Annotated in this window: 54 protein-coding genes (1 of these 54 running past the window's edge); 39 read left to right on the plus strand and 15 right to left on the minus strand. The window is 67.9% G+C overall.

Features of this window, described 5'->3' with window-relative positions:
• Positions 1-218: 218 nt before the first annotated feature.
• A complete protein-coding gene (locus tag AC6LKD_RS05325) occupies positions 219-1,097 on the minus strand; it encodes a dienelactone hydrolase family protein (RefSeq protein WP_013395782.1) in 879 nt (292 codons plus the stop codon).
• Positions 1,098-1,160: 63 nt separating this feature from the next.
• Complete coding sequence (locus tag AC6LKD_RS05330) at positions 1,161-4,880, minus strand: DUF748 domain-containing protein (RefSeq protein WP_498115458.1); 3,720 nt, start codon at positions 4,878-4,880, stop codon at positions 1,161-1,163.
• Positions 4,881-5,051: 171 nt separating this feature from the next.
• Between AC6LKD_RS05330 and moaC the strand changes: the two genes are divergently transcribed.
• Genes moaC through AC6LKD_RS05355 form a run of 5 tightly spaced genes read left to right on the plus strand, consistent with a single transcriptional unit; the run spans position 5,052 to position 7,996 of the window.
• Positions 5,052-5,540, plus strand: coding sequence for a cyclic pyranopterin monophosphate synthase MoaC (gene moaC / locus AC6LKD_RS05335; RefSeq protein WP_041654266.1), 489 nt, complete (start codon positions 5,052-5,054; stop codon positions 5,538-5,540).
• Positions 5,521-5,772 (plus strand): MoaD/ThiS family protein, encoded by a 252-nt coding sequence (locus tag AC6LKD_RS05340; RefSeq protein ID WP_013395785.1) that lies wholly within the window; start codon positions 5,521-5,523, stop codon positions 5,770-5,772. Before moaC ends, AC6LKD_RS05340 begins: the two co-directional genes overlap by 20 nt.
• A gap of 5 nt (positions 5,773-5,777) precedes the next feature.
• The gene (locus AC6LKD_RS05345; protein WP_498115459.1) at positions 5,778-6,245 is read left to right on the plus strand and encodes a molybdenum cofactor biosynthesis protein MoaE; all 468 of its coding nucleotides are present in this window, start codon (positions 5,778-5,780) and stop codon (positions 6,243-6,245) included.
• Positions 6,246-6,265: 20 nt separating this feature from the next.
• On the plus strand, positions 6,266-6,787 hold the full coding sequence (gene moaB / locus AC6LKD_RS05350) for a molybdenum cofactor biosynthesis protein B (protein WP_498115460.1): 522 nt from the start codon (positions 6,266-6,268) through the stop codon (positions 6,785-6,787).
• 3 nt (positions 6,788-6,790) lie between these two features.
• Positions 6,791-7,996, plus strand: coding sequence for a molybdopterin molybdotransferase MoeA (locus tag AC6LKD_RS05355; RefSeq protein WP_498115461.1), 1,206 nt, complete (start codon positions 6,791-6,793; stop codon positions 7,994-7,996).
• Here AC6LKD_RS05355 and mobA read toward each other — a convergent pair.
• From mobA to AC6LKD_RS05370, 3 genes are all read right to left on the minus strand, one after another.
• Positions 7,981-8,529 (minus strand): molybdenum cofactor guanylyltransferase MobA, encoded by a 549-nt coding sequence (gene mobA / locus AC6LKD_RS05360; RefSeq protein WP_498115516.1) that lies wholly within the window; start codon positions 8,527-8,529, stop codon positions 7,981-7,983. The genes AC6LKD_RS05355 and mobA overlap by 16 nt on opposite strands.
• A gap of 67 nt (positions 8,530-8,596) precedes the next feature.
• The gene (gene moaA, locus AC6LKD_RS05365; RefSeq protein WP_207465651.1) at positions 8,597-9,700 is read right to left on the minus strand and encodes a GTP 3',8-cyclase MoaA; all 1,104 of its coding nucleotides are present in this window, start codon (positions 9,698-9,700) and stop codon (positions 8,597-8,599) included.
• A 35-nt stretch (positions 9,701-9,735) separates the two neighbouring features.
• Positions 9,736-10,815: a substrate-binding domain-containing protein gene (locus AC6LKD_RS05370; RefSeq protein ID WP_013395791.1), complete on the minus strand. Its 1,080-nt coding sequence runs from the start codon at positions 10,813-10,815 to the stop codon at positions 9,736-9,738.
• Positions 10,816-10,953: 138 nt separating this feature from the next.
• Between AC6LKD_RS05370 and AC6LKD_RS05375 the strand changes: the two genes are divergently transcribed.
• The 7 genes from AC6LKD_RS05375 to AC6LKD_RS05405 all read left to right on the plus strand — a co-directional run bounded on the left by AC6LKD_RS05375 (position 10,954) and on the right by AC6LKD_RS05405 (position 20,126).
• Positions 10,954-11,511: a formate dehydrogenase subunit gamma gene (locus AC6LKD_RS05375; protein ID WP_498115462.1), complete on the plus strand. Its 558-nt coding sequence runs from the start codon at positions 10,954-10,956 to the stop codon at positions 11,509-11,511.
• Positions 11,508-13,079: a formate dehydrogenase beta subunit gene (locus AC6LKD_RS05380; protein WP_013395793.1), complete on the plus strand. Its 1,572-nt coding sequence runs from the start codon at positions 11,508-11,510 to the stop codon at positions 13,077-13,079. Before AC6LKD_RS05375 ends, AC6LKD_RS05380 begins: the two co-directional genes overlap by 4 nt.
• Positions 13,080-13,092: 13 nt before the next feature.
• Positions 13,093-15,969, plus strand: coding sequence for a formate dehydrogenase subunit alpha (gene fdhF / locus AC6LKD_RS05385; RefSeq protein ID WP_498115463.1), 2,877 nt, complete (start codon positions 13,093-13,095; stop codon positions 15,967-15,969).
• Positions 15,970-15,997: 28 nt separating this feature from the next.
• On the plus strand, positions 15,998-16,819 hold the full coding sequence (gene fdhD, locus AC6LKD_RS05390; RefSeq protein WP_498115464.1) for a formate dehydrogenase accessory sulfurtransferase FdhD: 822 nt from the start codon (positions 15,998-16,000) through the stop codon (positions 16,817-16,819).
• Between the two features lie 17 nt (positions 16,820-16,836).
• Complete coding sequence (locus AC6LKD_RS05395; protein ID WP_013395796.1) at positions 16,837-17,094, plus strand: formate dehydrogenase subunit delta; 258 nt, start codon at positions 16,837-16,839, stop codon at positions 17,092-17,094.
• Positions 17,095-17,201: 107 nt separating this feature from the next.
• Entirely contained in the window at positions 17,202-18,869 is a 1,668-nt protein-coding gene (locus AC6LKD_RS05400) for an OFA family MFS transporter (RefSeq protein ID WP_013395797.1), read from the plus strand.
• A 138-nt stretch (positions 18,870-19,007) separates the two neighbouring features.
• A complete protein-coding gene (locus tag AC6LKD_RS05405) occupies positions 19,008-20,126 on the plus strand; it encodes a methyltransferase (protein ID WP_207465663.1) in 1,119 nt (372 codons plus the stop codon).
• 83 nt (positions 20,127-20,209) lie between these two features.
• Here AC6LKD_RS05405 and AC6LKD_RS05410 read toward each other — a convergent pair whose 3' ends face one another.
• Genes AC6LKD_RS05410 through AC6LKD_RS05420 form a run of 3 tightly spaced genes read right to left on the minus strand, consistent with a single transcriptional unit; the run spans position 20,210 to position 22,030 of the window.
• Positions 20,210-20,896, minus strand: a complete 687-nt coding sequence (locus tag AC6LKD_RS05410) for a DUF1345 domain-containing protein (protein WP_013395799.1) — start codon at positions 20,894-20,896, stop codon at positions 20,210-20,212.
• Positions 20,897-20,930: 34 nt separating this feature from the next.
• A complete protein-coding gene (locus AC6LKD_RS05415; RefSeq protein WP_492274532.1) occupies positions 20,931-21,455 on the minus strand; it encodes a chromate transporter in 525 nt (174 codons plus the stop codon).
• Complete coding sequence (locus tag AC6LKD_RS05420; protein WP_498115465.1) at positions 21,452-22,030, minus strand: chromate transporter; 579 nt, start codon at positions 22,028-22,030, stop codon at positions 21,452-21,454. The genes AC6LKD_RS05415 and AC6LKD_RS05420 overlap by 4 nt, the downstream gene beginning before the upstream one ends.
• Positions 22,031-22,155: 125 nt before the next feature.
• On the opposite strand from AC6LKD_RS05420, the gene AC6LKD_RS05425 reads away from it, so the two are divergent.
• The 4 genes from AC6LKD_RS05425 to AC6LKD_RS05440 all read left to right on the plus strand — a co-directional run bounded on the left by AC6LKD_RS05425 (position 22,156) and on the right by AC6LKD_RS05440 (position 24,945).
• Complete coding sequence (locus AC6LKD_RS05425; protein WP_013395802.1) at positions 22,156-23,076, plus strand: LysR family transcriptional regulator; 921 nt, start codon at positions 22,156-22,158, stop codon at positions 23,074-23,076.
• A 46-nt stretch (positions 23,077-23,122) separates the two neighbouring features.
• Positions 23,123-23,926, plus strand: a complete 804-nt coding sequence (murI, locus tag AC6LKD_RS05430) for a glutamate racemase (protein ID WP_498115466.1) — start codon at positions 23,123-23,125, stop codon at positions 23,924-23,926.
• Between the two features lie 148 nt (positions 23,927-24,074).
• Complete coding sequence (locus AC6LKD_RS05435) at positions 24,075-24,500, plus strand: universal stress protein (RefSeq protein WP_041656145.1); 426 nt, start codon at positions 24,075-24,077, stop codon at positions 24,498-24,500.
• Positions 24,501-24,516: 16 nt separating this feature from the next.
• Entirely contained in the window at positions 24,517-24,945 is a 429-nt protein-coding gene (locus AC6LKD_RS05440) for a universal stress protein (RefSeq protein WP_013395805.1), read from the plus strand.
• 15 nt (positions 24,946-24,960) lie between these two features.
• Here the strand turns inward: AC6LKD_RS05440 and AC6LKD_RS05445 are convergent, their stop codons facing one another.
• Genes AC6LKD_RS05445 through AC6LKD_RS05455 form a run of 3 tightly spaced genes read right to left on the minus strand, consistent with a single transcriptional unit; the run spans position 24,961 to position 27,295 of the window.
• Positions 24,961-26,337 carry an ATP-binding protein gene (locus tag AC6LKD_RS05445; protein ID WP_498115467.1) on the minus strand — a complete coding sequence of 459 codons (1,377 nt, stop codon included), beginning with the start codon at positions 26,335-26,337 and terminating at the stop codon, positions 24,961-24,963.
• Positions 26,334-26,996: a response regulator transcription factor gene (locus AC6LKD_RS05450; protein WP_498115468.1), complete on the minus strand. Its 663-nt coding sequence runs from the start codon at positions 26,994-26,996 to the stop codon at positions 26,334-26,336. The genes AC6LKD_RS05445 and AC6LKD_RS05450 overlap by 4 nt, the downstream gene beginning before the upstream one ends.
• On the minus strand, positions 26,996-27,295 hold the full coding sequence (locus AC6LKD_RS05455) for a PepSY domain-containing protein (RefSeq protein ID WP_498115517.1): 300 nt from the start codon (positions 27,293-27,295) through the stop codon (positions 26,996-26,998). Before AC6LKD_RS05455 ends, AC6LKD_RS05450 begins: the two co-directional genes overlap by 1 nt.
• A 220-nt stretch (positions 27,296-27,515) precedes the next feature.
• Here AC6LKD_RS05455 and AC6LKD_RS05460 point away from each other — a divergent pair, with 220 nt between their 5' ends.
• The 6 genes from AC6LKD_RS05460 to AC6LKD_RS05485 all read left to right on the plus strand — a co-directional run bounded on the left by AC6LKD_RS05460 (position 27,516) and on the right by AC6LKD_RS05485 (position 34,420).
• Positions 27,516-27,827 (plus strand): PepSY domain-containing protein, encoded by a 312-nt coding sequence (locus tag AC6LKD_RS05460; protein WP_498115469.1) that lies wholly within the window; start codon positions 27,516-27,518, stop codon positions 27,825-27,827.
• 74 nt (positions 27,828-27,901) lie between these two features.
• Positions 27,902-29,245, plus strand: coding sequence for a ferredoxin reductase family protein (locus AC6LKD_RS05465; RefSeq protein ID WP_498115470.1), 1,344 nt, complete (start codon positions 27,902-27,904; stop codon positions 29,243-29,245).
• Positions 29,246-29,308: 63 nt separating this feature from the next.
• Complete coding sequence (locus AC6LKD_RS05470; RefSeq protein ID WP_013395811.1) at positions 29,309-30,643, plus strand: PQQ-dependent sugar dehydrogenase; 1,335 nt, start codon at positions 29,309-29,311, stop codon at positions 30,641-30,643.
• Positions 30,644-30,662: 19 nt separating this feature from the next.
• A complete protein-coding gene (locus tag AC6LKD_RS05475; RefSeq protein ID WP_498115471.1) occupies positions 30,663-31,367 on the plus strand; it encodes an SDR family oxidoreductase in 705 nt (234 codons plus the stop codon).
• A 99-nt stretch (positions 31,368-31,466) separates the two neighbouring features.
• Positions 31,467-33,032: a DUF1800 domain-containing protein gene (locus AC6LKD_RS05480; RefSeq protein WP_498115472.1), complete on the plus strand. Its 1,566-nt coding sequence runs from the start codon at positions 31,467-31,469 to the stop codon at positions 33,030-33,032.
• Positions 33,029-34,420, plus strand: coding sequence for a DUF1501 domain-containing protein (locus AC6LKD_RS05485; RefSeq protein ID WP_498115473.1), 1,392 nt, complete (start codon positions 33,029-33,031; stop codon positions 34,418-34,420). Before AC6LKD_RS05480 ends, AC6LKD_RS05485 begins: the two co-directional genes overlap by 4 nt.
• A 22-nt stretch (positions 34,421-34,442) precedes the next feature.
• Here AC6LKD_RS05485 and AC6LKD_RS05490 read toward each other — a convergent pair whose 3' ends face one another.
• Positions 34,443-36,080, minus strand: coding sequence for an acyl-CoA synthetase (locus AC6LKD_RS05490; protein WP_498115474.1), 1,638 nt, complete (start codon positions 36,078-36,080; stop codon positions 34,443-34,445).
• Between the two features lie 36 nt (positions 36,081-36,116).
• Positions 36,117-37,406, minus strand: coding sequence for a hypothetical protein (locus AC6LKD_RS05495; RefSeq protein ID WP_498115475.1), 1,290 nt, complete (start codon positions 37,404-37,406; stop codon positions 36,117-36,119).
• 101 nt (positions 37,407-37,507) lie between these two features.
• On the opposite strand from AC6LKD_RS05495, the gene AC6LKD_RS05500 reads away from it, so the two are divergent.
• The 17 genes from AC6LKD_RS05500 to AC6LKD_RS05580 all read left to right on the plus strand — a co-directional run bounded on the left by AC6LKD_RS05500 (position 37,508) and on the right by AC6LKD_RS05580 (position 51,742).
• Entirely contained in the window at positions 37,508-38,347 is an 840-nt protein-coding gene (locus AC6LKD_RS05500; RefSeq protein ID WP_013395817.1) for a GntR family transcriptional regulator, read from the plus strand.
• A 73-nt stretch (positions 38,348-38,420) separates the two neighbouring features.
• Positions 38,421-39,602 carry an ABC transporter substrate-binding protein gene (locus AC6LKD_RS05505; protein WP_013395818.1) on the plus strand — a complete coding sequence of 394 codons (1,182 nt, stop codon included), beginning with the start codon at positions 38,421-38,423 and terminating at the stop codon, positions 39,600-39,602.
• A 64-nt stretch (positions 39,603-39,666) separates the two neighbouring features.
• On the plus strand, positions 39,667-40,596 hold the full coding sequence (locus AC6LKD_RS05510; protein ID WP_013395819.1) for a ferritin-like domain-containing protein: 930 nt from the start codon (positions 39,667-39,669) through the stop codon (positions 40,594-40,596).
• Positions 40,597-40,611: 15 nt separating this feature from the next.
• The gene (locus AC6LKD_RS05515) at positions 40,612-41,517 is read left to right on the plus strand and encodes a hypothetical protein (RefSeq protein WP_492274520.1); all 906 of its coding nucleotides are present in this window, start codon (positions 40,612-40,614) and stop codon (positions 41,515-41,517) included.
• 19 nt (positions 41,518-41,536) lie between these two features.
• Positions 41,537-42,421: a branched-chain amino acid ABC transporter permease gene (locus AC6LKD_RS05520; protein WP_013395821.1), complete on the plus strand. Its 885-nt coding sequence runs from the start codon at positions 41,537-41,539 to the stop codon at positions 42,419-42,421.
• Positions 42,422-42,432: 11 nt separating this feature from the next.
• A complete protein-coding gene (locus tag AC6LKD_RS05525; RefSeq protein WP_492274519.1) occupies positions 42,433-43,449 on the plus strand; it encodes a branched-chain amino acid ABC transporter permease in 1,017 nt (338 codons plus the stop codon).
• Positions 43,442-44,221, plus strand: a complete 780-nt coding sequence (locus tag AC6LKD_RS05530; protein WP_013395823.1) for an ABC transporter ATP-binding protein — start codon at positions 43,442-43,444, stop codon at positions 44,219-44,221. Before AC6LKD_RS05525 ends, AC6LKD_RS05530 begins: the two co-directional genes overlap by 8 nt.
• Positions 44,214-44,927: an ABC transporter ATP-binding protein gene (locus AC6LKD_RS05535; RefSeq protein WP_498115476.1), complete on the plus strand. Its 714-nt coding sequence runs from the start codon at positions 44,214-44,216 to the stop codon at positions 44,925-44,927. Before AC6LKD_RS05530 ends, AC6LKD_RS05535 begins: the two co-directional genes overlap by 8 nt.
• 18 nt (positions 44,928-44,945) lie before the next feature.
• Complete coding sequence (locus AC6LKD_RS05540) at positions 44,946-45,818, plus strand: alpha/beta hydrolase (protein WP_498115477.1); 873 nt, start codon at positions 44,946-44,948, stop codon at positions 45,816-45,818.
• 19 nt (positions 45,819-45,837) lie between these two features.
• Positions 45,838-46,230, plus strand: coding sequence for a RidA family protein (locus AC6LKD_RS05545; RefSeq protein WP_492274517.1), 393 nt, complete (start codon positions 45,838-45,840; stop codon positions 46,228-46,230).
• A 34-nt stretch (positions 46,231-46,264) separates the two neighbouring features.
• Positions 46,265-47,026 (plus strand): SDR family NAD(P)-dependent oxidoreductase, encoded by a 762-nt coding sequence (locus AC6LKD_RS05550; RefSeq protein WP_498115478.1) that lies wholly within the window; start codon positions 46,265-46,267, stop codon positions 47,024-47,026.
• Positions 47,027-47,040: 14 nt separating this feature from the next.
• Positions 47,041-48,264, plus strand: a complete 1,224-nt coding sequence (locus tag AC6LKD_RS05555; RefSeq protein WP_498115479.1) for an acyl-CoA dehydrogenase family protein — start codon at positions 47,041-47,043, stop codon at positions 48,262-48,264.
• Positions 48,261-49,304, plus strand: coding sequence for a phosphotransferase (locus AC6LKD_RS05560; protein ID WP_498115480.1), 1,044 nt, complete (start codon positions 48,261-48,263; stop codon positions 49,302-49,304). The genes AC6LKD_RS05555 and AC6LKD_RS05560 overlap by 4 nt, the downstream gene beginning before the upstream one ends.
• Before the next feature lie 144 nt (positions 49,305-49,448).
• Entirely contained in the window at positions 49,449-49,913 is a 465-nt protein-coding gene (locus AC6LKD_RS05565; RefSeq protein ID WP_207465708.1) for a GNAT family N-acetyltransferase, read from the plus strand.
• Positions 49,914-50,013: 100 nt separating this feature from the next.
• Positions 50,014-50,382, plus strand: a complete 369-nt coding sequence (locus AC6LKD_RS05570; RefSeq protein ID WP_207465710.1) for a COG4315 family predicted lipoprotein — start codon at positions 50,014-50,016, stop codon at positions 50,380-50,382.
• 30 nt (positions 50,383-50,412) lie between these two features.
• Positions 50,413-50,925 (plus strand): RNA polymerase sigma factor, encoded by a 513-nt coding sequence (locus AC6LKD_RS05575; protein WP_042794858.1) that lies wholly within the window; start codon positions 50,413-50,415, stop codon positions 50,923-50,925.
• A 1-nt stretch (position 50,926) separates the two neighbouring features.
• Positions 50,927-51,742, plus strand: a complete 816-nt coding sequence (locus AC6LKD_RS05580) for an anti-sigma factor family protein (RefSeq protein ID WP_498115481.1) — start codon at positions 50,927-50,929, stop codon at positions 51,740-51,742.
• On the opposite strand, the gene AC6LKD_RS05585 is transcribed toward AC6LKD_RS05580, so the two are convergent.
• Both AC6LKD_RS05585 and uca read right to left on the minus strand, forming a co-directional pair.
• Positions 51,739-52,500 carry a GntR family transcriptional regulator gene (locus AC6LKD_RS05585; RefSeq protein ID WP_498115482.1) on the minus strand — a complete coding sequence of 254 codons (762 nt, stop codon included), beginning with the start codon at positions 52,498-52,500 and terminating at the stop codon, positions 51,739-51,741. The two genes, AC6LKD_RS05580 and AC6LKD_RS05585, sit on opposite strands and share 4 nt — an antisense overlap.
• Before the next feature lie 2 nt (positions 52,501-52,502).
• A protein-coding gene (uca, locus tag AC6LKD_RS05590; RefSeq protein ID WP_498115483.1) for an urea carboxylase crosses the window boundary here: on the minus strand, positions 52,503-55,868 show its 3' portion. The gene runs 294 nt beyond the window's last position; 3,366 of the gene's 3,660 nt are visible here — the last part of the coding sequence; the start codon falls outside the window, past its right edge; the stop codon is at positions 52,503-52,505.

A 55,868-nucleotide genomic window follows, 5' to 3' on the forward strand; every position in this document is an offset into this window, starting at 1 on the left:
GCCATAGGCGGTGACGAGGATGACGAAGGGGCAGTCCGGAGCGAACGCTCCGGACCGCAATCGTGGGCGCGAGCCGCCACGCCGCCCGCGACGACGGGCGACCTACGAAAACCTGCGACGAACCCGTATAAATCCACGCAAAGAAAAGAACACTTACATAGATATAAAAACTACCTATGTAGGCCTACATTCCCAACCCGCGTCCAAAGAAACACGTCTCAAAGCCCGTTCTGCTTGAACCAATCCAACATCCGCGTCCAAGCCTGCTCCGCCTCCGCCTTCCGATAAGACGGCCGATAATCCGCATGAAACGCGTGCGGCGCGTCCGGATACACATCGATCCGCGACGCCTTCGCCGCCGCCGGCCCCTGCGCCAGTTCCAGCCGCATCTTGTCCACGTCCGCCATCGAAATCCCGGCGTCCTTGCCGCCATAAGCCCCCAGCACCTTCGCCTTCAGCTCATTCACCTGGCTCAGCACCGACTTGGGCTTCAGGTCCGAAGGCTGCCCGGCCAACTGGCCATACCAGGCCGCGCCGGCCTTGAGCTTCGGGTTGTGGGCGGCGTACAGCCAGACCTGGCGCCCGCCCCAGCAAAAGCCCACGATGCCCAGCCGGTCCGCATTGCCGCCATTGGACGCGGCCCAGGCCGCAGCCGAATCCAGGTCGGACATCACCTGCGCGTCCGGCACCTTGCCGATGATTTCGGCCTGCAGCTTGGGGATCTCGGTGTATTTGGACGGATCGCCCTGGCGCGCGAACAGTTCGGGCGCGACGGCCAAGTAGCCCTGGTGGGCCAGCCGGCGGCACACGTCCTGGATGTACTCGTGCACCCCGAAAATTTCCGACACCACCAGCACCGTCGGCAGGTCCTTCTTGCCCTTGGGCGCCGCCCGGTACGCGGGCATCTTGCCGTCCTTGACCGGAATGTCCACCTTTCCGGCCACGAGACCGTTGGCGTCAGTGGTGATCGCGGTCTGCGCCACGGCCTGCCCGGCCGCCAGCGAAAAACCCGTCGCCACCGTGGTGGCCATGAAACCCCGCCGGTTCAGCCGCAAGGGCGGAAGCAGGCTGTCGAAGTGCGCATCCTGGTCATTCATCAAGAATCTCCTGGCAAAAAGCCGGCAGGGGCGGCTGGGCGCCGCCTCCCAAACCAGCCTGGTTCACTTCAGGGAGAAGTCCACGCGCGAGGGTTGCCCCTCGTCCTTGATGCCATCCGCGTCCAGTTGCGGCGCAACGATGAACACGCGATCCGCGAGTCCTTCCTGGGCTTGCAGCTTCTCATAAACCGCCTGCGCGCGCGCATCGGCCAGTTGGCGCAACTGCTCGTCGCCCACGGGCGCCACGCTGCGCAGCATCTCCTCCATCTGCGCCGCCGGCACGGACTTGGACATGCCGATGAAGTTGCGCGGCTTGTCCTTGATGTCCGTGTCGTCGTAGACCTCTTCCAGGTACTTGGCGCGCTCCGCGCCCGATACCTCGACGCCCGCCGGGTTCGGCTTCTTGCCGCGCGGCGTGACGTCGGCAGCCTTGGCGGCGCGGATCTTGCCGTCCACCCAGGCCTGGCGCAGGCCTTCCATGTCGGTCTTCGGGTCGGCGCGGCCGCTGATGTCCATCTTCAGGGCCGGGCGGTCCGTCAGCGCCTTGATCAGCGTATCGATGCGCTGCTGGCTGTCCTCGGTCAGCGCCGCGCTGCCGGGCGCGAATTCCACATAGGAAAGCTCCTCGCCGCCGCCAAAGGCCGAGGCCAGCAGACTGAAGGGCGAGGTGACGGCCTTGACCACCAGGTTCAGCAGCACGCGCACCACGATGCCGCCCACCGAGAACTCCGGGTCGTCCAACGAACCGGAGATCGGCAGGTTGATGTCGATGTTGCCGCGCGAATCCTTCAGCAGCGCCACGGCCAGCAGCACCGGCAGCTTGGTCGCGTCGGGGCTGTTGGTCTTGTCGCCGAAGGTCAGCTGGTTGAGCACCACATGGTTGGTGGCTTGCAGCGCGCGGTCCTTGATCTTGTATTCCAGGTCCACCGACAGCTTGCCGCGCTTGATCGGGTAGCCCACGTACTTCGCGGAATAGGTGTTGAAGCGCGGCAGGTCCACGCCCTTGGCCGAGGCCTTCAGGTCCAGCGACAGGTACTTGGCGAAAGGCTGCACCACGCCGCTGATCGACAGCGGCGCGGTGGTGTAGACGCGGCCGGTGACCTTGACCTTGGCGGGCTGGGGATTGGTGGACGACACCGCCGTGATCGAGCCTTCGATGCTGGACAGCTCGGCCACGTAGTTGGGCTTGACGAAGCGGTCCGTGAAGGTCATGCGGCCGCGGTTCAGGGTGACGCTATTCACCGAGATATCGGGCATGCCCCCGCCCCCCTTGGCGGCAGGCGCCGCGGGCGGCGGCGCGGCGCTGCGGCCGGGCGTCTGCGTGTCCTGGGTGATGGAGCCGCCGGCCTGGCCTGGGGCCGCCACCAAGTCCATGACGTTCAGGCGGCCTTGCGCATTGAGCAGCACGCGCCCGTAGAAATCCTCCAGCGCGATATCGCCCAGCTTGGCGCCGATCTTGTCGCCCGCCACCGAGATGTCCATGCCGGTAAAGCCCAGGCGCTTCCAGTTCAGGAAGTCGTCCTTGTTGACGCGGTCCTGCAGGTCCACGCCGGTGACTTCGACGCCGCCTTTCCAGTTGACCTTCATTGGCGCCGAACCGGCCGCGGCGGCGAACTCCGCGTTGCCTTTGGCGCCCAGCGTGATGGCGCGCACCGTGGCGTTCAGGCTGGAGGCGGCGTACGGCGCGAACGACGCGACGTTCAGTTCGGACAGGTCCACCGAGGTTTTCACGGTCAGCGGCTGCGGCGTGAATGCGCCCTTGAGATCCAGCTTGCCGTTGCCCTGGATGCCGGCGGCGGCCAGGGTAAAGTTGCTCTGTCCCGGCCCCATGGCCAGGCGGTCGGCGGTCACGCGCAAGCTTTGCAGCGCAATGTCCACGGCGGGCTTGAGAGATTCGTCGCGGGCCTTGAACTGCGTCAGGTCGGCCTGCACGGCGCTGGCGGACGCATCCACCGCGCCGTTCTTTTCCTGCACATGGACCTGCGCGCTGGCAGCCAGGCGGCCGTCCAGCAATGCGATCGGCGCCGCGTTGCGCACGGCCGGCGCCAGGGGCGCCAACGCGATGTTGCCCAGGCGCACGCCCAGTTCCAGCGACAGCGGCTTGAGGACCAGCGGCCCTTTGGCGCGCAGCCAGCCGCCGTCGGTGCTGTTATCCATGGTCAGCCACAGATTGATGGGCTGGCCCGGCACCTGCGGCAGGGCCACGCCCTCGACCGTCGCGGCCAGGCCGGTCATCACGTAGTCCAGCTTGCTGACGGCGTCGGTGACGTAGACCTCTCCTTCGTGCAGGTTGAAGGCGTCCAGTTCGACCTTCCATTCCGCAGGCGCAGGCGCCGGCTGGGGAGCTGCGGAGTCAGCGGTGGCAGGCTCTGCGGGAGTCGTGGCGGACGGAGTGGCGGGAGCGCTGGCCGCCGTGGTAGCGCTAGCGGCGGCAGGCGCGTCGGATGGCGTCGCGGCAGGCGCGGAGGCTGCCGCGGGCGCGCCCGCGGATGCAGCCGGCACGGCCGGGGACGTAGGGGCGGAAGGCGCACCCTTCGTCGCGGCAGTTGCCGGAGCGGCGCCCTTGACGGCGGATCCCGGCGTTGCCGTCGCGGCCGGCGTGGCCTTGGCCGTGGCGGCGCCCGGACCTGCCTTGTCTCCCGCCTTGGCGGGATCCAGGCCGCTGGCTTTGCGCAGCTTGTCGGCCACCGGCGTGGCGGTCGGCTCGACGCCGCCCAGCCGCTTCAGCCCGGCAACCACGTCCAGCCAGTTCAGATTTTCATTGGCGTAGCGGCGCACATGGATCTGCGGCGCCCACAGCCCCACCTCGCCCACATAGGCATGGCGCGCGATGGGCTCCAGTTCCAGGCGCGTGACGGTCAGCGCGCTCCAGGCGGCCAGGTTCGCGCCCGTGGTGTCGCGCAGGTCCAGGCGGCGCAAGCCCAGGTCGCCAACCACGCGGATCTTGGGCGGCGCGTCCTTGGGCTGCTCGAACACCACTTGCAGGTTCGAATCCAGCAGCGCGCTCTCTACCTTGAACGGCAGCGGCATGGGCCAGACGTCCGCCCACTTTTCCAACTGCAGGCCATTGAAGGCCACGCGCAGCGTGGACGAGGGCACCTTGTCGAAGGGGCGCGCCACACCGTTCAAATCGAAGGGGCTGCCGTTGATGCGCAAGTGCACGCGCGGCTGCACGTCGATGTCGGTGGCGTAGCCGAAAGTGGAAATGAACGGCACGCCCACACCCACTTCATCGACCACCTGCTTGCGGCCGGTGACCTTGTCGTCCAGCGTGATCGAGCCGTTCTCGATCACCATGTTGTTCAGCGAAAAACGCGGCAGCCCTTCGTCCGGCTTGGCCGGTTCCTCGGGCTGGGCGGCCGTCAATTCGGCCACTCGTTGCTGAATATCAGAGAAATTGAAGCGCGTGACGTCCTCGCGGACGATGGCGATGTTAGGCTCGCGCAGCGTCATTCGATCGACTACCGGCGCAAACCAGAACAGGGAAGTCCAGGCCGCGCTGACGTCCAGCTCGGCCAGCGTCAAGAGCGGCGTCTGCGAATCGGGCTGGGCCACGGCCAGATCGCGCGCCCGGACGGTCAGCGTGAAGGGATTGAAGCTGATGTCGCCGACGGAGACGTCCCGCCCGATCATCTTGGAGACGTCCTGCACCAGGACGTTGTGCAGCACTTTGGGGACTTGCCAGGCGGCAACCCCGAAAAGGATAAGTACGAATGCCGCGATACCCAGAAGAATCTTGCCGACCCGGCGGGTGAACCGAAGCTTGGGCATCCGCAAGGGCATTGCGCGTCTCCTGATACGAATTGAAGGGCGAGCGTTTCCGTCCTTCTAATGACTACAGGCGCGATTATCGCGCCCCCTGCACTGCTCGTCTATCATAGGCGTATCGATGGGCCGATCCGGCCAGCCGGGACCGCCCTTTTCAATCATTAACAATTATCGCTCCCGATTCCCATGTCCACGCCCACCCCAACTTTGAGCCACCTGGATGAAGCCGGACAGGTCCGCATGGTCGACGTGATCGCCAAGACGGACACCGAGCGCGTGGCGATCGCCACCGCCAGCGTGCGCATGAACGCCATCGCCTACGGCCTCCTGACCCAGCCGGGCCAAGGCAAGGGCGAGGTCCTCAACACCGCCCGCGTCGCCGCCATCCTGGCCGCCAAGCGCTGCGCCGACACCATCCCGCTGTGCCACAGCCTGCCGCTGGCCTTCGTCGGCGTCGAGTTTTCGCTGGACGACGCGGAGCATCGCATCGACGTGCTGGCCACCTGCCGCACCAGCTACAAGACCGGCGTGGAAATGGAAGCCATGATGGCCTGCAGCGTTGCCGCGCTGACCATCTACGACATGTGCAAGGCTGCCGACAAAGGCATCGTCATCGAGCAAGTTCGCCTTAAGTACAAGGCAGGAGGAAAAAGCGGTGAATGGCGCAACGATTAATCTTCTTTACTTCGCGCGCGTCGCCGAACTGGTTGGCAAGCGCTCCGAAGCCTGGCCCCTGGAGGCCGAGTCCACCGGCGCGCAGCTGCTTGCCGCGCTGGGCGAACGCTACCCCCAGCTGGCGCCCTCCGCGCGCCTGAAGCTGGCCATCAACCAGACCCACGCCAAGCCGTCCGCGCCCATCCGCGCGGGCGACGAGGTCGCGGTATTCGAACCCGTCACCGGAGGTTGAACGCCATGATCAGCGTCCAGGAAGCCGATTTCGACGGCGCCGCGCTCACGGCCGCGCTGCGGGAGAGCGCCGGCCCGGGCGTGGGCGGCATCGTCACCTTCGTGGGCTATGTGCGCGACTACGCGCCCGACACGCCCACCGACACGCTCTTTCTCGAACACTACCCGGGCATGTGCGAACGCGAACTCGAAGAAATCGCCGCGACTGCCCGCGCGCGCTGGAACCTGGACGGCACGGTCATCGTGCACCGGGTCGGCGCGCTGCACCGCAACGCCCAGATCGTCTTCGTGGCGGCCGCCAGCGCCCACCGCGGCGACGCCTTCCGCGGTTGCGAATACATCATCGACGCGCTCAAGACCCGCGCGCCCTTCTGGAAGCGCGAAACCCTCGCGGGCGGCAACAGCTTCTGGGTGGAGCAACGCCAATCCGACCAGGACCGCACGCAGTCCTGGGATGAAGACACCACCGTCTAGAAGATAGAAGAGGAGAATCCATGAGCGACGAAAGCCTTGTTTCGCTGGCCTGCGCCGTGCTGACGGTCAGCGACACCCGCAGCGCGGGCGACGACACCTCCGGCAACCTGCTGGCCCACAGCCTGGCTCATGCTGGCCATCAGTGCGTGCGCCGCGACCTGGTCAAGGACGACATCTATCAGATCCGCCGCGTCATCAGCGACTGGATCGCCGATCCCGAGGTGCAGGTGATCCTGACCACGGGCGGCACGGGCTTCTCGCATCGCGACCATACGCCCGAGGCCATCATGCCCCTGCTGGACCGCGAGATCCCCGGCTTCGGCGAACTGTTCCGCCAGATCTCCTACACCGAGATCGGCAGCTCCACCATCCAGTCGCGCGCCTTTGCCGGCTCGGCCAACCAGACGCTGATCTTCTGCCTGCCCGGGTCCAACAATGCCTGCGAAACCGCCTGGTCGCAGATCATCCGCGAACAGCTGGACAGCAGCCACCGCCCCTGCAATTTCGCCACCCATTTCAAGCAACGCGAAGAAGACAACTGACCCATGCTGGATTTTGATCAAGCCCAGACCCTGCTGGCCAATGCCGCGGGTCCGCTGCAACGCAGCGAAGAGGTGAGCCTGGCCGATACCGCCGGCCGCGTGCTGGCCGCCGACCTCAACGCCACCGTGGACATCCCGCCCGCCGACAACAGCGCCATGGACGGCTACGCCCTGCGCGTGGCGGATTGGGGCGCCGGCGTGCGCCTGCCCATCCAGCAGCGCTGCTATGCCGGCGAAATGCCCGAGCCGCTCAAACCCGGCCACGCCATCCGCCTGTTCACTGGCAGCCTGATCCCGGAAGGCGCGGATACGGTCGTCATGCAGGAAGACACTACCGAAGCCGACGGCCAGGTGGAAATCTCGCGCGCGCCCAAGCCCGGCCAGCACATCCGCCGCCGCGGCGAAGACACCATGGCCGGCGCGCCGTTGCTGGCCGCGGGCACCGTGCTGGAAGCGGCTCACGTGGCGTTGCTAGCCTCGCAAGGCCTGGCCCGCGTGCGGGTCGTCGGCCAGTTGCGCGTGGGCATCCTGACCACCGGCGACGAGCTGGTGCTGCCCGGCCAGCCACGCGCGGCCGAACAGATCTACAACTCCAACGGCCCCATGCTGGCCGCGCTGGCGCGCGGCATGGGCGCCCTGCCGGTGCACGTGCTGCACGCCCGCGACACCGAGGCCGACCTGCAGGCCGCCTTCAAGACGCTGCTGGCCGATTGCGACCTGGTGGTTAGCGTGGGCGGCGTGTCGGTGGGCGAACGCGATCTGGTCAAGCCCGCGTTGGCCTCGCTGGGCGGCGAACTCGCGCTCTGGAAGGTGCGCATGAAGCCGGGCAAGCCGGTGGCCCTGGCGCAGATCGACGGCAAGCCCGTGGTCGGACTGCCCGGCAATCCCGTGTCGGCCTACGCCGTGTTCACCCTGCTGGTGACGCCGCTGATGCGCCGCATGCAGGGCCGCGACACGCTGTTCCCGCCGACCAGCCAGCTGCCGCTGCGCACCGAGCATCCGCGCCAGGACAGCCGCGAGGAATTCCTGCGCGTGCAGCGCCGCCTGGCCGACGACGGCAGCGCCGAACTGGTGCCTTACGGCCACCAGGGTTCGGGCGTGATCAGTTCGCTGCCCTGGGCCACGGGCCTGGCCCGCCTGCCGGCCGACGTGCCAGTGCAGGACCAGGATCGGGTCGCCTACTACGACCTGCGTCACTGGCTGGCGTAGCGCTCGGCCTGCGCCAGTTCCTCTGGCGTGTTGACGTTCATGAAGGCCTCGGGCGCGCCGTCGAAGCAGGCTTCGACCGCGCCCGCCCTCGCCTGCCACAGCCCCACCTTGCGGTCGCCGGCTCGCAGGTACGCCAGCAGATTGGGCAATAGCGAGGTGCGCAGGGCCATGCAGGCCGAATGCCGCTGCCCGCCGGCCATCGCATAAGCCATCGGCGCCTTGGCGGACTCGGCCGCGCCGACCAGGCGCACGGCCAGGTCTTGGGGCAGGAACGGCGTGTCGCAAGGCACCACCACCAGCCATGCGTCTTCCCGCGCCGCGGCCAGGCCCGCGGCGATACCCAGCAATGGTCCTTGCCAGGCGCCCAGTTCGGCTTCACCGTCCCGCAGCACCTCGCCGTACCGGGCATAAAGGTCCTCGTGGCGGTTGGCACTGATGATCAGGCGCGACACTTGCGGCGCCAGGCGGCGCGCGACGTGCGCCACCATGGGCTCGCCGCGCAGGGCCACCAGGCCCTTGTCCTGTCCGTTCATGCGCGTGCCCTGGCCGCCGGCCAGGATCAAGCCGGCGATTCCTGCGGGTGCGATCGCGGGCGAGGCTTCAGCCACCGATGTAGCTCATCTCGATCTTGCGCGCCGGATCGGCCATGTTGCGGCCGCGCAGCTCGGAGTAATGGTCGTTGCGGCCCGCCCAGATGCCCGCGATGATGCCAGCAAGTTCGGCATCGCTGGCGCCGTCGCGCAGCGGGGCGCGCAGGTCGTAGCCGTCGTGCGCGAACAGGCACAGGAAGAGCTTGCCTTCCGGTGACAGGCGCGCGCGCGTACAGCCGCCGCAGAAGGCGTGGGTGACGCTGGAGATGACGCCGATCTCGCCGCCGCCGTCCAGGTAACGCCAACGTTCGGCCACGCGGCCCATTTCGCCACTGGCCACCGGCTCCAGCGGGTAGGCCGCGCCGATGCGGTCCAGCACTTCCTGGCTGGGCACCACCTCGGCCAGATTCCAGCCGTTGGTGTTGCCCACGTCCATGTATTCGATGAAACGCAGGATGTGGCCGGAATGGCGGAAGCGTTCGGCCATGGGCAGGATCTGGCCGTCGTTCAGGCCGCGCCGCACCACCATGTTGACCTTGACCGGCGCCAGCCCGGCCTCGGCCGCGGCGTCGACGCCGCGCAGCACGTCATCGGGCGTGAAGCCGCTGTCGCTCATGCCCTGGAACATGGCCGGATCCAGCGCGTCCAGGCTGACGGTCACGCGCGTGAGTCCGGCGCTCTTGAGCGCGGCGGCCTTGCGCGCCAGCATGCTGCCGTTGGTGGTCAGGGTCAGGTCCAGCGGACGGCCCGCAGGCGTGCGCAGTTCCGCCAGTTGGCCCACCAGGTTCTCGATGTGCTTGCGCAGCAGCGGTTCGCCGCCGGTCAGGCGGATCTTTTCCACACCCAGCTGCGTGAAGATGCCGGCCAGGCGGCTGATTTCCTCGAACGACAACAACGCCGCATGCGGCATGAAGGTGTAGCTGCTGTCGAAGACTTCGCGCGGCATGCAGTAGGTGCAACGGAAGTTGCAGCGGTCCGTGACCGAGATCCGCAGATCGCGCAGGGGACGCGTGCGCGCGTCCAGCGCCGGCTGTCCGTGCGGCGGCAGTTCGCCGGGCACGGCAGGGGCCAGCGGACCGGTCCGGCGATCGGCGAGGAAAATCACTTTGCTCATGGGGACATCATATCCCGGCGCATCGCGTTCCGCGCTCATGGAAAAGCCTCCTGCAAGGACTGCAGCCGGCCCGTATCCTGGGCGTCATATCCCGCCAGCTGGCTGACGTAGCCGACGTAGTCGGGACTGCGCATGATGGACAGCAGGTCGCGCATGGCCGGCGTTTCCAGCGAGGACTTGCGGATGGCGAAGAAGTAGCGCTCACGCACCAGCGGGATGAAGTCCAGGCCGAAGCGGCAGGCGGCCGTCTCCACCCCCACGCCCGTGTCGGCCATGCCGCTGGCGATATGCGCGGCGATGGCCATGTGGGTGAATTCATTGGTTTCGTAGCCCTGGACCTCGCTGATCGAGACCCCCGCCCGCTGCAACATTAGTCCCACCAGGTAACGGGTGCTGGAGCCGATCTGGCGGTTGACGAAGCGCACGTCGGGCCGCGCCAGGTCCGCCATGCCGCGTATCTGCTTGGGATTGCCGGCGGTGACGAACAGGCCGGCATTGCGCACCGCCAGATGGATCAGCATGTATTCGTCCGCGTGCAGCCATTGTGCGTAGCGTTCCATGATGGGCGCTTCGAAATCGCCCAGCGGCACCTGGAAGCCCGCCAGGTCGCACTCGTGCCGCTCCAGCGAGGCCAGCGCCTCGATGGCGGTGCGGTAGCGCAGTTCCAGGCCCGGCTTGCGGTTGCCCATGTGCTGCATCAGCGATTCCACCGCGAAACCGTGGCTGGCGTGCAGCCGCAGGTGCGGGCCGCTTTCGGGCAGCAGGCGCTCCAGCTCTTCCTGCAGCTCCGACGCCATGCTGTCCAGCGTTGGCATCAGGCGCGCCTCGATGCGGCGGTTGGCCCACAGCAGGCGCTGCGCGAAAGGCGCCAGCTGCGTGCCCTGGCGGCGGTTGGTGATGAGCAATTGCGTGCCGAAAATGGCCTCGAAACGACGCAGCACGCCCCAGGCGTGCCGGTACGACAGGCCACAGGCGCGACAGGCGCCGGCGATGTTGCCGGTGGCGTCGATCGCCGACAGCAGCGCCAGCATGTCCTGCAGCGGTACGGGCGCCGGGTCGTCGTCTCCGCCCAGGCTCCATTGCGGCCGCAAGCCGATACGGAACTTATATGTCATTTATTTCTTATTGAAGACGGTGAATTACCCCGCTAGAGTACACAAATAATGCGGCTGGAAGGGTTTTTATATGCTTTTAAAAACATATAACCCAACAAAATCCAGCCCGACCCTACAGCAACACAGGAGGAGACCGACGTGCATCAGCGCGAGGCAACATCCGATCTGGCGTCCAGCGGCGGCGCCCGCGGCGGCCAGATGGCCCTGGACGCGGCCCAAGCGTCCCCCACCCCGGCCATCGCGGCCACCGCCCGCATACTCGCCCGGTTGAAGGACCAGCCCGGCCCGCTGCTCCCTGTGCTGCATGCGGTCCAGCATGAACTGGGCTGTATTCCGGCCCCGGCGGTGCAGACCATCGCCGAGGCCCTGAACCTGTCCCGCGCCGAGGTCCACGGCGTCATCACCTTCTATCCCCATTTCCGCAGCGAACCCGCGGCGAGCCATACCCTGGAGGTCTGCCGCGCCGAAGCCTGTCAGGCCATGGGCGGCGAACATCTTGCCGCGCATGCGCGCACGGCGCTGGGCTGTGATTTCCACGCCAACAGCAAGAACGGCGATTTCACCCTGGAGCCGGTGTACTGCCTGGGCCTGTGCGCCCAGTCGCCGGCGGTGATGATCGACGGCCGGCCTCATGCCCGCGTCACGCCGGAAAAGCTGGACCGTCTGCTGGCCCGCACGCTGGAGGACCGGTCATGAGCGCTCCTATCGTCATCTACGTGCCGCGTGACGCCGCGGCATTGGCCATGGACGCGGACACGGTCGCGCGCGACATCGAACGCGCCGCCGACGCCCGCGGCCTGTCGGTGCAGATCGTGCGCAACGGCTCGCGCGGCCTGCTGTGGCTGGAACCTCTGGTCGAAATCGCCACGCCGCAAGGCCGCATCGCCTACGGGCCGGTGCAGCCCGAGGACGTGGCCGCGCTGTTCGACGCGGACTGGCTGGCCGGCGGCGAGCACCCGCTGCGCCTGGGCCTGACCGAAGAAATCCCCTACCTGAAGCAGCAGGAACGCCTGACCTTCGCCCGCGTCGGCGTGACCGACCCGCTGTCGCTGCAGGACTATGCCGCCCATGGCGGCCTGCAGGGCCTGCAACGCGCCCTGACGATGGAGCCGGGGCAGATCGTCGATGAAATGGTGGCCTCGGGCCTGCGCGGCCGCGGCGGCGCGGCGTTTCCGACCGGCATCAAATGGAAGACGGTGGCCGGCACTCCCGGCGACCAGAAGTACATCGTCTGCAACGCCGACGAAGGCGACTCCGGCACCTTCGCTGATCGCCTGCTGATGGAAGGCGACCCCTATGTGCTGATCGAAGGCATGACCATCGCCGGCCTGGCGGTGGGCGCGACCTACGGCTACATCTACGTGCGCTCCGAATATCCGCAAGCCATCGACACCCTGGAAGCCGCCATCGCGCGGGCGCGCAGCGTGGGCTGGCTGGGCGACGACGTGCACGGCAGCGGCCGCCGCTTCGACCTGGAAGTGCGCAAGGGCGCGGGCGCCTACATCTGCGGCGAGGAAACCTCGCTGCTGGAAAGCCTCGAGGGCAAGCGCGGCGTGGTCCGCGCCAAACCGCCGCTGCCGGCGATTTCGGGCCTGTTCGGCAAGCCCACCGTGATCAACAACGTGATTTCGCTGGCGACCGTGCCCATCATCCTGGCCAAGGGCGCGGCCTACTACCGCGACTACGGCGTGGGCCGCTCGCACGGCACGCTGCCGTTCCAGCTGGCCGGCAATCTCAAGCACGGCGGCCTGGTCGAGAAAGCCTTCGGCCTGAGCCTGCGCGACCTGTTGTACGGCTTTGGCGGCGGCAGCGCCTCCGGCCGCCCGCTGCGCGCGGTGCAGGTGGGCGGCCCGCTGGGCGCCTATCTGCCGGAATCGCAATGGGATGTGCCGCTGGACTACGAGGCCTACATCCAGATCTCCGCCATGGTCGGCCACGGCGGGCTGGTGGCCTTCGACGACAGCGTCGACATGGCGCGCATGGCGCGCTACGCGATGGAGTTCTGTGCCATCGAGTCCTGTGGCAAATGCACGCCTTGCCGCATCGGCTCCACGCGCGGCGTGGAAACCATAGACAAGATCGTCGCGGGCGGCCCTGGCCGCGAACAGCAGGTGCATCTGCTGCGCGACCTGTGCGACACGATGCTGGGCGGATCGCTGTGCGCGCTGGGGGGCATGGCGCCCTACCCGGTGCTGTCCGCGCTGAACCACTTCCCGCAGGACTTCGGCATCGAGTCCTCCCAGTCTGCCGCGCACGCGGCCTGAACCCGAGACCGACATGCTAGAAACCGTCATCAAGCGCGATCGCGACCTGGGCACGCCGGCGCGCGAGTCCGCCGTAACCGTCACTCTGACCATAGACGGCCAGGAAATCACGGTGCCCGAGGGCACTTCGCTGATGCGCGCGGCCGCCGAGGCCGGCATCAACATCCCCAAGCTGTGCGCGACCGACAGCCTGGAACCCTTCGGCTCGTGCCGCCTGTGCCTGGTGCAGATCGAAGGCCGCCGCGGCTACCCCGCGTCGTGCACCACCCCGGCCGAGAACGGCATGGTGGTCTACACCGAGACCCCCAAGCTGCACGACCTGCGGCGCGGCGTGATGGAGCTGTACATCTCCGACCACCCGCTGGACTGCCTGACCTGCCCGGCCAACGGCGACTGCGAACTGCAGGACATGGCCGGCGTGGTGGGCCTGCGCAACGTGCGCTACGGCTACGACGGCGCCAACCACCTGAAGAGCGAAAAGGACGAGTCCAATCCGTACTTCACCTATGACGCGTCCAAGTGCATTGTCTGCAACCGCTGCGTGCGCGCCTGCGAGGAAACCCAGGGCACCTTCGCCCTGACGATCTCCGGCAAGGGCTTCGAATCGCGCGTGTCGCCGGGGCAGGACCAGCCCTTCCTGGACAGCGAATGCGTGTCCTGCGGCGCCTGCGTGCAAGCCTGTCCGACCTCCACCCTGCAGGAAAAGACCGTCATCATGATGGGCCAGGCCGAACACTCGGTCGTGACCACCTGCGCATACTGCGGCGTGGGCTGCGGCTTCAAGGCCGAAATGAAGGGCCAGGAAGTGGTGCGCATGGTGCCCTGGAAGGATGGCCAGGCCAACCGCGGCCACTCCTGCGTCAAGGGCCGCTTCGCCTGGGGCTACGCCACGCACAAGGAACGCGTGCTCAAGCCCATGATCCGCAAGCACATCACCGATTCCTGGAAGGAAGTGTCCTGGGACGAGGCGATCAACTACGCGGCCTCCGAATTCCGCCGCATCCAGGACCAGTACGGCCGCGACGCGGTCGGCGGCATCACCTCGTCGCGCTGCACCAACGAAGAGACCTGGCTGGTGCAGAAGCTGGTGCGCGCGGCCTTCGGCACCAACAACGTCGACACCTGCGCACGGGTGTGCCATTCGCCCACAGGTTATGGCCTGAAGCAGACGCTGGGCGAATCCGCCGGCACACAGACCTTCGATTCCGTCATGCACACCGATGTGGTGATCGTGATGGGCGCCAACCCCAGCAGCGGCCATCCGGTGTTCGCCTCGCGCCTGAAGCGCCGCCTGCGCCAGGGCGCGCGCCTGATCGTGATCGATCCGCGCCGCATCGAACTGGTGAGTTCGCCGCACATCAAGGCCGACTTCCATCTGCAGGTGCGCCCCGGCACCAACACCGCGCTGCTGTCCTCGCTGGCGCACGTGATCGCCACCGAAAACCTCATCGCCGAGGACTTCGTGGCCGAGCGCTGCGAAGCCAAGGCCTTCAAGGAATGGCGCGACTTCGTCTCGCTGTCGGAAAACTCGCCGGAAGCCATGGAAGAGATCACCGGCGTGCCGGCGCAGGCCGTGCGCGGCGCGGCGCGCCTGTACGCCACCGGCGGCAACGGCTCCATCTACTACGGCCTGGGCGTAACCGAACACAGCCAGGGCTCCACCACCGTCATGGCCATCGCCAACCTGGCCATGGCCACCGGCAACGTCGGCCGCGAAGGCGTGGGCGTGAACCCGCTGCGCGGGCAGAACAACGTGCAGGGCTCTTGCGACATGGGCTCGTTCCCGCACGAGCTGCCGGGCTACCGCCACATCTCCGACAACACGGTGCGCGCGCAGTTCGAACAGGACTGGGGCGTGACCCTGCAGCCCGAACCCGGCCTGCGCATCCCCAACATGTTCGAGGCCGCGCTGGGCGGGACCTTCAAGGGCCTGTACTGCCAGGGCGAAGACATCGTGCAGTCGGACCCCAACACGCAGCACGTCGCAGCCTCGCTGGCCGCCATGGAATGCATCGTGGTGCAGGACCTGTTCCTCAATGAAACAGCCAAGTACGCCCACGTGTTCCTGCCCGGCTCCTCGTTCCTGGAAAAGGACGGCACCTTCACCAACGCCGAGCGCCGCATCTCGCGCGTGCGCAAGGTGATGGAACCCAAGAACGGCAAGTCCGACTGGGAAGTGACGGTGGCGCTGTCCAATGCGCTGGGCTATCCCATGGACTACAAGCATCCGCGCGAGATCATGGACGAGATCGCGCGCCTGACGCCCACGTTCTCCGGCGTCAGCTACGAAAAGCTGGACAAGCTGGGCAGCCTGCAATGGCCCTGCAACGACGAGGCGCCCGACGGCACGCCCATCATGCACATCGACGAGTTCGTGCGCGGCAAGGGCAAGTTCATGATCACCAAGTACGTGCCCACGGACGAGCGCAGCACGCGCCGCTTCCCGCTGCTGCTGACCACCGGCCGCATCCTGTCGCAATACAACGTGGGCGCGCAGACCCGGCGCACCCCCAACGTCATGTGGCATGGCGAAGACGTGCTGGAACTGCATCCGCAGGACGCCGAGGACCGCGGCGTGAAGGACGGCGACTGGGTCGGCATCCAGAGCCGCGCGGGCGAAACCGTGCTGCGGGCCACGCTGACCGACCGGGTGCAGCCAGGCGTGGTATACACCACCTTCCATTTCCCCGAGTCCGGCGCCAACGTCGTCACCACAGACAGTTCCGACTGGGCCACCAACTGCCCCGAATACAAGGTGACGGCCGTGCAGGTCACGCGCGTGTCCCAGCCTTCGGAATGGCAGCGCCAGTGGTCGCGCTTTGCGGATATCCAGCAAAAGCTGCTGCGCGAGCGTTCACGCGAAAACGAGGCGGCGCTGACCGGGAAATAACCGCCAGCCCAAACCGCCAGGACGCGCCATGCCCACGCCACCGCCTTCCCGCCCCGACTGCACGCAGGTTCAGGTCACCCGCGTGCGGGGCGGCGCCCTGGTCCCCGAGGTCGAAACCGACTACGTGGCCGAGGAAACGCCGGTGGCGCTGGAGTTCAACGGCATCAGCCACGCCACCATGCTGGCCACGCCGGCCGATCTGGAGGACTTCGCGGTGGGCTTCGCGCTGTCCGAAGGCATCATCGACGGCGTCAGCGACGTGCGCGGCATCGACCTGCTGCCGCAATGCGACGGCATCGTGATCCAGCTGGAAATCTCCAGCGCCTGTGAAGTGCGCCTGAAGTCGCGCCGGCGTGCCATGGCCGGGCGCACCGGTTGCGGCCTGTGCGGCGTGGAAACACTGCCCGAGGTGCTGCGGCCGGTAGCGCCTGTCACCAATGGCGCGCCAGTGCGCATCCAGGCGGTGCTGGCGGCCATGCGCGACATGCGGGCCCGCCAGGCCCTGCACGACCTTACCGGTGCGACCCATGCCGCCGGCTGGGCCGGCGCCGACGGCGCCGTGGCGCTGGTGCGCGAAGACGTCGGCCGGCACAACGCGCTGGACAAGCTGGTCGGCGCCCTGGCGCGCCAGGCCATGCATGCCGGCGACGGCATCATCGTGGTGTCCAGCCGCGCCAGCTTCGAAATGGTGCAGAAAACCGCCGCCGCCGGCGTCGCCGTGCTGGCGTCCGTCTCCGCGCCCACCGCGCTCGCCATCCGCCTGGCCCATGACGCCAACGTCAGCCTGCTGGGCTTTCTACGCGGCGAAGACGCCACCTTGTACACCCATCCCCTACGCATCATCTCCTGAACCGGACCTACGCAAGCATGGAAATCGGCAACCTGATCCGCATGGCCAACCGCATCGGCCAATTCTTCGAGGCCATGCCCGACCGGCAGGAAGCGCTGGAAGGCGTGGCCAACCATATCCACAAATTCTGGGAGCCGCGCATGCGCAACGAGCTCCTGAACTTTCTCGAACAAAACCCGGACGGCGATGCCGGCGGGGAACGGCTGCATCCGCTGGTGCTGGAAGCAGTCACGCAGAACCGTCAGCGCCTGACGCCGCTGGCCCGCGTGGCCTAGCGCAGCGGCGCGACGCAAGACAACAAGAGCATCACAAAAGAAGGCGGCGGGACCGGCCGGATGCCGGACCACGCACGCCAACGAGCGGCCCCCAAAGAGGAGACAACATGCAAAGCACTGCCACGCTGGACCTGCCCGGTTCGAAGCCGGGATTTTTCGACAAGGAACGCACCATCGCCGGCCCGGGCTTCTCGCGCTGGCTGGTGCCCCCGGCCGCCCTGGCCATCCACCTGTGCATCGGCATGGCCTACGGGTTCTCGGTGTTCTGGCTGCCGCTGTCCAAGGTGGTGGGTGGCGCCAAGCCGCTGGCCTGCCCCGCGGACATGAGCCTCGTCGCCGAGCTGTTCGCCACCAACTGCGACTGGAAAATCTCGACCATGGGGTGGATGTACACCCTGTTCTTCGTGCTGCTGGGCTGCTCGGCCGCGCTGTGGGGCGGCTGGCTGGAACGCGCCGGCCCGCGCAAGGCGGGCGTGGTGTCGGCCCTGTGCTGGTGCGGCGGCCTGGTCATCTCGGCCATCGGCGTGTACTTGCACCAGATGTGGATGCTGTGGCTGGGGTCGGGCGTCATCGGCGGCATCGGCCTGGGCCTGGGCTATATCTCGCCCGTGAGCACGCTGATCAAGTGGTTCCCCGACCGCCGCGGCATGGCCACGGGCATGGCCATCATGGGCTTTGGCGGCGGCGCCATGATAGGCGCGCCGCTGGCCGACCTGCTGATGCGCCACTTCGCCACGCCCGATTCGCCCGGCGTCTGGCAGACCTTCCTGACCATGGCCGCGGTGTATTTCGTCTTCATGATGTCGGGCGCGCTGGGCTACCGCGTGCCGCCTACCGGCTGGAAGCCCGAAGGCTGGACCGCGCCGGCCAAGCATGCCGGCAACGCCATGATCACCAAGGGCCACGTGCACGTGCAGCGCGTCTGGGGCGTGCCGCAGTTCTGGCTGGTGTGGTGGGCGCTGTGCCTGAACGTCACCGCGGGCATCGGCATCCTGGGCATGGCCTCGCCGCTGCTGCAGGAAGTGTTCGGCGGCGGCCTGATCAACCAGCCTGAGCTGGGCTACACGCAGCTGGACAAGAGCCAGTTGGCGGCCATCGCCGCCATCGCCGCCGGCTTCACCGGCCTGCTCAGCCTGTTCAACATCGGTGGCCGCTTCTTCTGGGCCAGCCTGTCCGACAAGCTGGGCCGCAAGACTACTTACTTCGTGTTCTTCGTGCTGGGCTTCGCGCTGTATTCGGCCATTCCCTGGACCGCGCATATCGGCGCGCTGGCCCTGTTCGTGGCCGCCTTCTGCATCATCCTGTCCATGTACGGCGGCGGCTTCTCCACCGTGCCGGCCTATCTGGCGGACCTGTTCGGCACGCAGATGGTGGGCGCCATCCATGGCCGGCTGCTGACGGCCTGGTCGGCGGCGGGCATTTTCGGGCCGGTGCTGGTGAACTACATCCGCGAATACCAGTTGTCCATCGGCGTGCCGCGCGCCCAGGTGTACGACATCACCATGTATATCCTGGCGGGCATGCTGGTGCTGGGCTTCCTGTGCAACCTGGCGATCCGGCCGGTGAACGCCAAGTACTTCATGAGCGACGAAGAACTGGCGCGCGAAAAGGCGCTGGCCCACGAACGCGCGGTCGCCACCGAAACGCATGGGGTCGGCGCATCCACGTTCCGCACGCCGGCGGCGCTGGTGGTATTCGCCTGGGCCTGCGTGGGCATCCCGCTGGCCTGGGGCATCTGGATCACCCTGCAGAAGGCGGTGGTGCTGTTCCACTAAGGCCGGCAACGGCAGGCGCGGCAGGCCACGCCTGCCGCGGCGGGGCGTGAAGCTGCTACATTGGCAGCCCGCGCCCCTTCTTTTTGCTTTCTCCATGACCACCCTGCCCCGCGCGCCCCGCCTTGCTGGAGCGACACGTTGACCGTCCCTGAAATCCGCTGGGAAGAAAACCAGACCCCCCATTCCGCCCGCTGGCGCTCCGAATCCGGCGCCGCGCCGCCCAAGCGCGTGGTGGTCGCGGACGACACCATGACGGCGGACATGGCCTACCGCCAGGCCTGCGAAGGCGTCGGCCTGCTGTGGCGCGGCGATTTCCAGAATGCGCGGCAACTACTGCAGGCCATGACGCGGCGGGTCGACAAGCGCCCCCGCAAGCCCGTGGACACCCTGCTGGACGCCTTCAACCAGCACCGCCAGATCCAGTCGCAACGCGCCCGCATCCTGGGCATGCTGCTGATTCCGTTCGACGCCGGCCACGGCATTCCGCTGCGCCGCGCGCCCGACGCGCAACTGGCCTGCGAGGAAGCCCACGGTCCGGCCGCCGAGCCCTATGTCGCGTCGCTGCGCGAGCTGCTGGGCCTGATCGGCGCCTTCGAATGGCGCAAGAAAGGCGTGGAAATCCCCGCGCTGAACGCCCGCATCCATCCGCACTACGGCGTGTTTTCGCCGCTGCGCGGCGAGTACGTCGATCTGGTGGCGCGCACCCCGATGCCGCGCGGCAGCGTGGCCTTCGACATCGGCACCGGCACCGGCGTGCTGGCCGCCGTGATCGCACGCCGCGGCGGCAAGCGCGTCATCGCCACCGACACGGATCCCCGCGCCCTGGCCTGCGCCCGCGAAAACCTGGAGCGGCTGGGCCTGTCCAAGCAGGTCGACGTCGAAGAAACGGACCTGTTCCCCGAGGGACGGGTATCGCTGATCGTCTGCAACCCACCCTGGCTGCCGGCTCGCCCCAGCTCGCCCGTCGAGCATGCGGTCTACGATCCCGACAGCCGCATGCTGCGCGGCTTCCTGAATGGACTGGCGGCCCATCTGACGCCCAACGGCGAAGGCTGGCTGATTCTGTCGGACCTGGCCGAACACCTGGGCCTGCGCAGCCGCGAAGCGCTGCTGGAAATGATCAGCCAGGCCGGCCTGCAGGTCATCGAGCGCATCGACACGCGGCCCACGCATGGCCGCGCGCAAGATGCGAGCGACCCGCTGCACGCGGCGCGCTCGAAGGAAGTCACGTCCTTGTGGCGCCTGGGCGCCGCCTGAGGCTGCACGGCCTTACACGGCCCGATCCGGCATAGCCTGGCCCGGATATGGCTTCGGGCCAGCCACGGCCCAGGGGCGCGCCGTCAGGCCCGCCCCGCCGCCACGTTCACGCTGATGGCGATGATGAAGACGTTGAAGAAAAACGCGATGACACTATGCGTCAGCGCGGTGCGGCGCAAGCGCCGGTTCACGATCTGCACGTCCGATACCTGGAACGTCATGCCCAGCACCAGTGCGAAATAGGCGAAGTCCCAGTAGTCAGGATCTTCCGTACCCGGGAAATCCAGTCCCTTGTGCATGGCGTTGCGATGGCCGTAATAGCCATGCGCGTAGTGCAGCGCGAAGATCATGTTCATGTAGAGCCACGACAGGATGATGGTCGCGGCGGCGGCCAGCATGGCCAGTACGCTGCCCGCGCCGCTCTCGCCCCGCAACTCGACCCACAACGCCATCATCACCATGCAGGACAGCGCCACGCTGCTCCACAGCACGCCCGTGCGTCCGACATCCTGCTGCTGCGCGTGCTGGCGCATGGCCGCAGAACTGGTCCGGCCGAACACCCGCGCCGTCATCAGCAGGAACACCAGCGCCCCTGCGTCGAATCCCAGCAACAGCGCCAGGACCCACGGTACGCCCAGGGCGTAGAGCGCGCCCGCCGTGAGCAGCAGCAAGCCGGCGCACCCGACCAGACGCCGATGCGCGTGGAAGAACGGCAAGGCAGCGCCGGAAGCAGCGTCGTCCTCGGGATCGAAATCCTTGAGCGGCGGCATGCGGCGCTCCTTTAGACGTGAACAGGCCCTAACGCTAACCGATGCCGAGCAAACCGACCAGTGCGCCGCCGAACAGCAGCCATAGCGGATGGATGCGGGTGACGCTGCCCAGCAGCGCGACCACGGCGGTAATCACGCCCAGCAGCCAGGTATGCACCGAGGCTTCAGTGATGAGCGCCGCGCTGGCGGCCACCAGCCCCACGGTCATGGGGAAGATGCCGGCCTGGATCACCCCGCGCCAGGGGCGGTCCTTGAAGCGCTCCCAGAGCCCCAGGGCAATCACGGTGATGATGGACGATGGGCCGAACTTGGCGATGGTGGTGACCAGCATGCCCAGACCGCCAGCCACATGCCAGCCTACCAGCGTGACCACCATCAGGTTGGGGCCCGGAGCGGCCTGCCCCAGGGCGAACAGCGCGGAAAAGTCCGCTGCCGTCATCCAGCCATGCACATCCACCACCTGGCGCTGCATCTCGGGCAGGATGGTGTTGCCGCCGCCGAATGCCAGCACGGACAGCTCGGAAAAGATCAGGGCCAGGGCAATCAGGGTATGGATCATCGACGTTGCCTCCAGACCATCAGGATGCTCAGCGGCGTCAGCACCGCCATGGTCGGCAACAGCGGAATGCGCAACACGGCGATGGCGATGAAGCAGACCGTGGCCACCACGCCGGCCAGCCAGTCGCGGCGCTTGATCACCGGCAGCCCGATCTTCACGGCCATCGAGATCAGCAGGCCCGCGGCGGCCGCGGCCAGCCCGGCGAACAGGTGCTGGATGTGCGGATCGTTCTGGAAGCGGTCATACACCATGCCCAGCAGCACCACGATGGCGGACGGCGCAAGGATCAAGCCCATCAACGCCGCGAAGGCCCCGCGCGGGCCGCGGAACTTCATGCCCAGCGCCACCGACAGGTTGATGATGTTGCCGCCGGGCAGGAACTGGCACAGGCCCAGCAGATCGGTGAACTCGGCGCCGCTGAGCCAGCGGTGCTTTTCGACGACCATGCGGCGCGCCAGCGGCAGGGCGCCGCCAAAGGCCGTCAGGCCGAGCATGAGGAATCCGTAGAACAGTTGCCCGCAAGTGGGCGCGGGCCGGAGATCGGCCTCGGGGATGGAAGGTGCTGCGTTCATCATTTTTTTATGCCGGCGCCGGACAAGGGGCGCGGGGTGGAACAGGGGAAGACGACGAGATTGCAGCCTACTCTTCGCCCAGGATAATGTCTAATATATGACTATCTATATATTCATATCGGCTGAATATGGCATCCGTAGACTTGAGGCTGTTGCGCTACTTCCTGGCCGTGGCCGAGGAATCCCACCTGACCAAGGCCGCGGCGCGGCTGGGCATACGCCAGCCGCCGCTCAGCCAGCAGATCCGCGTGCTGGAGCAGGAGCTGGGCGTGACGCTGTTCCACCGCCTGCCGCGCGGCATGGAGCTGACCGAAAGCGGCCGCGCGCTGCTGGACGACGCGCGCAACATCGTGGCCCTGGTGGACCAGGCCGTCGAAGGCGTGCGCCGCGTATCGCTGGGCGAGGCCGGACGCCTGACCGTGGGCTTCACCGGGTCGGCGGCCTTCCACCCCTTCGTGCCGTCCGTCATCCGGCGTTTCCGCGAGGCCGCGCCCAATGTGCGGCTGGTGCTGGAGGAAAGCAGCACCGGGGAGCTGATGGAGGCCGTGGGCGCGGGCCGCGTGGACGTGGCGTTCATCCGCGGCCCCTATGGGCTGGGTCCCGGCGTGGTGGTGGAGACGGTGCTGGAGGAACCGATGCTGGCCGCGTTTCCCGCCGATCACCCGGCCGTCAAGGGCCGGTCGCGCAAGCGCATCGCGCTATCCGAACTGGCCGACGAATCCCTGATTCTCTACCGCCGCCACAGCGGGCCAGGGCTGTATGACGCCATCATCGCCGCCTGCGGCGCCGCCGGCTTCAGCCCCCGTGTGGCCCAGGAAGCGCCGCGCATGCTGTCTACCCTGAGCCTGGTGGCGGCGGGCCTGGGCGTGTCGCTGGTGCCGGCGTCGCTGCGCCGCGTGAACATCGAAGGCGTGGTCTACGTCAACCTGACCCAGCCCGCGGAGCTGCGCGCGCCGCTCAACCTGATCTGGCGCGACGAATCGCTGTCGGGCGCGACCCGCAAGCTGATCGACGAGGCTCGCCGGCAGCGGGAGGAATCGCTGGCCTGAGCACGCGGCGCTACACTGCCCCGCACCCGCACTCTGCATTGCAGCCATGTTTTCAGAATCCCCCATAGGCATCTACGATTCCGGCGTCGGCGGACTGAGCGTGCTGCGCGCCATCCGCGACGCGCTGCCCCACGAATACCTGCTGTACGTGGCCGACTCGGCCCACGTGCCCTACGGCGAAAAGACCCAGGACTACGTCGAGCAGCGCGCCAGCACCATCGCCGACTACTTCGTGTCGCGCCACGCCAAGGCCATGGTGGTGGCCTGCAACACCGCGACCGCCGCCGCCATCGCCCAATTGCGTCTGCGTCATCCGGAACTGATCATCATCGGCGTGGAACCTGCCATCAAGCCCGCAGCGCACCTGACCGCGAGCGGCGTGGTCGGCGTGTTCGCCACCACCGGCACTCTGGCCAGCCCCAAGTTCGCCGCGCTGATCCGGCGCGAAGCCCCCGAAATCCGCATCCTGTTCAGGCCCTGCCCCGAATGGGTGCGGCTGGTTGAACAAGGCGTGCTCAGCGGCCCCGAGGCCGAGGCCGCGGTGCGCGCTCCCGTGGCGGAGCTGCGCGAAGCCGGCGCCGATGTGCTGGTGCTGGGCTGCACCCACTTTCCTTTCCTGCGCGACGCGATCCAGGCGGCTGCCGGCCCCGGCGTGCCGCTGCTGGAAACCGGTGCGCCCGTGGCGCGCTGGCTGCGTCACCAGCTCCAGGAACGCGGCCTGCTGCGCGCCGACGGCCCGGGCGACCTGCGTCTGGAGACCAGCGGCTCGGCCGAGGCGCTGAGCGCGCTGGCCCCACGCCTGCTCGGACAAGCGCCCGCCGCACATACTTTGGAGCCGCGCTGGCGTTGATGACGCGTCGACCGCGCGCCCAGCGGACCCCGATTGCGCGCTGATTGCGCCCGGTTTGATCCCGCGCATGTCGCGCTTGTCCGATTCGGCGAATAATTCGGATACAGTGGACTACAACGCCGCCCGCGGCGCGCACAAGGAGACGCCCATGAAACGCATCCTGATCCCCGTGGACGGTTCGCAGCCCGCCGTCCATGCGGTCCAAGCCCTGCTCGACGCCCGCGGCTACGACCCGGTCGAACGCGTGGAACTGCTCACGGTCCAGATCCCCCTGAAGTCGGGCAAGATCGGCCGCGGCCTGTCGCAGGCCGAGATCGACGCCTACCACGAGGAAGAAGGCCGCCACGCGCTGCAGGCCGCCAGCGACCTGCTGACCCAGGCCGGCGTGCCCTTCCAGGCCCGAGTCGAAGTGGGCGCGGCGGCCGAGACCATCGTGCGCGTGGCCGACGAATCCGGCGCCGACGAGATCTACATGGGCTCGCGCGGGCTGGGCTCGGTGTCGTCCTGGTTCCTGGGTTCGGTCGCAACACGCGTCCTGCATCTGACGGAGTTGCCCGTCACTCTGGTCAAGTAACCGTCAAGGAGCATCCATGCTGAACATCCTGGTCCCTGTAGACGGCTCCGACAACGCCAACCGCGCCGTCCTGTATGCCCGCCAGCTGGCCCAAGGCGCCGGCGCCGCGCGCATCCATCTGCTCAACGTCCAGACGCCCGTGCAAGGCCGGGCCGGCCTGTCGCGCCTGATCACGCAGGACATGATCGACGAGTTCTACCTGCGCGAAGGCCAGGAGGCCACGGACGAGGCACGCAAGCTGCTGGACGTGACCGGCGCCGACTACACCAGCCACGTCGCATTCGGCCATGCGGCGACGGAAATCGCCGGCTACGCGCAAGACCACAACTGCGCACGCATCGTGATGGGCACGCGCGGCAACGGCACACTCGCGAACATCCTGATCGGCTCGGTCGCCAACCAGGTGCTGCAACTGGCCGAAGCGCCAGTCACGCTGGTCAAGTAAATCCGTGCGCCGGCCTCAGGCGGCCGGCAGCCACAGCGACACCCTCAAGCCCCCCAACGGCGAGCGCTCGGCCCGCACCTGGCCGCCATACGTGGTGGCCAGGTCGCGCACGATGTCCAGTCCCAGGCCCGACCCCGGGCGCTGTTCGTCCATGCGCACGCCGCGCAGGAAGATGCGTTCGCGCTCCTCGTCGGCGATGCCGGGGCCGTCGTCGTCGATCTGGATCAGCAACTGGCCGGGGTCCGCCGCCGACGCCGTGACCTGCACCTGGCGCTCGGCCCATTTGCAGGCGTTGTCCAGCAGGTTGCCGACCATCTCCTGCAGATCCTGCTCTTCGCCGCGGAACACCAGGCCCTCGGCAAACTCGGGCATTTCCAGCTGCAATCCGCGCTGCGCATACAGGCGCTGCATGACCCGCAACAGGCCCTCGATGGGCTTGCGCAAGGGCGTGCGGCTGTCGGCCGCGCCAGACGCCGCGGCGGCGCGGGCGCGCGCCAGGTGATAGTCGATCTGGCGGCGCGCCATGCCAACCTGCTCCTGCACCAGCGCCGCCAGCGGTCCTTCCTCGCGCGCTGCGGCGTTGCCCAGGATCGTCAGCGGGGTCTTCACCGCATGCGCCAGATTGCCGGCCTGCGTGCGCGCGCGCTGCACCATGTCGGCGTTGACGGCCAGGACGCGGTTGAAATCATCGACCAGGGGCTGGATTTCGCTGGGAAAACTGCCCTCGATGCGCACGCTGGCCCCGCCATGCTGCCGGGCCAGCTGCCGCCTGAGCCTTGCCAGCGGCCGCAGGCCCACCATCACCTGGACCACGGCCGCCACGGTCAATCCGGCCGCCAGCGCGCCCAGCGAAATCAGCAGCATGTGGTTGAAGCGCCCTATCGGTTCAGCCAGCACCTGGCTGTCGGCGGCCACGATCAGGCGCAACGGCGCGGCCTCGGTCTCGGCCGGTTCCAGCATGCGCGTCAACGCGGTGAGGCGGTGCTTTTCCGGCCCCGCAATGTCATAGACGCCATCGGCGCTGTCGGCGGCGGGCAGCGCCAGCACCTGGTCCCAGAGAGACCGCGAGCGCGCCGCGCCCACGGCCACCGGGCGGCCGTGCTCGTCGAGCCGGTCGATCTGCCAGTACAGGCCGGACAGTGGCTGCTCCAGCCTAGGATCGCTCAGCGGCGGCGATACCACCAGGCGGCCATCGGGAGCCACATTCACGGCGGCGGTCAGCTGGTTCAGGTGCAGGGTCAGTTCAGCGCGCAATTGCTCGGTGATGTGCTGGCGAAACAGGCTGCCCAGCCCCCACCCGGCCAACACCACCGTGACCACGATCCAGGCCAGCGTGCCGGCCAGCAGGCGCCAGCGCAGCGAGCCGGGTGCGCGCGCGCCTTGCGGCATCATGCGGCGCAGGCCAGGCGGTAGCCCAGGCCGCGCACGGTTTCGATGGTGTCGGGCGGCAGCTTCTTGCGCAGCCGCCCGATGAACACGTCGATGGTGTTGGAATCGCGGTCGTGGTCCTGGGCGTAAACGTGCTCGGTCAGCTCGCTGCGCGAAATGACTTCGCCCGCGCGCTGCATCAGCACGGCCAGCACCTTGAATTCGTGGCTGGTCAGGGATAACGCCTGGCCATCCACCGTGACCTTGGCCAGGCGCGTGTCCAGCATCAGCGGCCCGCAGCGCCATTGCGCGCTGGCATGGCTGCTGGAGCGGCGCAACAGCGCCCGCACCCGCGCCAGCAGCTCTTCCATGTGGAAAGGCTTGGTCACGTAATCGTCGGCGCCGGCATCGATGCCGGCGACCTTCTCGTGCCAGTTGTCGCGCGCCGTCAGGATCAGCACCGGCATGCCCTGGCCGCCGGCGCGCCATTGCTTGAGCACGGTCAGGCCGTCCATGACCGGCAGGCCCAGGTCCAGCACCACCACGTCGTAGGTCTCGACCGCGCCCATGTATTGGGCCGTCCCGCCATCAGCCGCGGTATCGACGGTATAGCCGGCCTGGCGCAAGGCGTCGACCAACTGCGTGGCCAGGGTGGGTTCGTCTTCGACCACGAGTATGCGCATCAGTGCTTGTCCCGGAATTGAATGTCACGCCCCTTCACGCCCAGCACCTTGCCGTCGCGCGCGTCGATCTTCAGCTTGACCAGCCGGCCGCCTCCTTGCAGCAGCCGGATCTCGTAGATGAACTCGCCGTCGTCTTCCTCGAATTCGACCTTGACCACCTGCCCGGGATAGTCGCGCTCGACGATGTCCAGCACCGAGCGCAGGGGCAGGACCTTGCCGGCCTGCAAAGCCTGGCGCGCCTGTTCATGGTCATTTTCGTCGGCCAGGCCCGCGTTGGGGCCGACAGCCAGCGCCAGCATCAGCGCGCCGCAGGTCAGCCAGATTCGGGTACGCATTCCTCGGGTCATGGTCTCTTTCGCAATTCAGGGTCCGCCATAAGAGGCGATTCTCCGCCCAGTTATAGCGCCGGAAAAATGAACGGCACGTGAACGGCCGCTTCAGAATTGGTTCATCCGCACAACCGAATAATGCGGTCATGGTCGCCATTCCGGCAACCCGCTACAACCAAGGAGCCATTCCATGACCGCAATCCGCAACACCCTGGCCGCCCTGGCGCTTGGCGCCGCAACCCTCACCGGCGCGGCCGCCGTGCACGCCCAGACGCCGGCGCAATCGCCTGCCCAGCCCGCCGCCACGGCCCCCGCCAACGCGACGCTGACCGTGCGCCAGGTCTACGACACGCTGACCGCCGCAGGCTACCGCAACATCACCGAGATCGAGCTCGAACACGGCCGCTACGACGTCAAGGCCGACAACCCGCAAGGCCAGCGCGTGAAGCTGCGGGTCGACGCTCAAAGCGGCGCCGTCCTGCGCAGCAAGATCAAGGACTGAAGCACCCGCGCGATCGCGCCTTGCCACGCTCCGCCCGCATCCGGCGGGCCGAGCGCCCCAACATGGATGTCATCATGAAACCGATAGGAACCGGCGCCGCCCTCGGCGGCTTCCTGCTTGCCCTTACCCTGGCCTGGGGCCTGGACGCGCTGATCCTGCAGCCGCCCGCCGCAGGCGCCTGGTACTGGATCGCGCGGCAGCAAGGCCTGTACCTCACGGGCGTCTGGTCCATCGGGCTGATGGCCTTGATCATGCTGCTGGCCTTGCGGCCGGTATGGCTGGAACGGCCGCTGGGCGGCATGGACAAGATCTACCGGCTGCACAAATGGGCCGGCATGCTCGCGGTGGGCGCCGGCGCCGCGCACTGGCTGCTGAAGCTGGCCAGCGGCCCGCTGAAGGGCTTGGCGGACGCGGGCAACCGTCCCGCCCGCGACGTCGTGCTGGCGTTGTTCGAAGGCTCGCGCGGCGTGGCCAAGGACCTGGGCGAATGGTCGATCTACCTGCTGCTTGCCATGCTGGCGATCACCCTGTGGCGGCGCTTTCCCTATCGGGCCTGGCGCCTCCTGCACCGCGTCATGCCGCTGCTGTTCCTGGCGCTGGTGTTCCATACGGTGGCGCTGGCGCCGGCGTACTACTGGAGCGGTCCCGTGGGCCTGCTGCTGATTCCGCTGCTGGCCGCGGGCGTCTATGCCGCGCTGGTGGCACTGCTGGGACGCGTTGGCCACGGCCGCCGCGCGCGCGGAAAGATCGTATCGCTGACCCACCAGCCGGACGGCATCATGGAGGTCAGCTGCGATCTCGACGCCAATTGGCGGCATCACCATGCGGGGCAATTCGCCTTCGTCACGTTCGACCGCAAGGAAGGCGCCCACCCCTATACCATCGCCAGCGCCCCCGTGCCTGGCGAGCGCCGCGTGACGTTCCAGATCAAGGCCCTGGGCGACTACACCCGCACCCTGGCGCGCACGCTGCGGATCGGCCAGGACGTCGCCGTGGAAGGACCCTATGGCCGCTTTCAGCTGGAACCCGGCACGGCCGCCGCCACACAGGTCTGGATTGCGGGCGGCATCGGCATCACCCCTTTCCTCGCATGGCTGGAAGCGTTGCAGGCCGGCCAGGCGCAGCCGCCGCGCGTGTGGTTGCACTACTGCGTGCGCGACGCCGCGACCGATCCCTTCGTGCCGCTGCTGCGGGAGCGCTGCGCCGCGCTGGACTGTGTGACGCTGACGATACACAGCGCGCGTGACGGCAACACGCTGACGGCCGGCGCACTGGCGCAGGGCGAGGTGGCCGCGGGCCGCATCGCCGACGTCTGGTTCTGCGGGCCCACCGGCCTGGCGGATGCGCTCAGGCGCGGGCTGCGCAAGCTGGGCGGCGCGCACGTGCACTGGCATCAGGAAGCGTTCGAGATGCGCTGATCATCCCCGGGCCGGCGCAGGCCCAAGCGTATGATGGACCTCACCGCCCCCGGAGCATGCATCATGCCCACACCACGCCTTCTGCTGGCCGCCGCGATGGCCGTCGCCACCCTCAATGCCTGCGGCGAAATGGCCACGCTACCGGTCGAGGCCGGCATGGGCCCATCGCCCCAGTTGCCCGCCCCCAATCCCACCGCCATACCCACCGTGAAGACCGCCAAGGCCGTGGGCTGGCCCGCCGGCGCGCATCCCGTGGCCGCCGATGGCATGGCGGTGACCGAGTTCGCCAGCGGCCTGGACCATCCGCGCTGGCTGTACGTGCTGCCCAACGGCGACGTGCTGGTAGCAGAGACCAATGCACCGCCCAAGCCCGAATCGGCCTCGGGCGGATTCAAGGGCTGGGTCGCCGGCCTGGTCATGAAACGCGCCGGCGCCAGGACCGACAGCGCCAACCGCATCACCCTGCTGCGCGACACCAACCACGACGGCGTCGCCGACGCCCGTAGCGTGCTGCTGGAGGGCCTGAATTCGCCATTCGGCATGGCCTTGATCGGCAATCAGCTCTACGTGGCCAATGCCGACGCCGTGGTCCGCTTTCCGTATGAAGCCGGGCAGCAACGGATCAGCGCCGCTGGCGTGAAGGTCACCGACCTGCCGGCCGGCATCAACCACCACTGGACCAAGAACCTGCTGGCCAGCCCGGACGGCAGCAAGCTCTATGTGTCGGTAGGCTCCAACAGCAACGTCGGCGAAAACGGCATGGACATCGAAGAGGGACGCGCCGCCATCTGGGAGATCGACGTGGCCAGCGGCAACAAGCGCCTGTATGCCACCGGCCTGCGCAACCCGGTGGGCATGGCCTGGGCGCCCGACGGCAAGACGTTGTGGACCTCGGTCAACGAACGCGACGAGCTTGGCAGCGACCTGGTGCCCGACTACATGACCTCGGTGCGCGACGGCGGCTTCTACGGCTGGCCCTACAGCTACTTCGGCCAGCACGTCGACACCCGCGTGCAGCCGCCGCGCCCGGACCTGGTTGCGCGCGCCATCGTGCCCGATTACGCGCTGGGTCCGCACACGGCCTCGCTGGGGTTGGCCTGGTCGGGTGGCTCCAAGCTGCCCGCGCCCTACACCGACGGCATGTTCGTGGGCCAGCACGGTTCCTGGAACCGCGATCCGCGCAGCGGCTATAAGGTCATCTTCGTGCCCTTCCGCGACGGCAAGCCCGATGGCGCCGCGCGCGACGTGCTGACGGGCTTCTTGAACCAAAGCGGCGAAGCCCAGGGGCGGCCGGTAGGGGTAGCCATAGACCGCCAGGGCGGACTGCTGGTGGCGGACGACGTCGGCAATGTGGTGTGGCGGGTCGGTCCCGCTTCTACAATGGCCGCTCCCCAATAATTCAAGACCAGGAGTGAGCATGAGCACGGAAAAAGTGGCGATCGTCACCGCCGGCGGCAGCGGCATGGGCGCGGCGGCGGCGCGCAAACTGGCGGCCGACGGCTGGCGCGTGGCCATCCTGTCTTCCTCCGGCAAGGGCGAGGCCCTGGCGCAGGAACTGGACGGCCTGGGCATCACCGGGTCCAACCGCTCGCCCGAAGACCTGGCGCGGCTGGTGGACGCCACCCTGCAGAAATGGGGCAGGATCGACGCGGTAATCAACAGCGCCGGCCACGGCCCCAAGGGTCCGCTGCTGGAAATCAGCGACGAGGACTGGCACCTGGGCATGGAGTTCTACCTGCTGAACGTGGTGCGCATCGCGCGCCTGGTCGCGCCGGTGATGAAGCAGCAGAAATCCGGCGCCATCGTCAATATCTCGACCTATGCCACCTTCGAACCGGAAGCGCTGTTCCCCACGTCTGGCGTGTTCCGCGCCGGGCTGGCCGCCTTCACCAAGGTGTTCGCCGACGAATACGCCCAGCACAATGTGCGGATGAACAACGTGCTGCCGGGCTTCATCGACAGCCTGCCTGAAAAGGAAGACCGCCGCACGCGCATCCCGATGGGTCGCTACGGCACCGCCGAAGAGGTCGCGGACCTGATCGCCTTCCTGGCGTCCGACGCCTCTTCCTACATCACCGGCCAGAACATCCGCATCGACGGCGGCATCACGCGCTCGGTCTGACACCATCCTTTTGGACTAGTCCCTCGTTCGAATGACGGTATTGAAGCCCGCCCTGGGCTTCAGTACCGTAGGTTTTCGCATTCGACGAGGTGCCTGCGCATGTCCGCTACGCCGTCAGCGGCTGCGCCGCAGTCCGCCGATCTCTCCCACCGCAAACCCACCCCGGGCCAGGCCTCGCGCTTCCTGGCGCAGGCCACGTTCGGCCCCACGCCCGCCGACATCGACGCCGTGGTGCGCGACGGCTACGCGGCCTGGCTGGACGCGCAACTGGCCATGCCGCCGTCGCAGACCCACTTCGATTGGCTGCTGCAACAAAAAAAGAACACCGAGGAGTTCAAGGGCAACGGCATCAACGCCCCCCTGGAATCCACGCTATGGCGCAAGTTCATCGCCGCGCCGGACCAGGTGCGCACGCGGGTGGCGTTCGCGCTGTCCGAGATCTTCGTGGTGGGCGTGTCGTCGATCACCGCGTCCTGGCCGCTGTTCGGCGCGGCCGGCTTCATGGACCTGCTGGCCGAGCATGCCCTGGGCAATTATCAGCAGCTGCTGACGGCCGTGACCCGCAACCTGTCCATGGGCTGCATGCTGACCTATCGCGGCAACCGCAAGGAAGATCCCAAGACCGGCCGCCATCCCGACGAGAACTACGCCCGCGAGGTCATGCAGCTGTTCAGCATCGGCCTGCTGGAGCTGGAGCCGGACGGCGCCGTCAGGATGGTGAACGGCGCGCCGGTGGAAACCTATGACAATGCCGACGTGCAGGGCCTGGCCAAGGTCTTCACCGGCTGGGACATCAACGGCCCGGAAACCGATGTGGAGTTCCACCGCCGGCCCATGGCCCTGAACAACGGACTGCATTCGCTGGCTGAAAAGCGCTTCCTGGGCGCGGTGGTGCCGGCCGGCACCGACGGCCACCTGTCGCTCAAGCGCGCCATGGACGTGATCTGCGCCCATCCCAACGTCGGGCCCTTCATCGGCACCCAGCTGATCCAGCGGCTGGTCACCAGCAATCCCAGCCACGCCTATGTGGCGCGCGTCTCCGCCGCCTTTAATGATGACGGCAGCGGCACGCGCGGCAACCTGAAGGCGGTGGTGCGCGCCATCTTGCTGGATCCCGAGGCGCGCGACCCCGACCTGGCCGCCCCCGGCTGGGGCAAGGTGCGCGAACCCATCGTGCGCTTTGCGGCCTGGGCGCGGGCTTTCGGCGCCACCTCCAACAACGGCGCCTGGGCCATGCCGGACACCACCGACAACACGATCCGGCTGGCCCAGAGCCCGATGCGTTCGGCCAGCGTCTTCAATTTCTTCCGGCCGCGCTACGTGCCGCCGGTGACGGAACTGGCGCGCCAGCACCTGGTGGCGCCGGAACTGCAGATCACCGACGAGACCAGCATCGCCGGCTACCTGAACTTCCTGGCCATCTATGTGGACCGGGGCTGGGAGGATCTGCAGACCCCCTACACCGCCGAGATCGCGCTGGCCCAGGATCCGTCCGCGCTGGTAGCGCGGGTGGCGCTGCTGCTGGCGGGCGACGCCTATTCCGCCGAGACCGCTGGCGCCATCGCGCGGGCCGTGGCAACCATACCCGCGGGCCGGCCGCGCGACCGGGTGCGCGCCGCCATCATGCTGGTGGCCGCCAGCCCCGAATACCTGGTGCAGAAATGAAGAGCTCCCGCTCCGATGCGCAAACGAGCCGCCGCGAATTCCTGCTGCGCGCCTGCGCGCTGGGCGCCACCGGGGCCGCCGCGCCGCTGGCGCTGAACCTGGCGGCCCTGGGCGCGGCGGCCGCGCAATCGGCGCCAGCTTCTTCCTACAAGGCGCTGGTCTGCGTGTTCCTGTATGGCGGAAACGACCCCTACAACTCGCTGGTGCCCTACGACGCGGCTTCATACAAGGCGTATGCCCAGGCGCGCACCGACATCGCGCTGCCGCGCGACGCCCTGCAGGCCACCGCGCTGCGCGGCAAGCAGCCCGCGCCCGGCGGCGTGCAGTTTGCACTGGCCCCGTCGCTGGCGCCGCTCAAGCCCTTGTACGAAAGCGGCGACATGGCGGTGCTGCTGAACATAGGCCCGCTGGTCGTGCCCACGTCCAAACAGGAATACATAGGCGCGCGCGTGCCCTTGCCGCCCAAGCTGTTCTCGCACAACGACCAGCAGTCGTACTGGCAGGCGCTGGCGCCGGAAGGCGCCGCGTCGGGCTGGGCCGGAAGGCTGACGGACCTGTACGCCGATGCCAACGCGCAACGCACCTTCACGGGCATTACCGCGGGCGGCAGCAGCGTGCTGCTGGCCGGGCGCAAGATCGCCGGATACCGCGTGGGCATCCATGGTTCCACGCAGATAGACCTGCTGACCCGCGACATGTATGGCTCCAGCGCCTGCACCGCCTTGCTGCGCCAACTGATCACGCAGCCGCGCGAGCATCTGATGGAACGCGAGATGTCGCGCATCGCCGCGCAGTCCATCGACGCCGACACGCGCCTGCGCGCAGCGCTTGCGGACGTGGCCGTGCCCGGCGATTTCTCATCGCCACTCGCGCAGCAGTTGAAGATCGTCGCCCGCATCATCGCCGCCAGGCAGGCGCTGGGCGCGCGCCGCCAGGTCTTCTTCGTGTCGCAGAACGGCTATGACAATCACGCGGGCCTCAACGACACCCACCCCGCCCTGCTCAAGGAACTGGGCCAGGCCCTGGCCGCGTTCCAGCAGGCCTTGTCGGCGATAGGCGTGGCCGACCAGGTGACCACCTTCACCGCATCCGAATTCGGCCGCACCCTGGGTTCCAACGGCAACGGCTCGGACCATGGCTGGGGCTCGCACCACTTCGTGCTGGGCGGCGCCGTCCAGGGCGGCCGCTACTACGGCAGCCATCCGGAAATCGCCCTGGACGGCCCTGGCTTCGTCGACAACGGCCGCCTCTTGCCCACCCTGGCCGTGGACCAGTTGGGCGCGTCCCTGGGCGCCTGGTTCGGCGCTGGCCGCGAGGATCTGGGCCTGGTGTTCCCGAACCTGCGGCGCTTCGACGCGCAGGCGCTGGACCTGCTGCCGCGCGCCTAGGGCCGCGCCGGCAGCGGCGGACTCATAGCTGCCGCGCCTGTTCGCGCAGCAGGTACTTCTGGATCTTGCCCGTGGCGGTCTTGGGCAGCGGGCCGAACACGAAGGTGCGCGGCACCTTGAAGCCCGCCAGCCGGGTGCGGCAGAAGCCGGTCAATTCGTCCGCGCTTGCCGCGCAGCCGTCCTTCAGCGTGACGAAGGCGCAGGGCGTCTCGCCCCATTTGGCGTCGGGCCGCGCCACCACCGCCGCTTCCAGCACGGCGGGGTGCGCGTACAAGGCATCCTCGACCTCTACCGTCGAGATGTTCTCGCCGCCGGAAATGACGATATCCTTGGCGCGGTCCTTGATCTGCATGTAGCCATCCGGGTGCACCACGGCCAAATCGCCGGTATGGAACCAGCCGCCCGCGAAGGCCTCGGCGGTGGCCTGGGGGTTCTTCAGATATCCCTTCATCAGCGTGTTGCCGCGCATCATGATTTCGCCCACGGTGACGCCGTCCGGCGGCACGGGGTCCAGGGTGGCGGGATCCAGCACGCGGACCTGTTCCATCGTGTGCTTACGCACGCCGATGCGCGCCTTGAGCGCGGCCTGTTCCTCCAGCGGCAGATCGCTCCAGGCCTCGTGCCAGGCGCAGCTGATCGACGGACCATAGCTCTCGGTCAGGCCATACAGGTGCGTCACGTCTATGCCCAGTTCATCCATCGCCGCAATCACGGCGGCCGGCGGCGGCGAGCCGCCCGTAAGCACCTGCACCGGACGCGAGGCGCGGCGTTTGATTTCTGGCGGGCTGTTGATGAGCATGCCCAGCACCACCGGCGCGGCGCAGAAATAATCGACCCCGTGCGCCTGGATGGCATCGAAGACGGCGCCGGCCTCGACCCGCCGCAGGCACACGTTGGTTCCGGCCAGCAGCGCAATGGTCCAGGGAAAACTCCAGCCATTGCAATGGAACATCGGCAAGGTCCACAGGTACACGGCATGCTGGCGCATGTCGCAGGCCAAGGCGTTGCCCATCGCATTCAGGTAAGCGCCGCGATGGTGGTACAGCACGCCCTTGGGGCTGCCGGTGGTGCCGGAGGTGTAGTTCAGGCACAGCGACTGCCATTCGTCCGCCGGCCAGGGGAATCCGGCCTGCGCATCGCCCAACGCCAGCAGCGCCTCGTAGCTCATTTCCCCGATCAGCTCGCCCGGCCCGCCGTACTCGGGGTCGTCGATGTCCACCACCCGGATCGGCCTGCGGATCTTGGCCAGCGCCTGCGCCATGACGGGCGCGTACTCGCGGTCCGTCAGCAGCACCGTCGCGGCGCCGTGCTCCAGGATGAAGGACAACGTTTCCGCGTCCAGTCGGGTATTCAGGGCATTGAGCACCGCGCCGGCCATGGCGACGCCGAAATGGGCTTCGTACAGCGCCGGGATGTTGGGCGCCATCACGGCTACCGTATCGCCAGGCCGCACGCCCAGGCGCGCCAGCCCGCTGGCCAGCTGGCGGCAGCGCGCGTAGGTCTGTCGCCAGCTCTGGCGCAGCGCGCCGTGGATGATGGCGGTGCGCTCCGGATAGACCTTGGCCGCGCGCTCGATGAATGTCAGCGGAGTAAGCGCCAGGTGGTTGGCGCTGTTGCGTGCGATATCCAGGACATGATGGTCGGGTGTGTCGGCGGGCATCGGAGTCTCACAGAGGCGAAACGCTCACCGCGCCCTTCAGGCGGCGGCTTGCGGGGACAGGCCGCGCAGCGTGGCGCGCAGCAGGGAATCGCTCAGGTCCGCGTCCGCCTGCATCAAGCGCCGCAGCAGGCGGTCAGGGCTGTCGCCGGAAGTTTCCAGATGCCAGCCGTACAGGTGCAGTCCGTTCAGCACGTAGGCATCGTCCAGGCCTTCCAACACCGCTTGCCGGCGCGGCGCGCGCGCGGACGGCGGCAAGGCATTGTCGGCGCAGTCCGCCACCAGGATGGAAGTCGGCTTGGAAAAGTAATCCGCCACCCGCGCGCGGGCTTGCTCCAGCCGGCGCAGCGCCGCGGCATCCAGCGGTTCATCCGCCAGACGCACTTTGAGCAGCACGTTGCGCTGGTCAAGTTCGACGATGTGCAGGTCTTTCTCGACCCAATCCGCATGGACCGGCACGTTCTTGCGGCGGAAGACTTCCGCGGCCGCCAACCCCGCTCCCAGGCCTTCGCCGGCAAGCAGCTGCTTGAAGAAATCCCGCTCGGCCATCGTGCGATCCAGTTCCTGCAGCTCCAGGTCAAGCGCATGGCGTTCGCGCAGGCACTGCGCGCGGCGAGCGTGCAATTGCTCGTCGGCCGCGCCGCGTTGCAGATCCAGCCACGCCGCCAGGCGCACGCCGCTGCGCTGGCCCAGGCGTTCTATGCAGCGGCGCAATTCCCGCAGGAACAGCGCCGCGCCCGCCTCGTCCTGGGCCAACCCCGGCGCCAGCGCCGGCAGCAGCAGCAGGCGGCCGGGCGGTTCGCTGGCGTAGCTGGCCAGCGTCATGCCCGACCCTGTCTCCAGAATGCTCGCGCCCGGCGCCGCAGACAAGGTCGCGCCAGGCTGGAAACAGCGCGCGGCTTCAGTGAAGAGCGTGCGGAAAGGCTCGCCCGCCTGCCGTGGCGCGGCGTCGCCCTCGATCGCCTGGCTGCTCACCGTCCTGGGCAGGAGAGGCTCGGACCAATCGTAGGGAAGGATGTCTTGCAGGGTATGCACGCCCACCGTGCGCGGCGCGGGCACCAGGACGACCAGCGTGCCGCCCGCGCCCAGCAGGCGTTTGAACTGCTCGCGCCAGTGGCGGCTGGTGGCCAACAGCCATTCCGAGGCGCCCACGCCCAACACCGGCGGATCGGTGCGTTCGCAGGCGGCCTCCAGCACCGGGTACAGCCCGGCGGGATCCCATATGAGCACGTCCGCCCGGTCCAGCGACGCGGGCTGATCAAAGGACAGGACGGCATCCAGGCCATGGGGCGCGAGTGCCAACGCAAGGTCGAGCGTAGAAATATTCATATCGCTAATCCGTACTTGACTTTCGAAATCAATATATCATAAAGTCTAGTTAACTAGACAAATATACAAATCCTATATACATATCCCGGAACCCAGCTGTCATGTCCACTATTACGAACGTACGCAGCGAGCCCCCCGTCGCCAGCCCCGTGGCGCTGGACCGGGACTCCCCTCTGCCGCTCTATGTGCAGATCAAGCGGCGCGTGCTGATGATGATCCTGAATTGGCAGCAGGAAAGCGACCGCTTCCACACTGATCATGAGCTGAGCGAGCAATTCGACGTCAGCCGCATGACGGTGCGGCAGGCCATCCAGGAACTGGTGGACGAGGGCTATCTGCGGCGGGTCCGCGGGTCCGGCACCTTCGTCTGCGCCCCCAAGATCGACGAGCAGTTCAGCCCGGCCATGGACTTCATCGACCAATGGTCGGCGCACGGCCGCCCCCTCAGCCTGCGGGTGCTGCACTGCGCCCAGGAGCCCGCCTCCAACGCCGTGGCGCGCGAGCTGGACGTGGCGCCGGGCACGCCGGTCTGGAGCATTCTGCGCCTGCGCACGGTTCAGCAGGTGCCGATTTCGATCGACTACCGCTATGTGCGCGTCGACCGCATCCCGCACATCGACGCCCGCCAGGCCGAGGCCGGTTCCCTGCTGGAACTGATCGGCCGCCAGGTCGAGCTGGCCTACGGCAACCTCAAGATCGAAGGCGGCGCGGTGCAGGCCGAACATGCCGACTACCTCAGCCTGCTGCCCGGAGACCCGGTGCTGACGCGGCACCTCGTGTATTTCGACAAACAGGATCGGCCGGTCATGTCCGGCCTGTCCCACTACCGCGCGGACCAGGTCCGGTACTCGGTGCGCGTGCCGCTGCAGAACGGCGCAGGCAAGACGGACCAGGTGTCGGACTCGCTCGAGTTCCGCAACCCCTCAGGCGTAGGGGACTAGCCCGACTACGTTTTCGCTGTTCGTGGAAGTTGCTGCACACCCCAAATCCCGCATCAGGTACAGGAGTAGCACCATGACTTGCATAAAGACGTTTCTGGAGTTCTCGCGGCGCGCAGCCATCGCGCTGCCGGCCGCCGCGCTGATGCTGGGCATGCACGCCGCCAGCGCGCAGGACGCGGTACGGATCGGGTCCATCCTGTCCGTGACCGGTCCCGCCGCCTTCCTCGGCGAAGACATGAAGGCCGGCATGGAAATGGCCATCGACGACATCAACGCCGCCGGCGGCATCGGCGGCAAGAAGGTCGAATGGGTGTTCTACGACGCCGAGAGCCAGACCGCCAAGGCGATCAACGCCACCAAGCGCCTGCTGTCCCAGGACAAGGTCGACATCATCGTCGGCGGCGGCAACATGAGCGGCATCGCCATGGCCATGGTGCCGATGGTCGACAAGGCCGCTACCCCCTTCATTTCCACCGAAGGCTCGATGCAGATCGTGATGCCGGTGGCGGAACGCAAGTACGTGTTCAAGAGCACCGTGGACGACGACCAGGTGATCGACCGGGTGCTGGACTACTTCGACAAGAAAGGCATCAAGCGCGCCGCCCTGCTGGCCGACAACAGCGGCTTCGGCCAGAGCGCCGTCGAGCAGATGAAGCGGCTGGCCGCCAAGCGCGGCATCGACATCACCTATGAATCCTTCAACCCCGCCGACACGGACCTGACTCCGCAGCTCACGCGCATCAAGAACGCGTCGGTGCAGGCCATCATCTGCTGGACCGTGACCCCGGCCGGCGTGGTGTTCATCAAGCAGGCCCAGCAACTGGGCCTGGACAAGCTCACGCTGGTGCACAGCTACGGCTTCGTCGACCAGCGCTACATGAAACTGGCGGGCGACTCGGTCAAGGACCTGCTGCTGGTCAGCGTCAAGTTCCCGGTGGGCCAGGATCTGCCCGACGCCGACCCCATCAAGACCCGCATCGTGGACCTCAGCAAGCGCTTCGAGGCCCGCTACAAACGCAAGCCCAACCAGTTCGTGGCCCAGACCTACGACGCCATGATGCTGGCCCGCGCCGCCCTGGAAAAAAGCGGCGGCGACAAGGAAAAGACCCGCGAACAGCTGACCGCCATCACCGGCTACCAGGGCGTGGGCGGGGTCTTCAATTTCTCGCCCCAGCGCCACTCCGGCCTGGACAAGGACGACATCGTCATGCTCGGCTACCGGGACGGTCAATTCCGGCTGGCCGACTACAAGTAAGCAGTCCATCTCCGCAACCTCCACTCACGCGCGCCGCCGGCGCGGCAAACCTGGGAGTGCAGTCATGAACGTAGCAAGCGCCGAGCCGCGTACCATCCTGGACGATCCGGAAAGCATCTTTCCGCTGGACCTGGACACCCGGATCCCCAAGATCCGCGATCTCTACCACCTGGCGACGGTCAAGCAGTGGGACCCGCGCACCGACATCGATTGGCATTTGTTCGATGCCTCGCAGTACACGCCTGAACAGCGCTATGCGGCCCGACAGTACTGGAGCCGCCGCGCCTGGAGCGAGTACGGCGCCATTTCGGAAAGCCCTGCCTTGCAGATCCGCTTCTGCCACGATAAGTGCGAGCCCGACCTGCGGCTGTTCTTCACCATCCGCTCGCAGGAAGAAAGCCGCCACGCGGAGGCCTGCTTTCGCATGGCCGAAGCCCTGGGCGGCTACATGGAACAGCCGGCCCAGGCCGCGTACCAGGGTTCGGTCGCCACCCACGGCGTGCGCAAGATGGCGCTGGACCCCGAGGTGTCGGTCGAGGCGATCCTTGCGGCCCTGGTCTGCGCCGCCGAGGAAATCGCGTTCGACGTCTTCCGCCACCTGGTGGAGATCACCCGCGATCCCGTCGCCAAGCAGATCTGCGCCCGCATCATGCGCGACGAGGTGCGGCACTGCGCGTTCGGCTGGCGCTTCCTCGACCATCGCATTCCGCAGATGTCGCCCGCCGAGATCAAGGTGGTGGAGAACGCCGTGATCAACATGATGGAAAAAGTCGAGCTCAACGGCTACCACAGCGCGTGGCTGGCGCCCGACAATCCGGCCTCGCGCGCCGAGATGGAGGTGGACCGGGTCACCTGGGAAGCCGGCCTGGGCTCCACGGTCGAGGAACTGGAGAAGCCCCTGTTCGTGGAAACGGTGCAGCGCGTGCGGCGCCAGATGGAGCCCTGGGGCGTGCACCTGCCCTTGCTGCATCACCCGAAGATCGGCGAATTCTGAATCCAAGGACCTGTCATGAACGCAGCTACGACCAGAATTCCCGTTGAGCGCCGCTTCCCGCTGACGCTCAAGCAGTCCATCACCTCGATCCGCGAACTGTACGAAACCGGCAAGCAGCAGCGCTGGGCGCCCGAAACCGACATTCCGTGGGCCAGCTTCGACATCGGCGCGCTCGACGCCCGGACCCGTGACGCGGCCCGCCTGACCTGGAGCCGCCGCGCCTGGGTGGAATACGCGGGCTTGAGCGAAACGCCGGCGCTGCTGGTGCGCCTGTGCCTGGAGAGCGGCCGCGAATCCGATCCCAAGTACTTCCTCACCGTGCGCAACACCGAGGAAGCCTGGCAGATCGAGTGCTTCCACCGCTACGCCACGCTGTTGGGCGGCTACCTGAACCGCCCGCCCAGCCCGCAGCAGGAAGCCATCTTCAACCAATGCCGGCACCGCCAGGTGCTGGACGCCGCCTGCCATGCCGACGCCTTCTTCACCGCGCACGCGGCGGTCGAAGACGGACTGGAACTCGAACTGTTCCGGGCCTACCTGGAGAACGCCCGCGAGCCCGTGGCGCGCCGCATCCTGGAGCAGTGCGTGCAGGCCAAGGAACGCCACGCCACCTTCGGCTGGCTCTACGTCGCGGAACGCGCCGCCGCCTGGTCCGACGCCGACCGCAACGCCGTGGCCGGGGCCGTGTCGGGCTATCTGAACGAGGTCGAACTGCGGGGCTATCACTGCCCCTGGCTGGCCGAACCCGATGGTCCCGAAAGCCAGGCCAACGCCCTGACGGCCGCAGCCGGCCTGGGCGCCGTATCCGCCGACAAGGAATACGAGATCCTGTGGTCGTACCTGGAAACGGTGACGCGGCGCCTGGCCGAATTCGGCGTCGAGCTGCCGGGCATCGCGCTGGCTGCGCGCCGGCCCAACTGAGCCAGCACGGGACCCCGCCATGGATATGTCCGCGCAAATCGTCCAACTGCTCGTCGCCGGGATCACCACCGGCAGCATCTACGCCATCGTGGCGGTGGGGTTCAACGTCATTTTCAAGAGCACCGACGCCATCAACTTCGCCCAGGGCGAATGGGTCATGATGGGCGGCATGGTGGCGGCGGCCTGCTACGCGGTGGCCGAACTGCCGCTATGGCTGTCCTGTCTGGCGGCGGTAGCCCTGGTGGCCCTGGCGGGCGGCCTGTCCGAACGCCTGGTGATCCATCCGCTGAAGAAGCCCGCGCCGCTGCTGGTGACGCTGCTGAGCATCGGCCTGGCCATCTGCACCAAGAGCCTGGTGATGCTGGGGCTGGGCAAAACGCCCATGGGCTATCCCGCGTTTTCCGGCGACGCGCCCGTGCCGCTGGCGGGCGCGCAGATTCCGCCGCAAAGCTTCTGGGTGATGGGCGTGGCGCTGGTCTTCATGCTGGGGACGCACTTCTTCTTCGAGCGCACGCTGTTGGGCAAGACCCTGCGCGCCACGGCCATCGACCGCGACGCCGCCGCCCTGGTCGGCATCAACGTGCGGCGTTCGGTAACCGTGGCCTTCGTGCTGGCGGCGCTGGCCGGCGGCATCGCCGGCGTGATCATCGCGCCGCTGACCTTCACCTCCTATGACCACGGCACCATGCTCGGCTTCAAAGGCTTCAGCGCAGCCATGCTGGGCGGGTTGGGCAGCCTGCAGGGCGCCTTGCTCGGCGGCCTGCTGCTGGGCGTGATCGAGGCGCTGGGAGGCGGCCTGATTTCCTCGCAGTACAAGGATGCGCTGTCCTTCATCGTGCTGTTGCTGGTGCTGTTCTACCGTCCCCAGGGCTTGCTGGGCAAAGCCGAAATCAACAAGGTCTGAAGGGGGTGAAGATGAAATCAGAAATCCACCCGCACGGGGACGGCGGACACCGCGACCTGCGTATCCTGCTGGCGCTGTGGGGCCTTTTCCTGCTGTTTCCGCTGGTGGCGCCGAACAGCTACGCCGTGGGCCTGGCGGTGACGTTCAGCATCAACCTGATGCTGATCGCCAGCCTCAACCTGCTGATGGGCTACTGCGGGCAGATCTCCATGTGCCAGGCCGGCTTCTTCGGCCTGGGCGCCTATGTCAGCGGCGCCTTGTCGGCCAAGTACGGCGTTCCGGCGCTTGCCAGCATCCCGGCCGCGCTGGCGGTCGCAAGCACGGCGGCGCTGCTCATCGCCCTGCCCGTGCTGCGGCTGCGCGGACATTATCTGGCGATGGCCACGTTGGGATTCAACGCCATCCTGTCGGTGCTGTTCGTCGAACTGGTGGACTTTACCGGCGGCCCCAACGGCCTGTCGGGGGTCGAGCCCATCACCGTCGCAGGCTACGCCTTCGATACCGACCGCCGCTTCTTCTACCTGGCCTGGGCCGCCGGCCTGCTGCTGATGTGGGGCTTCCTGAACCTGACCCGCTCGCGCATCGGCCGCGCCATGATCAGCGTGGCCGGCAGCGAGGTCGGCGCGGCCAGCCTGGGCATCAACACCTATGCGCTGAAGGTGGCGATCTTCGTGCTCTGCGCCGCGGTGGCGGCCCTGGCGGGAACTTTCTACGTGCACTTCAACCAGTTCGCGTCGCCGGAGACCTTCAGCTTCTCGGCCTCGGTGCTGCTGCTGGTCATGGTCGCGGTCGGCGGCTGGGGCAAGTATTGGGGACCGCTGTTCGGCGCGCTGGTCTATACCGCCGTACCGGAGTTGCTGCGCGCCTTCCATGACGTCGAACTGCTGCTGTTCGGGCTGGGCATGATCCTGGTCCTGATGTTCTTTCCGGGAGGACTGGCGGGACTGGCGCAGCGGCTGTGCCGGCGTCCCAGAAGCTTGCCGGCTACCCCGGTGACGGCAACAAAGGGCAAGGTGCGCCATGGCTGATCACGATTTCCTGTCGGTGCGGGACCTGGGCATCAACTTCGGCGGACTGGCCGCGCTTGCCGACCTGTCCTTCGACCTGAAGCAAGGCCAGATCAAGGGCCTGATCGGCCCCAACGGCGCGGGCAAGAGCACCTTGTTCAATATCGTCGCCGGCCTGCTGCATCCAGGGCGCGGCGAGGTGTGCTTTCGCGGCCGCCCGGTACGCGGCCTGCCGCCGCACCAGCGCGTCAGGCTGGGCATCGCCCGCACCTTCCAGAACCTGCAGATCTTCAAGGACCTGACGGTGCTGGAGAACGTCATGGTGGGCTGCCATGCGCGCTTCGGCTCCGGCCTGTGGGCCTGCATGCTGCGCACGCCCAGGCAGCGCCGTGACGAACGGCAGATGCGCGACATCGCAATGCAGCGGCTGGAGCAGCTGCACCTGGCCCGCCACGCCGACGTGCTGGCCGCGGACCTGAGCTTCGGCCAGGCCAAGATCCTCGAAATCGCGCGCGCCCTGGCCGCCGACCCCACCCTGCTGCTGCTGGACGAGCCCGTCGCCGGCGTGCCGCATGCCGAAGTGGCACAGGTGGCGCAGGTCATACGCGAAGTGAACGCCAGCGGGGTGACCGTGCTGCTGGTCGAGCACAACATGAGCTTCGTCATGCAGCTGTGCGACGACATCCTGGTGCTGAACTACGGCCGCAAGATCGCCGAAGGCCGGGCCGACGCGGTGCGCGCCGATCCCCTGGTGCTGCAGGCCTATCTCGGGGAGGACATGCCCGATGCTTGAAATCACCAACCTGTGCGCCTCGTATGGCGCGGGCGACGTGCTGCGCGAAACCAGCCTGGAGATTCCCGCCGGGCAGATCGGCTGCCTGCTCGGCGCCAACGGCGCCGGCAAGACCACGGTCATGCGCAGCCTGAGCGGTCTGCTGCGGCCCCTGCGCGGCAGCGTCCGCTTCGAAGGGGAAGCGATCGAGACGCTGACCGCGGACCGCATCGTCGACCGCGGCATCGTGCTGGTGCCGGAAGGCCGGCGCGTGTTCGCGCCCCTGTCGGTCAGCGAAAACCTGGAGATGGGCGGCTACAAGCTGCTGAAGCAGCGCCGCCAGACGGAGTTCCGCCGCAATCTCGACTTCGTCCTGGACCTGTTCCCGCGGCTGTCCGAACGCGCCCGCCAGCCCGCCGGAACGTTGTCGGGCGGCGAACAGCAGATGGTTGCGATAGGCCGGGCGCTGATGAGCAGCCCGCGCCTGCTGATGCTGGACGAACCCTCCATGGGCCTCGCGCCCCTGGTCGTGAAGGACATCTTCCTGTCGCTGCGGCGGCTCAAGCAGGAAGGGCTGACGCTGTTCATCGCCGAACAGAACGCCAGGCTGACCTTGAGCGCCGCGGACTACGGCTACGTGCTGCAGGAAGGCCGGGTGGCGTATTCGGGCAGCGCCCAAGCGCTGCGCGACGATACACGGGTACAGGCTGCCTACCTGGGCGCCTGACAGGAGACAGGTGAAGCGATGACGTGTTCTTCCCAGGAGCAGGCGATCGATCCGGAGCAGGAAGCGCAGTACAACCTGCGCGCCCGGCATCCCGAACGCGAGGAAATCTACTTTACCTATGCGCGCCGCAGCGCGGACACGCGCAGCCGGCCCGAGGCCCGCCTGGACCTGCGCTTCGGCCAGCGGGCTTCCAGCGTGCTGGACCTGTTCGTGCCCGAACATGTGCCGGCGCCGCCGCTGCTGGTCTTCATCCACGGCGGCTACTGGCGCGCCCTAGACAAGCACGGCTTTTCGTTCATCGCCGACGAGTACCTGGCGCGCGGCGTGGCGGTGGCGCTGCCCAACTACACGCTGGCGCCGCACGCCAGCGTCTCCGACATCGTCGACGAGGCTTGCACAGCCGTGTCCTGGCTGACCGCCCAGGGAGAACGCCACGGCTACGACGCCAGCCGCATCGTGCTGTCCGGCCACTCCGCCGGCGGACACATGGCCGCCAGGGCCTTGTGCCGCGACCTGGTTCCCGCCCTGGCGGGTCGGATACGCGGCTACGTCGGGCTGAGCGGGCTGTTCGATCTGGAGCCGCTGCTGCGCACTTCCATCAACCGCGATCTCCATATGAGCGTGTCGGAAGCCCGCAACCTGGGGCTGTACCAGCGCGCCGCGCTGTACCAAGTCCCCATGGTGTTCGCGGCCGGCGCCCTGGAAACCGAGGGCTTTCGCGGGCAGAGCCGGGATTTTTCACAGCATTGCGCCAGCCACGGCTACCAGGTCGAAAACCTGGTGGTGCCGCAACGCAACCATTTCGATCTGCTGACCGATTTCGCCGGCGGCGGCTATCCGCTGTTCAACAAGACGCTCGATCTGCTGCTGCCCGGCGCGGGCCGGGCCTGATCTTTCACGAGGAGTCCACATGGCAGGCCAACCACTCAATCCCGCGGGCGTCTGCGCCCCCTTGGGTCCCTATAGCCAGGGCGTGCTGACCGAAGGCGCCGGGCGCTGGCTGCACATTGCCGGCCAGGTGGGAGTATCGTCCGAGGGCGAGCTCGCAGCTGGCTTCGAAGCCCAGGCCCACGCTGCCTGGCGCAACATCCAGGCCATGCTGGAGGCCGCGGGGATGAATGCGGGCGACCTGGTCAAGGTCGTAACCTACATCACCGACGAAAGCCAGCTGCCGCAGCTCGGCCCCGTCAGGCTGGCCTATCTGGGCGAGGCCCGTCCCGCCGCGACGCTGGTCGTGGTGCGGGCCCTGGCGCGACCGGAATGGCTGATCGAAGTGGAAGCGTCGGCGTACAAGCCTGCATGACCCCCGCGGCGGCAACGCCCGAAGGAGAGTGAGCATGTTCGAGGACCTACGCAACAAGCGGGCCCTGGTGACCGGCGCCTTCGGCGGACTGGGCGCGGAATTCGCGCGCACCCTGGCCGCCGCCGGCGCGCACGTGGCCCTGGCCGGACGCAGGCTGCAGGCCGGCGAGCAACTGGCCGCGGAACTGGCCGCCGCGGACCGGCGCAGCTGCGCCATCGCGCTGGACGTGACCCAACCCGACAGCGTCGCAGTCTTGTTCGATGCCGCGTCCGAGAGACTGGACGGCGCCATCGACATCCTGGTCAACAACGCCGGCATCACCACTACCCGTCCGGCGCTGGAACATACCGAGGCCGATTGGAGCGACGTGATCGACGTCAACCTGAACGGCACCTGGCGCGTGGCGCAGGCTGCCGGCCGCCACATGCAGGAGCACGGCGGCGGCAGCATCATCAACATCGCCTCCATCCTGGGGCTGCGCGTGGCTCAACAGGTGCCTGCCTACGCTGCCTCCAAGGCCGCGCTGATCCAGCTGACGCAGGCCCTGGCGCTGGAATGGGCGCGCCACGGCATCCGCGTCAATGCGCTCGCGCCCGGCTATATCGAAACCGACCTGAACCGCGAATTCTTCGCCAGCGACGCGGGACAGGCGCTGATCCGACGCGTGCCGCAGCGCCGGCTCGGACAGGCGCGGGAGCTGTCCGCCCCGCTGCTGCTGCTGGCTTCCGACGCCTCTTCCTTCATGACCGGTTCCGTCCTGGTCGTGGACGGCGGACATCTCATTTCCACGCTCTGACCCCGGGACGCAATATGGACTTCAGCCTCACGCCAGAAATCGAAAGCTACCGCCTGCGCATCAAGGACTTCGTCGAGACGCACATCCTGCCGGTGGAGGCCGACCCTGCCTCCTACGACGAACACGAGAACATCCGCGAGGAAGTCTTGCAGCCGCTGCGCCGCCGCGCCCGCGAAGCCGGGCTGTGGGCGCTGCAGATGCCGCGCGAACGCGGCGGCCAGGGGCTGTCGCGCGTCGGCATGGCGGCCTGCTACGAAGAAATGAACGTGTCGATCTTCGGCCCCGTGGTGTTCAACAGCGCGGCGCCCGACGACGGCAACATGATGGTGCTGGAGAAGGTCGCCACCGACGCGCAGAAGGCGCGCTGGTTGCAGCCCATCGTGGACGGCAAGGTACGCTCCTCGTTCGCCATGACCGAACCGCATCCGGGCAGCGGTTCGGATCCATCCATGATGCTCACCAGCGCCACCCTGCAAGACGGCAAGTGGCGCATCCACGGCAAGAAGTGGTTCATCACCGGCGCCGGCGTGGCGCAGCACTTCATCCTGATGGCCAAGACCTCGGACGATCCGCGCAAGGGCCTGACGGCCTTCCTCTTCGACGCGAACCAGCCCGGTTGGCGTATCGAACGGCGCATCCCCATCATGGGGCCGGAGGAACACGGCGGCCACTGCGAACTGGTGTTCGACGGGCTGGAAATCCCCGATGAAAACCGCCTGCTCGGCGTGGGCGACGGCCTGAAGGTCACGCAGATCCGCCTGGGACCCGCGCGGCTGACGCATTGCATGCGCTGGCTGGGACTGGCGCGCCGCTCCCTGGCCATCGCGCGCGACTACGTGGCGACCCGGCAGAGCTTCGGCACCGCGCTGGCCGAGCGCGAAGGCGTGCAATGGATGCTGGGCGAATGCGCCATGGCGATCGAGATCGGCCGCCTGTTGACGATGCGCGCCGCCGTCGCCCTGGACCAGGGCAGCTACGCGCGCAAGGAAGTCTCGATGGCGAAGATCGTCGTCTCCGAAACGCTGCACAAGGCGGTCGATACCGCCATCCAGCTGACCGGCGCGCGCGGCTATTCGCGCGATACGGCCTTGGCCTGGATCTACCGCTACGCGCGCCAGGCGCGGCTGGTCGATGGGGCATCCGAAGTGCACAAGATGGTGCTGGCGCGATTCCTGATGGACGAGGGCGACGAGTTCTGGCATTGGCAGGCGCAGGAACAGGCCGGGGCGCAATCGTGACGGGCGCGACAGTGGAGACGATTGCTGGCCAGGACGCGCTGGCCGCCTATCTGGTGCGTGCGGGCTATGCCGGGCAAGCCGGCGAAGTGGCGCTGCGCCGCCTGGCCGGCGGCCAATCGAATCCGACTTACATCGTGGCCACGGTCCGCGGCCAGTATGTGCTGCGCAAGCAGCCGGCGGGCAAGCTGTTGCCCTCGGCGCACGCCATCGACCGCGAGTTCCGGGTCATGCGGGCGCTGGAGCGCAGCGACGTGCCCGTGCCGCGCATGCTGGACTATTGCGCCGACGACAGCCTGCTGGGCACTCCCTTCTACCTGATGGACTATGTGCAGGGGCGCACCTTTGTCGACCCGACCCTGCCAGGCCTGGACCCGGCCGAGCGCGGCGCGATTTACGCCGAAACCAGCCGCGTGCTCGCGGCCCTGCATGAGCTGGACTACGTGGCCCTGGGCCTGGAAAGCTACGGCCGGCCCGGCAACTACTATGCCCGGCAAATCTCGCGCTGGACGCGGCAGTACCGCGAAAGCCGGCCCGCGGCGGACCTGCCCGCCATGGAGTCGCTGATCGACTGGCTGCCCCGCAACATTCCCGCCAGCGACGAAACGCGGCTGGTGCATGGCGACTTCCGCCTGGACAACCTGATCTTCCACCCCACTGAACCCCGCGCCCTGGCCTTGCTGGACTGGGAGCTTTCCACGCTGGGGCACCCGCTGGCGGACCTGGCCTATTACTGCATGTGCTGGCGAGTGTCGCCGCAGCTGTGGCGCGGCGTGGCCGGATCCGATCTCGGCGCGCTGGGGATCCCCACGGAGGACGAGGTCGTGGCGGCGTACTGCCGGGCGCGCGGGCTTGCCGGTGTCGCCGATTGGGGCTTTTACCTCGCTTACAGCTTCTTCCGCATGGCCGCCATCCTGCAGGGGGTCGCCGCGCGCGCCTCGGGCGGCAACGCGGCCGCCGACGACGCCCAGTCCATGGGCGCCAAGGTGGCGCCGCTGGCCGAGCTGGGGTGGGAGTGCGCGCGCAGCGGCGGCGCGGATTGAAGAACAGGATCAAAGGACCCGGCTAAGGAGCGGGGTCAAGGAGCCGGCCGCAGGCGGCCGGGCTGGCGCCCGGCGCGCAACCGCTCTATAACCTGATAATCGGGCCGGCACGGCAGCCGGACGCCTCCTACCTCCCCCGCCTCCATGACCCAGACCTGCTCCCTGGCGCTGCAGCCCGCCACCGAAGACGACCTGCCCTTCCTGCTTGCCCTGCGCAAGACCACCATGCACGAGCACCTGCGGCGCGCGGGCGCGCCGCAGGACGACGACTACCATCTGGCCCGCATCCTCTACCGCTTCGAGGACGCCCGCATCGTCTGGCTGGACGGCCGGCCCGCCGGGCTGTTCAAGCATGGCCGGGACGCGGCCAGCTGGCGCATCGTGCAGATCCAGATCGACCCCGCCTTCCAGGGCCGCGGGCTGGGCCGCCGCCTGCTGGAAGGCGTGCTGGACGAGGCCGACGCCGAAGGCATCCCGGTCACCCTGAGCGTGCTGAAAGGCAACCCCGCCCGCCGCCTGTATGAAGCGCTGGGCTTCACCCCCGTGGAGGAAACCGAACTGGAACACGAAATGCGTTACGAACCCGGCGCGGTCCGGCCGGCAGGCTGACCCTTTGCAACTTCTTTCCGCCCGGCGGGAATAAAGCCCGGGCCGGCAGCGTCTGTAGAGGGCAGTCCCCCACTTTCCCTATCTACGTACGAGGCAAACCATGCGCAAACACATCGCCGCAGCCCTGGCCATCTCCGCCGCCGCCCTGTTTTCGGCCGGCGCCCAGGCCCAGGCCGTCAAGACCCAGGACGGCATGCTGGTCAACAGCGCCGGCATGACGCTTTACACCTTCGACAAGGATGCCGGCGGCAAGAGCGCCTGCAATGACCAGTGCGCCAAGATCTGGCCGCCCGTCATGGCCAGCGCCGACGCCAAGCCCATGGGCGACATGACCGTCATCACCCGCGACGACGGCAGCAAGCAATGGGCCAGCAAGGGCAAGCCGCTGTACACCTACGCCAAGGACGCCAAGGCCGGCGACAAGACGGGCGACAACTTCAAGGAAGTCTGGCACGTCGCCAAGCCCTGAGACCGTGTCCGCCAGCAAACGCAGCAATCCATGCGCGCCGAAGACGAAGCCCTGATCCTGGCCTGCATCCCCAGCCTGCGGCGCTACGCTCGCGGGCTGACGGGCGACCCCCACCGGGCCGACGACCTGGTCCAGGACACGCTGGAGCGCGCATGGAGCCGCTATTCGCGCTGGCAACGGCGCGGCGAGTTGCGCGCCTGGATGTTCGGCATCATGCACAACCATTTCATCGACGGCGTGCGCGCCAGCAGCCGGCGGGCCGAACAGACCGCCCTGGGCGAACTGCCGGACGCCCCGGTACGCGCCACGCAGACCGACCACCTGGAGGTGCGCGACCTGGACCGCTGCCTGCAAGCCCTGCCCGCCGAACAGCGGGAGGTATTGCTGCTGATCTGCGTGGAGGACCTGTCCTATCAGGAAACCGCCCGGATACTGGACGTGCCGATGGGCACGGTCATGTCGCGCCTGTCGCGCGCCCGCGAGAAGCTGGGCGCGCTGATGCAGGCGCGCGACACCGTCAGCAAGCTTCATCGCGTGAAATGACATGAACGAGAAACGCCTCCACGCAGTGCCCGGCGCGGGCACCCCGATTACCGAAGCCGACCTGCATGCCTATGCGGACGGCCAGTTGCCGCCGGCGCGCCGCGCCGAGGTCGAGACCTTCCTGGACGCGCATCCGCAAGACCAGGCCCGGGTCGACGAATGGCGCGAACAGCGGCGCCTGCTGCACGCCATGCTGGACCCGGTGCTGGACGAGCCGCTGCCGCTGCGCCTGCCCCTGGCGCGGCCCGCCAACCCCTGGCCCTGGCGCGCGCTGGCCGCGGGCGTGGCGATCGCTGCCATCAGCGCCAGCGCTGCCTGGATCACCCGCGGCGCCATGGATGCGCGCCATCTGCAAGCGGTGCTGGCCACCGCCAGCCCGGAGCGCGTCGCGGGCGGCTATGCCCAGCGCGCCGCCATCGCCCACGCGGTCTACGCGCCCGACATGGGCCGCCCCGTGGAAGTCGGCGCCGACAACGAAAAAGGCCTGGTCACCTGGCTGACCAAACGCATGGGCGCGACCATGCGCCCGCCGTCCCTGTCGCAGGCCGGCTATGAGTTGGTGGGCGGACGCCTGCTGCCCGGCGGCGCGGGGCCGGTTGCCCTCTTCATGTACGGCGCAGCCGATGGCCAGCGCCTGACCTTGTACGTCACCCGCGAGGCCGCGGGTGGGCAGACCGCCTTCCAGTTCACCCAGGAGGGCCCGGTACGGGTGTTTTATTGGGTCGAAGGCCAGTTCGGCTACGCGCTGTCGGGCGCAGTCAGCCGCGACGAGTTGCTGCGCGTGTCGCAAGAAGTCTACCAGCAGTTGCAGGGCTAGGGCGTATCCGCGCCTGCAGACGCCTGCCCCCGCCCGCCGGCGCGCTCGCGCGCCTCGTGCAGCATATGCAGCGTGATCTTGCGGACCTCGGCGCGGCTAATGCCGATATGCGAACGCAGCATGCGTGCCGCCTCGTCGGCGCGGCGCGCCAGCACCGCCCGCAAGATGGCCGCGTGCTCGTCGTAGGTGGCGTCGACGCGAAAATCCTTGGTGAAGTCCAGCCGCCGCACGATGCGTATCTTCTCGGTCACGTCGCGATGGATCTGCGCCATCTCGGGATTGCCGGCGGCGGCCACCAGCGCACAATGGAAGGCCTCGTCCAGTTGCGCCACCAAGCGTCCGTCCAGGATGCGCTGCCGCGGCGGCGCCAGCCACACGTCCTTCAGCGCGCCCAGAATGCCGGCCTCGTCCATGTGCTCGCGCGCGCACAGCCGTTCCACCGCGGCCTGCTCCAGCGCCACCCGCACGTCGTACAGCGCCTCGAAGCGTTCGAAGTCGAAGGGCCGCACCTGCCAGCCGCTGCGCGGCCGCGGCAGCACATAGCCCTCGCGCTCCAGCCGCGCCAGTCCCAACCGCACCGGCGTGCGGCTGACACCCAGTCGGGCCGCCACCTCGGCCTCGGTGAAGCGCTCGCCCGGCAGCACTCGGAAGTCGAACAGGTCGTCCTTCAGGCGCTGATAAACCTGATCGGCCAGCGAGCCGGCCAAGGCCGGCGCCTGGCGGATGGCCGGAGCGGCCTGCTCGGATTCCAGACGCATGCTCAAACCACGGGGCAGGTCGCGTCTTCGGCCAGCACGATGAGCGGGTCACCGGCGTTCACGGGTTTGCCCGGCACGCAGCGGATCGCGGCAACGGTGCCGGAAGCGGGCGCAATGACCGATAGTTCCATCTTCATGGCTTCGACCACCACCAGCGTGTCGCCGGCCGCAACGCTCTGGCCCACCTGAACCGGAATCTTCCAGATGTTGCCGCACATGTCGGCGCTGACCAGGCTTTCGCCTTCTTTCAATGCCGCCTCGGCTTCGGGCTCGGGCGCAGCCGCGTCCTGCTCCACCGCGGCATCCTCGCTTTTCCACAAGGCGACCTCGGCATCGAAGGCGCTCTTCTGGCGCATCTGGAACGCCGCAATGCTGTCGGCCTCTTGCGCCAGGAAGCGCTGGTGCGCGGCGAAGTCGAACACCTCTTCCTCGATGCGGATCGTGGCCCGGCCTTCGCGGAAGTCCTCGCGCAGCAGATCGAGCTCAGCCTCGGTCACCGGGTAGAAGCGCACCTGATCGAAAAAGCGCAGCAGCCAGGGCTTGCCGTCCTGGAACACCGGGTTCTTCAGGAACTTGTTCCAGATGGGCAAGGTGCGTCCGACCAACTGATAGCCGCCGGGCGAATCCATGCCGTAGATGCACATGTACACACCGCCTATGCCCACGGTACCTTCGGCCGTGAACGTGCGGGCCGGGTTGTACTTGGAGGTCAGCAGGCGGTGGCGCGGGTCTATCGGCACCGCGCAAGGCGCGCCCAGGTAGACGTCGCCCAGGCCCATGATCAGATAGCTGGCGTCGAACACGATATCGCGGACCTGCTTGCGGCTGGCCAGGCCGTTGATGCGCTGGATGAAGTCCACGTTGTTCGGCAGCCAGGGCGCGCTGGCGCGCACTGTTTCCTGATAACGCTGCACCGCGCCCAGCGTGGCCGAGTCCTCGAACGCCATCGGCAGATAGACCACGCGGGTCGGCACCTTGAGCGTGGCCACATCGGCCAGGCCGGTCTCGATCCGCAGCAGGCGCTCGATCAGCGCGCCTTGCAGGACAACGCGGCTGTCGTAGCGGATCTGCAGCGAACGCACGCCCGGCGACAGCTCCAGCACGCCGGCGATGGGATCGGCGCTAAGCGCCTCCATCAGCAGGTGGATGCGCATGCGCAACGCCAGATCCAGCACGTTGTCACCGTATTCCAGCAGCAGATAGCCGTCGCCCGCCTGGCGGTAGGACACCGAGGGGCGCGTGCCCGCGGCGGCCAGCGCCGCCACGATGGGTTCCGCCGGCGCGGCATGCGTTGCGGCGGCGTCAGCGTGCCGGGGCATGTCGGCGGCCCGGGCTTGCGCGGGCGCCGCCAGCTCGGCCACGCTGCGGTCCTGCGCCGCCTCCAGCGCCACAGCCTGTTGATAATCGATCCGCACGAAACGGATACGATCGCCCGGCTTGACCTGCCCGACCTTCCACAATTCGGCGCGGGCGATGGTAACGGGGCAAACGAAGCCGCCCAGGCTGGGGCCGTCGCGCGTCAGGATGACGGGGCTGTCGCCGGTGAAGTTGATGCTGCCGATGGCGTACTCACAATCGTGGATGTTGGACGGATGCAGGCCGGCCTCGCCGCCGTCCTCGCGCGCCCAGGTCGGCTTGGGACCGATCAGGCGCACACCCAGCCGGTTGGAGTTGTAATGCACTTCCCAGTCCGCGGCGAAGAAGGTTTCGATGGCTTCGGGCCGGAAGAAATCCGGCGCGCCGTGCGGGCCGTAGAGCACGCCGATTTCCCAGGCGTTGCCGTACGCCGGGATCAGTTCGGCGGGCGCGGCCTGGGGTTCGCATATGGGCTCGCCGGCGTCATTGGCCAGCCCGGGGCGGACCCGTGGCAGCATGTCGCCCACGCGCAAAGTACGGCCGGCATGGCCACCGAACTGGCCCAACGCAAAGGTCGAACGGCTGCCTAGATAGACCGGCACGTCCAGGCCGTGACGCACGGCCAGATAGCTGCGGCAGCCCGACAGCGCACGGCCGGCTGCCAGCACCTGGCCGGACAGCACGGTCACCGGCGTCCACATGGGCATGGGTACGCCATCCAGCGTGGCTGCGCAGGCCGCGCCCGTCAGTGCCACGATGGCATCGCCGTGAAAACGCAAGGTAGGGCCGACCAGCGTGGCCTCGATGCCGGCTGCATCGGGCGCATTGCCGACGATGCGGTTGGCCATGCGGAAGGCATAGTCGTCCATCGGTCCCGAGGGCGGCACGCCGATGTCCCAGTAGCCTACCCGCCCCGGATAGTCCTGCACGCTGGTGTAGGTGCCAGCGGCCAGCACCTCGATCGCCGCGGGCCGGTACGTGAAGGTTTCCAGGAAGCGCGTGGACAGCTCTCCGGCTCGAAAGCGCGCGTCATCCACGATCTGCCGCAGATAGTCCAGGTTGGTGGCGATGCCATGCAGGCGGGTGCGGGCCAGCGCGTGCGCCAGCTTGTCCAGCGCGGCCTCGCGCGTGCCGGCGTGCACGATCAGCTTGGCCAGCATGGGGTCGTAGAACGCCGGCACCTCGGTGCCGGTTGCGACCCAGCCGTCCACCCGCAGGCCTTGCGGAAAGAACACATCGGTCAACACGCCCGGCGACGGCTGGAACTGGCGCAGCGGATCCTCGGCGTACAGGCGCACCTCGATCGACGCGCCCTGCGGCGCGCGCGACATGGCGGCGTAGTCCAGCGGCTCGCCCGCGGCCACGCGCAACATGCATTCCACCAGGTCCAGGCCGGTGACGGCTTCCGTCACGGGATGCTCGACCTGCAAACGGGTATTGACCTCCAGGAAATAGAAGCTGTCGCGCGTCGCGTCGTAGATGAACTCCACGGTGCCGGCGGAACGGTAGTTGACCGACTCGCCCAGCCGCACGGCGGCGGCGTGCAACGCCTGGCGCGTGGCGACGGGCAGCAGCGGCGCGGGCGTCTCTTCGATTACCTTCTGGTTGCGGCGCTGCACCGAGCAATCGCGTTCGCCCAAAGCCAGCACGCGGCCGGCGCCGTCGCCGAAGATCTGCACCTCGACGTGGCGCGCATTGTCGACGTAGCGCTCGATGAAGGCGCCGCCGTCGCTGAAGAAATGCTCGCCCATGCGCTGCACGCTATCGAAGGCCGCGGTCAGTTCGGCCTCGTTGTCGCAGCGCGAAAGGCCGATGCCGCCGCCGCCCGCCGTGCTCTTGAGCATCACCGGATAGCCTATGCGCTCAGCCTGCGACAGCGCTTCGCCCAGGCTGCCCAGCAAGCCCGTGCCCGGCGTCATCGGCACGCCAGCCTCGGCCGCCAGTTCGCGCGAACGGTGCTTCAGGCCGAACTCGCGGATCTGCAGCGGCGTCGGGCCGACGAACGCGATGCC

The organism is Achromobacter sp. D7-1 (assembly GCF_059760445.1).

Excerpts from the sequence above, each read along its gene's own strand:
- AC6LKD_RS05325 (WP_013395782.1), bottom strand. The coding sequence starts at position 1,097 with ATGAATGACCAGGATGCGCACTTCGACAGCCTGCTTCCGCCCTTGCGG.
- AC6LKD_RS05330 (WP_498115458.1), bottom strand. The coding sequence starts at position 4,880 with ATGCCCTTGCGGATGCCCAAGCTTCGGTTCACCCGCCGGGTCGGCAAG.
- moaC (WP_041654266.1), top strand. The coding sequence starts at position 5,052 with ATGTCCACGCCCACCCCAACTTTGAGCCACCTGGATGAAGCCGGACAG.
- AC6LKD_RS05345 (WP_498115459.1), top strand. The coding sequence starts at position 5,778 with ATGATCAGCGTCCAGGAAGCCGATTTCGACGGCGCCGCGCTCACGGCC.
- moaB (WP_498115460.1), top strand. The coding sequence starts at position 6,266 with ATGAGCGACGAAAGCCTTGTTTCGCTGGCCTGCGCCGTGCTGACGGTC.
- AC6LKD_RS05355 (WP_498115461.1), top strand. The coding sequence starts at position 6,791 with ATGCTGGATTTTGATCAAGCCCAGACCCTGCTGGCCAATGCCGCGGGT.
- mobA (WP_498115516.1), bottom strand. The coding sequence starts at position 8,529 with ATGAACGGACAGGACAAGGGCCTGGTGGCCCTGCGCGGCGAGCCCATG.
- moaA (WP_207465651.1), bottom strand. The coding sequence starts at position 9,700 with ATGAGCAAAGTGATTTTCCTCGCCGATCGCCGGACCGGTCCGCTGGCC.
- AC6LKD_RS05370 (WP_013395791.1), bottom strand. The coding sequence starts at position 10,815 with ATGACATATAAGTTCCGTATCGGCTTGCGGCCGCAATGGAGCCTGGGC.
- AC6LKD_RS05380 (WP_013395793.1), top strand. The coding sequence starts at position 11,508 with ATGAGCGCTCCTATCGTCATCTACGTGCCGCGTGACGCCGCGGCATTG.
- fdhF (WP_498115463.1), top strand. The coding sequence starts at position 13,093 with ATGCTAGAAACCGTCATCAAGCGCGATCGCGACCTGGGCACGCCGGCG.
- fdhD (WP_498115464.1), top strand. The coding sequence starts at position 15,998 with ATGCCCACGCCACCGCCTTCCCGCCCCGACTGCACGCAGGTTCAGGTC.
- AC6LKD_RS05395 (WP_013395796.1), top strand. The coding sequence starts at position 16,837 with ATGGAAATCGGCAACCTGATCCGCATGGCCAACCGCATCGGCCAATTC.
- AC6LKD_RS05400 (WP_013395797.1), top strand. The coding sequence starts at position 17,202 with ATGCAAAGCACTGCCACGCTGGACCTGCCCGGTTCGAAGCCGGGATTT.
- AC6LKD_RS05410 (WP_013395799.1), bottom strand. The coding sequence starts at position 20,896 with ATGCCGCCGCTCAAGGATTTCGATCCCGAGGACGACGCTGCTTCCGGC.
- AC6LKD_RS05415 (WP_492274532.1), bottom strand. The coding sequence starts at position 21,455 with ATGATCCATACCCTGATTGCCCTGGCCCTGATCTTTTCCGAGCTGTCC.
- AC6LKD_RS05420 (WP_498115465.1), bottom strand. The coding sequence starts at position 22,030 with ATGATGAACGCAGCACCTTCCATCCCCGAGGCCGATCTCCGGCCCGCG.
- AC6LKD_RS05425 (WP_013395802.1), top strand. The coding sequence starts at position 22,156 with ATGGCATCCGTAGACTTGAGGCTGTTGCGCTACTTCCTGGCCGTGGCC.
- murI (WP_498115466.1), top strand. The coding sequence starts at position 23,123 with ATGTTTTCAGAATCCCCCATAGGCATCTACGATTCCGGCGTCGGCGGA.
- AC6LKD_RS05435 (WP_041656145.1), top strand. The coding sequence starts at position 24,075 with ATGAAACGCATCCTGATCCCCGTGGACGGTTCGCAGCCCGCCGTCCAT.
- AC6LKD_RS05440 (WP_013395805.1), top strand. The coding sequence starts at position 24,517 with ATGCTGAACATCCTGGTCCCTGTAGACGGCTCCGACAACGCCAACCGC.
- AC6LKD_RS05445 (WP_498115467.1), bottom strand. The coding sequence starts at position 26,337 with ATGATGCCGCAAGGCGCGCGCGCACCCGGCTCGCTGCGCTGGCGCCTG.
- AC6LKD_RS05450 (WP_498115468.1), bottom strand. The coding sequence starts at position 26,996 with ATGCGCATACTCGTGGTCGAAGACGAACCCACCCTGGCCACGCAGTTG.
- AC6LKD_RS05455 (WP_498115517.1), bottom strand. The coding sequence starts at position 27,295 with ATGCTGGCGCTGGCTGTCGGCCCCAACGCGGGCCTGGCCGACGAAAAT.
- AC6LKD_RS05460 (WP_498115469.1), top strand. The coding sequence starts at position 27,516 with ATGACCGCAATCCGCAACACCCTGGCCGCCCTGGCGCTTGGCGCCGCA.
- AC6LKD_RS05465 (WP_498115470.1), top strand. The coding sequence starts at position 27,902 with ATGAAACCGATAGGAACCGGCGCCGCCCTCGGCGGCTTCCTGCTTGCC.
- AC6LKD_RS05470 (WP_013395811.1), top strand. The coding sequence starts at position 29,309 with ATGCCCACACCACGCCTTCTGCTGGCCGCCGCGATGGCCGTCGCCACC.
- AC6LKD_RS05475 (WP_498115471.1), top strand. The coding sequence starts at position 30,663 with ATGAGCACGGAAAAAGTGGCGATCGTCACCGCCGGCGGCAGCGGCATG.
- AC6LKD_RS05480 (WP_498115472.1), top strand. The coding sequence starts at position 31,467 with ATGTCCGCTACGCCGTCAGCGGCTGCGCCGCAGTCCGCCGATCTCTCC.
- AC6LKD_RS05485 (WP_498115473.1), top strand. The coding sequence starts at position 33,029 with ATGAAGAGCTCCCGCTCCGATGCGCAAACGAGCCGCCGCGAATTCCTG.
- AC6LKD_RS05490 (WP_498115474.1), bottom strand. The coding sequence starts at position 36,080 with ATGCCCGCCGACACACCCGACCATCATGTCCTGGATATCGCACGCAAC.
- AC6LKD_RS05495 (WP_498115475.1), bottom strand. The coding sequence starts at position 37,406 with ATGAATATTTCTACGCTCGACCTTGCGTTGGCACTCGCGCCCCATGGC.
- AC6LKD_RS05500 (WP_013395817.1), top strand. The coding sequence starts at position 37,508 with ATGTCCACTATTACGAACGTACGCAGCGAGCCCCCCGTCGCCAGCCCC.
- AC6LKD_RS05505 (WP_013395818.1), top strand. The coding sequence starts at position 38,421 with ATGACTTGCATAAAGACGTTTCTGGAGTTCTCGCGGCGCGCAGCCATC.
- AC6LKD_RS05510 (WP_013395819.1), top strand. The coding sequence starts at position 39,667 with ATGAACGTAGCAAGCGCCGAGCCGCGTACCATCCTGGACGATCCGGAA.
- AC6LKD_RS05515 (WP_492274520.1), top strand. The coding sequence starts at position 40,612 with ATGAACGCAGCTACGACCAGAATTCCCGTTGAGCGCCGCTTCCCGCTG.
- AC6LKD_RS05520 (WP_013395821.1), top strand. The coding sequence starts at position 41,537 with ATGGATATGTCCGCGCAAATCGTCCAACTGCTCGTCGCCGGGATCACC.
- AC6LKD_RS05525 (WP_492274519.1), top strand. The coding sequence starts at position 42,433 with ATGAAATCAGAAATCCACCCGCACGGGGACGGCGGACACCGCGACCTG.
- AC6LKD_RS05530 (WP_013395823.1), top strand. The coding sequence starts at position 43,442 with ATGGCTGATCACGATTTCCTGTCGGTGCGGGACCTGGGCATCAACTTC.
- AC6LKD_RS05535 (WP_498115476.1), top strand. The coding sequence starts at position 44,214 with ATGCTTGAAATCACCAACCTGTGCGCCTCGTATGGCGCGGGCGACGTG.
- AC6LKD_RS05540 (WP_498115477.1), top strand. The coding sequence starts at position 44,946 with ATGACGTGTTCTTCCCAGGAGCAGGCGATCGATCCGGAGCAGGAAGCG.
- AC6LKD_RS05545 (WP_492274517.1), top strand. The coding sequence starts at position 45,838 with ATGGCAGGCCAACCACTCAATCCCGCGGGCGTCTGCGCCCCCTTGGGT.
- AC6LKD_RS05550 (WP_498115478.1), top strand. The coding sequence starts at position 46,265 with ATGTTCGAGGACCTACGCAACAAGCGGGCCCTGGTGACCGGCGCCTTC.
- AC6LKD_RS05555 (WP_498115479.1), top strand. The coding sequence starts at position 47,041 with ATGGACTTCAGCCTCACGCCAGAAATCGAAAGCTACCGCCTGCGCATC.
- AC6LKD_RS05565 (WP_207465708.1), top strand. The coding sequence starts at position 49,449 with ATGACCCAGACCTGCTCCCTGGCGCTGCAGCCCGCCACCGAAGACGAC.
- AC6LKD_RS05570 (WP_207465710.1), top strand. The coding sequence starts at position 50,014 with ATGCGCAAACACATCGCCGCAGCCCTGGCCATCTCCGCCGCCGCCCTG.
- AC6LKD_RS05575 (WP_042794858.1), top strand. The coding sequence starts at position 50,413 with ATGCGCGCCGAAGACGAAGCCCTGATCCTGGCCTGCATCCCCAGCCTG.
- AC6LKD_RS05580 (WP_498115481.1), top strand. The coding sequence starts at position 50,927 with ATGAACGAGAAACGCCTCCACGCAGTGCCCGGCGCGGGCACCCCGATT.
- AC6LKD_RS05585 (WP_498115482.1), bottom strand. The coding sequence starts at position 52,500 with ATGCGTCTGGAATCCGAGCAGGCCGCTCCGGCCATCCGCCAGGCGCCG.